Annotated in this window: 57 protein-coding genes, 1 tRNA gene and 1 pseudogene (2 of these 59 only partly in view); 29 read left to right on the forward strand and 30 right to left on the reverse strand. The window is 66.0% G+C overall.

Going from position 1 to position 54,394, the window contains the following annotated elements; all coding sequences use genetic code 11:
• A protein-coding gene (gene dsbD, locus P1P91_RS04020) for a protein-disulfide reductase DsbD (protein ID WP_311884694.1) crosses the window boundary here: on the reverse strand, window positions 1-1,148 show its 5' portion. 736 nt of this gene lie to the left of the window's left edge; 1,148 of the gene's 1,884 nt are visible here — the first part of the coding sequence; its start codon is at window positions 1,146-1,148; its stop codon lies off the left edge, out of view.
• A 263-nt stretch (window positions 1,149-1,411) separates the two neighbouring features.
• Between dsbD and P1P91_RS04025 the strand changes: the two genes are divergently transcribed.
• Genes P1P91_RS04025 through P1P91_RS04035 form a run of 3 tightly spaced genes read left to right on the forward strand, consistent with a single transcriptional unit; the run spans window position 1,412 to window position 4,157 of the window.
• Complete coding sequence (locus tag P1P91_RS04025) at window positions 1,412-2,098, forward strand: response regulator (protein WP_311884696.1); 687 nt, start codon at window positions 1,412-1,414, stop codon at window positions 2,096-2,098.
• Window positions 2,095-2,922 (forward strand): sensor histidine kinase, encoded by an 828-nt coding sequence (locus tag P1P91_RS04030; RefSeq protein ID WP_311884698.1) that lies wholly within the window; start codon window positions 2,095-2,097, stop codon window positions 2,920-2,922. The genes P1P91_RS04025 and P1P91_RS04030 overlap by 4 nt, the downstream gene beginning before the upstream one ends.
• Window positions 2,901-4,157 (forward strand): ISL3 family transposase, encoded by a 1,257-nt coding sequence (locus P1P91_RS04035; protein ID WP_311881765.1) that lies wholly within the window; start codon window positions 2,901-2,903, stop codon window positions 4,155-4,157. Before P1P91_RS04030 ends, P1P91_RS04035 begins: the two co-directional genes overlap by 22 nt.
• Window positions 4,158-4,192: 35 nt before the next feature.
• Here the strand turns inward: P1P91_RS04035 and P1P91_RS04040 are convergent, their stop codons facing one another.
• Complete coding sequence (locus P1P91_RS04040) at window positions 4,193-4,942, reverse strand: IS5 family transposase (protein WP_311882952.1); 750 nt, start codon at window positions 4,940-4,942, stop codon at window positions 4,193-4,195.
• Window positions 4,943-5,015: 73 nt separating this feature from the next.
• On the opposite strand from P1P91_RS04040, the gene P1P91_RS04045 reads away from it, so the two are divergent.
• Complete coding sequence (locus P1P91_RS04045; protein WP_311884700.1) at window positions 5,016-5,273, forward strand: hypothetical protein; 258 nt, start codon at window positions 5,016-5,018, stop codon at window positions 5,271-5,273.
• A gap of 4 nt (window positions 5,274-5,277) precedes the next feature.
• Here the strand turns inward: P1P91_RS04045 and P1P91_RS04050 are convergent, their stop codons facing one another.
• Together P1P91_RS04050 and wrbA are read right to left on the reverse strand one after the other, a co-directional pair.
• Entirely contained in the window at window positions 5,278-6,282 is a 1,005-nt protein-coding gene (locus P1P91_RS04050; protein WP_311884702.1) for a glutathione S-transferase family protein, read from the reverse strand.
• A 128-nt stretch (window positions 6,283-6,410) separates the two neighbouring features.
• Entirely contained in the window at window positions 6,411-7,010 is a 600-nt protein-coding gene (gene wrbA / locus P1P91_RS04055; protein ID WP_311884704.1) for an NAD(P)H:quinone oxidoreductase, read from the reverse strand.
• A 179-nt stretch (window positions 7,011-7,189) separates the two neighbouring features.
• Here wrbA and P1P91_RS04060 point away from each other — a divergent pair, with 179 nt between their 5' ends.
• The 4 genes and pseudogenes from P1P91_RS04060 to P1P91_RS04075 form a co-directional block, all read left to right on the forward strand.
• Complete coding sequence (locus P1P91_RS04060; protein ID WP_311884705.1) at window positions 7,190-8,089, forward strand: LysR family transcriptional regulator; 900 nt, start codon at window positions 7,190-7,192, stop codon at window positions 8,087-8,089.
• Window positions 8,090-8,143: 54 nt separating this feature from the next.
• Entirely contained in the window at window positions 8,144-8,512 is a 369-nt protein-coding gene (locus P1P91_RS04065; protein ID WP_311884706.1) for an MliC family protein, read from the forward strand.
• 411 nt (window positions 8,513-8,923) lie between these two features.
• Window positions 8,924-10,291, forward strand: coding sequence for an RNA-guided endonuclease IscB (iscB, locus tag P1P91_RS04070; RefSeq protein WP_311884707.1), 1,368 nt, complete (start codon window positions 8,924-8,926; stop codon window positions 10,289-10,291).
• 86 nt (window positions 10,292-10,377) lie between these two features.
• Window positions 10,378-10,623 (forward strand): annotated as a pseudogene (locus P1P91_RS04075) (glutathione S-transferase N-terminal domain-containing protein); the annotation flags it as partial.
• 50 nt (window positions 10,624-10,673) lie between these two features.
• Here P1P91_RS04075 and der read toward each other — a convergent pair.
• The 14 genes from der to trmJ all read right to left on the reverse strand — a co-directional run bounded on the left by der (window position 10,674) and on the right by trmJ (window position 24,338).
• Complete coding sequence (der, locus tag P1P91_RS04080; protein ID WP_311884709.1) at window positions 10,674-12,077, reverse strand: ribosome biogenesis GTPase Der; 1,404 nt, start codon at window positions 12,075-12,077, stop codon at window positions 10,674-10,676.
• The gene (gene bamB / locus P1P91_RS04085; protein ID WP_311884711.1) at window positions 12,074-13,240 is read right to left on the reverse strand and encodes an outer membrane protein assembly factor BamB; all 1,167 of its coding nucleotides are present in this window, start codon (window positions 13,238-13,240) and stop codon (window positions 12,074-12,076) included. The genes der and bamB overlap by 4 nt, the downstream gene beginning before the upstream one ends.
• A complete protein-coding gene (locus P1P91_RS04090; protein WP_311884713.1) occupies window positions 13,237-14,040 on the reverse strand; it encodes a YfgM family protein in 804 nt (267 codons plus the stop codon). Before P1P91_RS04090 ends, bamB begins: the two co-directional genes overlap by 4 nt.
• Window positions 14,041-14,105: 65 nt before the next feature.
• Window positions 14,106-15,374, reverse strand: coding sequence for a histidine--tRNA ligase (gene hisS / locus P1P91_RS04095; protein ID WP_311885687.1), 1,269 nt, complete (start codon window positions 15,372-15,374; stop codon window positions 14,106-14,108).
• Window positions 15,375-15,455: 81 nt separating this feature from the next.
• Complete coding sequence (gene ispG, locus P1P91_RS04100) at window positions 15,456-16,571, reverse strand: flavodoxin-dependent (E)-4-hydroxy-3-methylbut-2-enyl-diphosphate synthase (protein WP_311884715.1); 1,116 nt, start codon at window positions 16,569-16,571, stop codon at window positions 15,456-15,458.
• An 8-nt stretch (window positions 16,572-16,579) separates the two neighbouring features.
• Complete coding sequence (locus P1P91_RS04105) at window positions 16,580-17,557, reverse strand: RodZ domain-containing protein (RefSeq protein ID WP_311884717.1); 978 nt, start codon at window positions 17,555-17,557, stop codon at window positions 16,580-16,582.
• Between the two features lie 24 nt (window positions 17,558-17,581).
• Entirely contained in the window at window positions 17,582-18,337 is a 756-nt protein-coding gene (gene pilW / locus P1P91_RS04110; RefSeq protein WP_311884719.1) for a type IV pilus biogenesis/stability protein PilW, read from the reverse strand.
• 124 nt (window positions 18,338-18,461) lie between these two features.
• Window positions 18,462-19,547, reverse strand: a complete 1,086-nt coding sequence (gene rlmN / locus P1P91_RS04115; RefSeq protein WP_311885689.1) for a 23S rRNA (adenine(2503)-C(2))-methyltransferase RlmN — start codon at window positions 19,545-19,547, stop codon at window positions 18,462-18,464.
• Window positions 19,548-19,727: 180 nt separating this feature from the next.
• Window positions 19,728-20,153: a nucleoside-diphosphate kinase gene (gene ndk, locus P1P91_RS04120; RefSeq protein ID WP_311884721.1), complete on the reverse strand. Its 426-nt coding sequence runs from the start codon at window positions 20,151-20,153 to the stop codon at window positions 19,728-19,730.
• 244 nt (window positions 20,154-20,397) lie between these two features.
• Window positions 20,398-20,724, reverse strand: a complete 327-nt coding sequence (locus tag P1P91_RS04125) for a HesB/IscA family protein (protein ID WP_311884723.1) — start codon at window positions 20,722-20,724, stop codon at window positions 20,398-20,400.
• Window positions 20,725-20,856: 132 nt separating this feature from the next.
• On the reverse strand, window positions 20,857-22,020 hold the full coding sequence (locus P1P91_RS04130; protein ID WP_311884725.1) for an aminotransferase class V-fold PLP-dependent enzyme: 1,164 nt from the start codon (window positions 22,018-22,020) through the stop codon (window positions 20,857-20,859).
• A gap of 39 nt (window positions 22,021-22,059) precedes the next feature.
• Complete coding sequence (locus P1P91_RS04135; RefSeq protein ID WP_311884726.1) at window positions 22,060-22,527, reverse strand: Rrf2 family transcriptional regulator; 468 nt, start codon at window positions 22,525-22,527, stop codon at window positions 22,060-22,062.
• Window positions 22,528-22,619: 92 nt separating this feature from the next.
• Window positions 22,620-23,477: a serine O-acetyltransferase gene (cysE, locus tag P1P91_RS04140; RefSeq protein WP_311884728.1), complete on the reverse strand. Its 858-nt coding sequence runs from the start codon at window positions 23,475-23,477 to the stop codon at window positions 22,620-22,622.
• 75 nt (window positions 23,478-23,552) lie between these two features.
• Window positions 23,553-24,338 carry a tRNA (cytosine(32)/uridine(32)-2'-O)-methyltransferase TrmJ gene (gene trmJ, locus P1P91_RS04145; RefSeq protein WP_311884729.1) on the reverse strand — a complete coding sequence of 262 codons (786 nt, stop codon included), beginning with the start codon at window positions 24,336-24,338 and terminating at the stop codon, window positions 23,553-23,555.
• A 197-nt stretch (window positions 24,339-24,535) separates the two neighbouring features.
• On the opposite strand from trmJ, the gene P1P91_RS04150 reads away from it, so the two are divergent.
• Complete coding sequence (locus P1P91_RS04150; RefSeq protein WP_311884730.1) at window positions 24,536-25,330, forward strand: inositol monophosphatase family protein; 795 nt, start codon at window positions 24,536-24,538, stop codon at window positions 25,328-25,330.
• A 200-nt stretch (window positions 25,331-25,530) separates the two neighbouring features.
• On the opposite strand, the gene secF is transcribed toward P1P91_RS04150, so the two are convergent.
• The 5 genes from secF to queA all read right to left on the reverse strand — a co-directional run bounded on the left by secF (window position 25,531) and on the right by queA (window position 31,151).
• Window positions 25,531-26,457, reverse strand: a complete 927-nt coding sequence (gene secF, locus P1P91_RS04155; RefSeq protein WP_311884731.1) for a protein translocase subunit SecF — start codon at window positions 26,455-26,457, stop codon at window positions 25,531-25,533.
• Window positions 26,458-26,504: 47 nt separating this feature from the next.
• Window positions 26,505-28,358, reverse strand: a complete 1,854-nt coding sequence (gene secD / locus P1P91_RS04160) for a protein translocase subunit SecD (protein ID WP_311884732.1) — start codon at window positions 28,356-28,358, stop codon at window positions 26,505-26,507.
• Between the two features lie 128 nt (window positions 28,359-28,486).
• Window positions 28,487-28,819: a preprotein translocase subunit YajC gene (yajC, locus tag P1P91_RS04165; protein ID WP_311884733.1), complete on the reverse strand. Its 333-nt coding sequence runs from the start codon at window positions 28,817-28,819 to the stop codon at window positions 28,487-28,489.
• Between the two features lie 110 nt (window positions 28,820-28,929).
• The gene (gene tgt, locus P1P91_RS04170; protein WP_311885691.1) at window positions 28,930-30,048 is read right to left on the reverse strand and encodes a tRNA guanosine(34) transglycosylase Tgt; all 1,119 of its coding nucleotides are present in this window, start codon (window positions 30,046-30,048) and stop codon (window positions 28,930-28,932) included.
• 71 nt (window positions 30,049-30,119) lie between these two features.
• Window positions 30,120-31,151 (reverse strand): tRNA preQ1(34) S-adenosylmethionine ribosyltransferase-isomerase QueA, encoded by a 1,032-nt coding sequence (queA, locus tag P1P91_RS04175; RefSeq protein ID WP_311884734.1) that lies wholly within the window; start codon window positions 31,149-31,151, stop codon window positions 30,120-30,122.
• Window positions 31,152-31,283: 132 nt separating this feature from the next.
• Between queA and P1P91_RS04180 the strand changes: the two genes are divergently transcribed.
• Window positions 31,284-31,370, forward strand: a tRNA-Leu gene (locus P1P91_RS04180).
• A gap of 73 nt (window positions 31,371-31,443) precedes the next feature.
• On the opposite strand, the gene P1P91_RS04185 is transcribed toward P1P91_RS04180, so the two are convergent.
• Window positions 31,444-32,310, reverse strand: coding sequence for a MurR/RpiR family transcriptional regulator (locus P1P91_RS04185; protein ID WP_311884735.1), 867 nt, complete (start codon window positions 32,308-32,310; stop codon window positions 31,444-31,446).
• Window positions 32,311-32,600: 290 nt separating this feature from the next.
• Between P1P91_RS04185 and ftsB the strand changes: the two genes are divergently transcribed.
• From ftsB to lpxL, 11 genes are all read left to right on the forward strand, one after another.
• Window positions 32,601-32,882, forward strand: coding sequence for a cell division protein FtsB (gene ftsB / locus P1P91_RS04190; protein ID WP_311884736.1), 282 nt, complete (start codon window positions 32,601-32,603; stop codon window positions 32,880-32,882).
• 47 nt (window positions 32,883-32,929) lie between these two features.
• The gene (gene ispD / locus P1P91_RS04195; RefSeq protein WP_311885693.1) at window positions 32,930-33,568 is read left to right on the forward strand and encodes a 2-C-methyl-D-erythritol 4-phosphate cytidylyltransferase; all 639 of its coding nucleotides are present in this window, start codon (window positions 32,930-32,932) and stop codon (window positions 33,566-33,568) included.
• Between the two features lie 65 nt (window positions 33,569-33,633).
• On the forward strand, window positions 33,634-34,113 hold the full coding sequence (ispF, locus tag P1P91_RS04200; RefSeq protein ID WP_311884737.1) for a 2-C-methyl-D-erythritol 2,4-cyclodiphosphate synthase: 480 nt from the start codon (window positions 33,634-33,636) through the stop codon (window positions 34,111-34,113).
• Entirely contained in the window at window positions 34,110-35,186 is a 1,077-nt protein-coding gene (gene truD, locus P1P91_RS04205; protein WP_311884738.1) for a tRNA pseudouridine(13) synthase TruD, read from the forward strand. Before ispF ends, truD begins: the two co-directional genes overlap by 4 nt.
• Window positions 35,187-35,235: 49 nt before the next feature.
• Window positions 35,236-35,982 (forward strand): 5'/3'-nucleotidase SurE, encoded by a 747-nt coding sequence (gene surE / locus P1P91_RS04210; protein WP_311884739.1) that lies wholly within the window; start codon window positions 35,236-35,238, stop codon window positions 35,980-35,982.
• Window positions 35,969-36,646, forward strand: a complete 678-nt coding sequence (locus P1P91_RS04215) for a protein-L-isoaspartate(D-aspartate) O-methyltransferase (protein ID WP_376717162.1) — start codon at window positions 35,969-35,971, stop codon at window positions 36,644-36,646. Before surE ends, P1P91_RS04215 begins: the two co-directional genes overlap by 14 nt.
• Complete coding sequence (locus P1P91_RS04220; protein ID WP_311884743.1) at window positions 36,643-37,590, forward strand: DUF368 domain-containing protein; 948 nt, start codon at window positions 36,643-36,645, stop codon at window positions 37,588-37,590. The genes P1P91_RS04215 and P1P91_RS04220 overlap by 4 nt, the downstream gene beginning before the upstream one ends.
• 4 nt (window positions 37,591-37,594) lie before the next feature.
• Window positions 37,595-38,680 carry a peptidoglycan DD-metalloendopeptidase family protein gene (locus P1P91_RS04225; protein ID WP_311884745.1) on the forward strand — a complete coding sequence of 362 codons (1,086 nt, stop codon included), beginning with the start codon at window positions 37,595-37,597 and terminating at the stop codon, window positions 38,678-38,680.
• Between the two features lie 154 nt (window positions 38,681-38,834).
• Window positions 38,835-39,812 (forward strand): RNA polymerase sigma factor RpoS, encoded by a 978-nt coding sequence (gene rpoS, locus P1P91_RS04230; RefSeq protein ID WP_311884746.1) that lies wholly within the window; start codon window positions 38,835-38,837, stop codon window positions 39,810-39,812.
• Between the two features lie 169 nt (window positions 39,813-39,981).
• Complete coding sequence (gene alr / locus P1P91_RS04235) at window positions 39,982-41,079, forward strand: alanine racemase (RefSeq protein WP_311884747.1); 1,098 nt, start codon at window positions 39,982-39,984, stop codon at window positions 41,077-41,079.
• Window positions 41,080-41,107: 28 nt separating this feature from the next.
• Window positions 41,108-42,022, forward strand: coding sequence for an LpxL/LpxP family Kdo(2)-lipid IV(A) lauroyl/palmitoleoyl acyltransferase (gene lpxL, locus P1P91_RS04240; protein WP_311884748.1), 915 nt, complete (start codon window positions 41,108-41,110; stop codon window positions 42,020-42,022).
• 12 nt (window positions 42,023-42,034) lie between these two features.
• Here the strand turns inward: lpxL and P1P91_RS04245 are convergent, their stop codons facing one another.
• From P1P91_RS04245 to P1P91_RS04255, 3 genes are read right to left on the reverse strand one after another with little or no spacing between them, the layout of a single operon-like run.
• Window positions 42,035-42,454: an OsmC family protein gene (locus P1P91_RS04245; RefSeq protein ID WP_311884750.1), complete on the reverse strand. Its 420-nt coding sequence runs from the start codon at window positions 42,452-42,454 to the stop codon at window positions 42,035-42,037.
• 38 nt (window positions 42,455-42,492) lie between these two features.
• A complete protein-coding gene (gene murU / locus P1P91_RS04250) occupies window positions 42,493-43,176 on the reverse strand; it encodes an N-acetylmuramate alpha-1-phosphate uridylyltransferase MurU (RefSeq protein ID WP_311884752.1) in 684 nt (227 codons plus the stop codon).
• Entirely contained in the window at window positions 43,173-44,189 is a 1,017-nt protein-coding gene (locus tag P1P91_RS04255; RefSeq protein ID WP_311884754.1) for an aminoglycoside phosphotransferase family protein, read from the reverse strand. The genes murU and P1P91_RS04255 overlap by 4 nt, the downstream gene beginning before the upstream one ends.
• 70 nt (window positions 44,190-44,259) lie before the next feature.
• Here P1P91_RS04255 and P1P91_RS04260 point away from each other — a divergent pair, with 70 nt between their 5' ends.
• Genes P1P91_RS04260 through P1P91_RS04290 form a run of 7 tightly spaced genes read left to right on the forward strand, consistent with a single transcriptional unit; the run spans window position 44,260 to window position 52,124 of the window.
• On the forward strand, window positions 44,260-46,710 hold the full coding sequence (locus P1P91_RS04260; RefSeq protein ID WP_311884755.1) for an LPS-assembly protein LptD: 2,451 nt from the start codon (window positions 44,260-44,262) through the stop codon (window positions 46,708-46,710).
• Between the two features lie 34 nt (window positions 46,711-46,744).
• Window positions 46,745-47,782: a peptidylprolyl isomerase gene (locus P1P91_RS04265; RefSeq protein ID WP_311884757.1), complete on the forward strand. Its 1,038-nt coding sequence runs from the start codon at window positions 46,745-46,747 to the stop codon at window positions 47,780-47,782.
• An 11-nt stretch (window positions 47,783-47,793) separates the two neighbouring features.
• Window positions 47,794-48,852: a 4-hydroxythreonine-4-phosphate dehydrogenase PdxA gene (gene pdxA / locus P1P91_RS04270; protein WP_311884759.1), complete on the forward strand. Its 1,059-nt coding sequence runs from the start codon at window positions 47,794-47,796 to the stop codon at window positions 48,850-48,852.
• A 44-nt stretch (window positions 48,853-48,896) separates the two neighbouring features.
• Complete coding sequence (gene rsmA, locus P1P91_RS04275) at window positions 48,897-49,724, forward strand: 16S rRNA (adenine(1518)-N(6)/adenine(1519)-N(6))-dimethyltransferase RsmA (protein WP_311884760.1); 828 nt, start codon at window positions 48,897-48,899, stop codon at window positions 49,722-49,724.
• Window positions 49,721-50,143, forward strand: coding sequence for a Co2+/Mg2+ efflux protein ApaG (gene apaG, locus P1P91_RS04280; protein WP_311884761.1), 423 nt, complete (start codon window positions 49,721-49,723; stop codon window positions 50,141-50,143). Before rsmA ends, apaG begins: the two co-directional genes overlap by 4 nt.
• Before the next feature lie 23 nt (window positions 50,144-50,166).
• Complete coding sequence (locus P1P91_RS04285) at window positions 50,167-50,982, forward strand: symmetrical bis(5'-nucleosyl)-tetraphosphatase (protein ID WP_311884763.1); 816 nt, start codon at window positions 50,167-50,169, stop codon at window positions 50,980-50,982.
• Window positions 50,982-52,124: a polynucleotide adenylyltransferase gene (locus P1P91_RS04290; RefSeq protein ID WP_311884765.1), complete on the forward strand. Its 1,143-nt coding sequence runs from the start codon at window positions 50,982-50,984 to the stop codon at window positions 52,122-52,124. The genes P1P91_RS04285 and P1P91_RS04290 overlap by 1 nt, the downstream gene beginning before the upstream one ends.
• On the opposite strand, the gene P1P91_RS04295 is transcribed toward P1P91_RS04290, so the two are convergent.
• The 3 genes from P1P91_RS04295 to tsaD are packed head-to-tail and all read right to left on the reverse strand — an operon-like array spanning window position 52,040 to window position 54,047.
• The gene (locus tag P1P91_RS04295) at window positions 52,040-52,597 is read right to left on the reverse strand and encodes a 2-amino-4-hydroxy-6-hydroxymethyldihydropteridine diphosphokinase (protein ID WP_311884766.1); all 558 of its coding nucleotides are present in this window, start codon (window positions 52,595-52,597) and stop codon (window positions 52,040-52,042) included. The two genes, P1P91_RS04290 and P1P91_RS04295, sit on opposite strands and share 85 nt — an antisense overlap.
• On the reverse strand, window positions 52,594-52,980 hold the full coding sequence (gene folB, locus P1P91_RS04300) for a dihydroneopterin aldolase (RefSeq protein ID WP_311884768.1): 387 nt from the start codon (window positions 52,978-52,980) through the stop codon (window positions 52,594-52,596). The genes P1P91_RS04295 and folB overlap by 4 nt, the downstream gene beginning before the upstream one ends.
• 5 nt (window positions 52,981-52,985) lie before the next feature.
• On the reverse strand, window positions 52,986-54,047 hold the full coding sequence (gene tsaD, locus P1P91_RS04305; protein WP_311884769.1) for a tRNA (adenosine(37)-N6)-threonylcarbamoyltransferase complex transferase subunit TsaD: 1,062 nt from the start codon (window positions 54,045-54,047) through the stop codon (window positions 52,986-52,988).
• Window positions 54,048-54,282: 235 nt separating this feature from the next.
• Here tsaD and rpsU point away from each other — a divergent pair, with 235 nt between their 5' ends.
• Window positions 54,283-54,394, forward strand: the 5' portion of a protein-coding gene (gene rpsU / locus P1P91_RS04310; protein WP_017430978.1) for a 30S ribosomal protein S21. It continues 104 nt past the right edge of the window; only the first 112 of its 216 coding nucleotides appear in the window; the start codon lies at window positions 54,283-54,285; its stop codon lies beyond the right edge, outside the window.

Consider the following 54,394-nt stretch of genomic DNA (forward strand, 5'->3'; position numbering starts at 1 on the left):
ACGGTACCGGCGAGGATCAGCGGAGCCCCCATGCCCAGCCCCAGGGTAAACAGCGCGCTGCCGCCCAGCACCACGTCGCCGCTATCGGCGATGTAGAGCAGAGCGCCCGCCAGCGGTGCGGTCATGCACGGCCCCACCAGCAGCGCCGAGAGCACGCCCATCACCGCAGCGCCGCCGAGGCTGCCGCCACGCTGGCGGCTATTGGCACGGTCGAGCCTGTTACGCAGGCCCGCCGGCAGCTGGATTTCATAAAGGCCGAACATCGACGCGGCGAGGGCAATAAACACCAGCGCAAAAGCGCCCAGCACCCAAGGCGTTTGCATGATGGCCTGCAGGTTGGCACCGGCCAGCGCCGCCACGACGCCGAGCAGCGCATAGGTGATCGCCATCGGCAGTACATAGGCAACCGAGAGCATAAAGCCGCGCTTGCCGCGGGCGCCGCTGCCCACGATCAGGCTGGTAAGAATCGGCACCATCGGCAGCACGCAAGGGGTGAACACGAGCAATAACCCCAGGCCAAAAAAGACGGCCAGCACCCAGATGGCGTTGCCTTCGGCCAGGCTTGCCGCCAGCGTCTGGTCCTCGCCCAGCTCAGCTGAGCCGGCCTGGCTTTCGGCAGCGGATGATGCGTTATCTTCACCGGCATCGGTGGGCGTGGAGCCCGGGGTGCTGGCGTTCTGGATGTCGGGGCTGCCGCTGCTGGCAAGGCCGCTGCTGCCCGTGTATTCCGCGAGATCCAGCGTAGCGCGCTCGGGCGGGTAGCACAGCCCGGCCTCGGCGCAGCCCTGCCAGGTCAGGTTCAGCTGCTGTACCTGACCCGGATCGACGGTGACGGCCACCTGGTCGTAATACACTTCGGACTTGCCAAAAAACTCGTCCTCGATCGTTTCACCGTCGGGAAAGGTCACGTCGGCGACCTGCTGGGCCTCGCCTTCAAACCCGAACTGCTTGCGGTAAAGGTAATAGTCCGGGGCAATCTCCCAGGTAATCGTTAACGTGTCATCGTCGTTGGTTGCCACGTCATAGCTGAACGCTTGATCGACCGGCAAGAAATCATTACTCGCCGCCGCGCTGGTGGCCAACATGGCAGACCCGGCTAACAGGAAAAGCAGGAAAAAAATCTGCCGAGCATACGAAGATAGCGACATCAACCCGCGCTCCTTTGTGTCATCACGACGCCATCAAGGCGCGTCATCAAGGTGACTGTATAAAGCGGGCTGACCATCGGTGCAGCCCGCTAGTCGGTCCAGCATGACGGAGCCCGATTAGGCCAGAATTAGGCGCGGTGACGGTGGCGGTCATGCCGTTTCAGGCACTTTTCTTTCCGCTCGCATCACGACACACTGCCGCTGGGTAAATCGATGCAGGCGCTTCTCATGGCGAAGTGAGGCGCAATACAGCGAGACACAACATGCATGTATTACTGGTGGAAGATTCATCGGCGGTGGGGTCGGGTATTCGTACCGGGCTGCAGATGGCGGGGTTTACCGTCGACTGGGTGACCAATGCCGGCGATGCGCGGCTATTGCTCGATACCGTGGACAGCGATGCGGTGGTGCTGGATCTGGGCCTGCCGGATACCGACGGGTTGAGGCTTTTGCACGAATGGCGTGCCCGCGGGTTGACGGTGCCGGTACTGGTGCTGACCGCGCGCGACACGGTGGCCGAGCGGATAGCCGGCCTGGACACGGGGGCCGATGACTACATGCTCAAACCCTTCGACCTGGATGAGCTCACCGCCCGCCTGAAGGCGCTGGTGCGCCGTGCGGCGGGGCGCGCACGGTCGCTGATCGAACACGGCCCGCTGAGCATTGATACCGCCGGCCGCCGGGTTTGGCGCCACGGGCATGAAGTCGAGCTCACCTACAGCGAGTTTACCCTGCTGCACAAGCTGCTCAACGCGCGCGGCGGTATTCTCAACGTCGAGCAGCTGAAAGATACGCTATATGGCCTGGAAACCCAGGTGGAAAGCAATGCCGTCAACGTGCACATCCACCATCTGCGCCGCAAGCTGGGGCGCGGCGTCATTCAAACCGTCCGCGGGCTGGGCTATCGGCTAGGCGATCCTGGCGAACTGGATAACGGCGAGCCAACATGAGCCTGCGCCGGCGGTTACTGCTCTCTCTCGGGGTATCGTTCTGCGTGCTGTGGGTGTTGGCAGCGGCGTGGCTTTACAACGACTTGCGCGACCAGATGCGGGAAACGCTGGATCAGCGCCTGGCCGCCTCGGCCCGCATGGTAGCGGGGCTGGTCGCACAGCTCCCCGAAGGTGCCTGGGCGCAAGCCAACGAGCCGCAGCTGTCGGTTCCGCATAGCAGCAGCGTAGCCTGCCAGATTAGTTCGCCCGCCGGCCAGATGCTGATGCGCACCCACGGCGTGTTTGACGACGCGCTGGATACGCCCGCACCGGGATTCACCAATCGCCGGATCGATGGGCAGCGCTGGCGCCTGTACACCTACGTGCAAAGCGGGCTGCACATTACCACCGCAGACCGGCTGGCGGATCGCACCGCGCTTCAGCGCAATATCATTCAGGTCGCGGTATTGCCGTTTGTGGTCGCCCTGCTCGGCAGCCTGGTGGTGCTTTGGGTAGGTATTCGCCGAGGCTTGCGCCCGTTTGAGCATCTGCGCCGCGAGCTTGCCCGTCGTGCGCCGGATACGCTCACACCGGTTCAGATCGACAAGGCTCCGGCCGAACTGGTCCCCGCGATCGATACGCTCAATCAGCTGCTGGTACGCACCCATGATGCGCTACGGCGCGAGCAGCGTTTTACCAACGATACCGCCCACGAACTGCGCACGCCGTTAACGGCGATTAAAACGGCTCTTCGTCGTTGGGTGTGGAATTCGCCCCCTGAGCTGGGCCAGAATATGACCTCCACGACGACAGGAGGTATGACATGGACGGCACCCAGATTCTGACCCTCGGCCTGGGCTTGGAAGCGCCCTGGATTCTCAAGGACCAGCACCTGGACACCTCCGTATCGCCCCACCGTCTGGACCTCTACGTCGAGGCCGAGCGTGGCAGCCTCTACCCCTGCCCTGAGTGCGGCGAGGCCTGTCCGGCTCATGACTTCGCTGACAAGACGTGGCGGCACCTGAACTTCTTCCAGCATCACTGCTACTTGCATGCTCGCGTGCCGCGTACCAAGTGCCCGGAGCATGGCGTCAAGCGTATCGAGGTCCCTTGGGCGAGGCCGGGCAGCGACTTCACCCTGCTGTTCGAGCAGGCGGCCATGTCACTGGTCAAGGAGATGCCGGTGTTGGCCGTCTCCCGACAGCTGGAGATCTCCGACAAGCGGCTGTGGCGCATCGTGCATCACTACGTCGGTCGGATGCTGGGGCAGCTGGATCTGAGCAACGTGGCCACCGTTGGCGTGGACGAAACCGCGTCCCGGCGTGGCCAGCGCTATGTGACGGTGTTCCTTGATATGCAACGCAAGCAGGAACCGGTGATCTTCGCCGTCCCCGGCCACGGCAAGGACGCCATCAAGGCCTTTAGCGCCTTCCTGGCGGCCCATGGCGGCGATCCGGACAACGTGGTCGAGGTCGTCTGCGACATGTCACAAGCCTTCCTCAGCGGCGTGGCTGAGTACCTTCCCAAGGCCGAGGTCACGGTCGACTGGTTCCATATCGTGCAGACCTTCACCAAGCGGCTAGACGAGGTGCGCAAGAAGGAGCGCCGCGAGCAGGAACACCCCAAGTCGCTGCGCTGGGCCCTGCTGAAGAGCCTGGACAACGAGAACCTGACGCCCAAGCAGCTGGCGGCTCTCCAGGAGCTGGTGGCTGACCAGAGCGCCACGTCCGATGCCTGGGTGATCAAGGAGAAGCTGCGCTGGATCCAGAAGGCGCCGACGCCACGAGCGGCTCGATGGCGCATCACGCACTACCTCAGGGTCATGAAGGCGGCGGTCTCGGAGAAGCCATTGCTGAAGCCGATGGGAAAGGCCCTGGCGACGTTGGAGCGCCACGCCGATGCGGTGGTTAGGCGTTGGATTTCGGGACTGACGAACGCACGACTGGAAGGCATGAACGGTCTGTTTCAGGCGGCTCGGTCACGCGCACGGGGTTACCGGAACGAAGCCAACTTCATCGCCATGATCTACCTGATTGGCAGCCCGGTGGGGCGCCTGTTCGATCAGGCCAAATCCACATGAAACGACGAAGAACCTGCCTAGGGCCTGTTGACGTTTCACATTGGTAGCCATAAAAAGCCGCATGCCAAGGCCACCATGCTTTCGTAATTTCGTTTGAGCTTATCGTAGCGCGTCGCAATGGCGCGATACGGGTTCAATCGAGCAAAGGCATTCTCAACCAGATGCCGGTAGCGATATAACCCTCTGTCCAGATTGGCATTTCCTTTTTTCGAGTTACGCCTGCGTGGAATGACGGCAGCCATTCCTTTGGCTTCGACCTGCTCGCGGATACGTTCACTGTCATAGCCTTTGTCAGCCACCAGCGCGTCACCTGCCGGCAAACCGTCAATCAATGCCTGGGCTTCCGTGCTGTCGTGCACTTCACCCCCGGTTATTCTGAAGGCGATCGGCAACCCATAAGCATCCACGGCCAAGTGGATCTTGCTGGTATTGCCTGCACGACTTTTGCCAATGGCTTCTGCATCTTCCGTGGCAGCCCCAGTGCTATCTTGGTGAGCCTTGACGTAGGAACCATCAATAAATAGCCACTCGACATCAGGATCTTCCACCAGAGAGATGAAAATCCTCATCAGCTTTCCACTCGCTGACCAGGCGTTGAAGCGCTTGTAGACCGTGTTCCAGGGGCCAAACGCCTCCGGTAGGTCCCGCCACGGGCAGCCGGTTCGCATCCGATAAAGGATGCCTTCCACCGTGGTACGCAGATCGGTCTTGTCATAAATACCTTGTTGAAGCAGGATAGATTTCAGCTTCGGCCAGTGTTCATCCGTGAGCATTTGTCGGGGCATGGCAGGCTTGCAGTTTGTTGGCTTAGGAACCTTTATTCTGTGAGCTTGCCCCTATCCTGCCAATACCCCTGCCATGAAACGTCAACAGACCCTAAGAGCTTATCGTCAGTCAATAACCCGACAGTCAGCCAGCGTTCGGCTGGCCCCCGTGCTGCATGAAAAGAAGGCCGGTTACGGCTCGGAGCAGGCTCAGAACATGCGGTTGCCACGTCGAGAAGAAGGTAGTCATTGTCTTTTCCTTATGCTGTTGAAATTGATTAAGAAAGCTTGGTGTGCCCGGGCCTTGCTCAGCCCGGGCCCGCCGATGGTGCAAGGCTGCGGTTACTACTGATAGCTCAGGTCTTCGTGCGCATGCCCCGCCCGGGCAGGCGCTCGCGGTCGTGGGGGCGTTCAAGGTCAAGAAGCGGCCCCTTGGGCACGATGCCGTTGGGGTTGATGGTGTCGTGGCTCATGTAATAGTGGCGCTGGATATGGTCGAAGTTCACCGTCTCCTTGACCCCCGGCCACTGGTACAGCTCGCGCAGGTAGTGGGACAGGTTGGGGTAGTCTTCAATCCGGCGCAGGTTGCATTTGAAGTGCCCGTGGTAGACGGCGTCAAAGCGCACCAGGGTGGTAAACAGGCGAATATCGGCCTCGGTCAGCCACTCGCCGGCAAGATAACGGTGCTCGGCAAGCCTTGCTTCCATGCGGTCCAGCGCCTCGAACAGGGCCACGACGTGCGTCTCGTAAACGTCCTGCTCGGTGGCAAAGCCGGCTTTATACACGCCGTTGTTGATGTGGTCGTAGACATCGGCGTTGACGGCATCGATGGTCTCGCGAAGATCCTGCGGGTAGAAATCCAGCCGGTTACCGGTGAGCTCGTCAAACGCCCCGTTGAGCATGCGCACAAGCTCGGCCGACTCGTTGTTGACGATGCGCCCGTCGCTCTTGTCCCACAGCGCCGGCACCGTTACCCGCCCGGTGTACTCCGGGTTGGTCAGAGTGTAGAGCTGGTGATGATAGTCAACGCCGTTGACCGCATCGCCGCTGGAGCCTTCGTCCAGGTGGTAGGTCCAGCCCTTTTCTCGCATCAGCGGGCTTACGTGGGAGACGCCGAACAGCGGCTCCAGCCCCTTCAGCTTGCGCATGATCAGCACGCGGTGCGCCCAGGGGCAGGCAAGCGACACATAAAGGTGAAAGCGGTCCGCCTCGGCCGCCACGCCCGGGTGACCATCCGCGGTAGGCTTGCCGTCTGACGTTACCCAGTCGCGCAGCTTGGCGGATTCGCGCACAAACTCGCCGCCGTGCTTTTTGGTGTCGTACCACTGATCGTGCCATTCGCCGTTGATCAAAAGACCCATGGTGATTCACTCCGTATGCAAATTATCTGGGTGGGGTGTCAGGCCAGAAGCCGTGAGGGAGAGCGCTGCCCTCCCTCCACCACTCGGACTTAGCGGCCGAGCTTAGAAACTGAGCTTAGCGACTGAACTTAGCGACTGAGCTTTGCCGCCACCTTGGCCACGTGCTCGCCCTGGAAGCGGGCAATGGCCAGTTCGCGCTCGTCGGGCTGGCGCGAGCCGTCGCCGGCGGCAATGGTCGAGGCACCGTAGGGCGTGCCCCCGCCGACCTGAGAGATATCAAAAAGCTCAGAGGTTGCGTAGCCGATCGGCACAATTACCATGCCGTGGTGCGCCAGGGTGGTCCAGGTGGATGCAATGGTGGTTTCTTCACCGCCGCCGGTGCCGGTCGAGGTAAAGACGCTGGCCACCTTGCCCACCAGGCCGCCGTTGACCCAGAGGCCGCCGGTCTGATCGAGGAAGGTGCGCATCTGGCCGGACATGTTGCCAAAGCGCGTGGGCGTGCCGAAGATAACCGCGTCGTACTCGGCAAGTTCCGCCGGTGAAGCGACCGGGGCATCCTGATCGGTCTTGCCGCCGGCCGATGCAAAGGCGTCAGCCGGCATGGTTTCGGGGACGCGCTTGACCGTGACTTCGACGCCGTCTACCCGGCGTGCGCCTTCGGCGACGGTGTTGGCCATGGTTTCGATATGGCCGTACATGGAATGATAGAGCACCAGTACCTTGGTCATTGTTGTTGCCTCCTGGGGAATACCCCCTGCTGTTTGGTTTACAGAACCTAGCCTAGCTGTTCTATTGCGTGAGAAAGTGGCACTATTCCACGCATAAAGAACGGATAATTCGATCAATTGCCGTATCGTTCGGCCATGCGCGGTGATATCCAGCCAGCGCATCGATCCGCGAGTGTTTCATGATCCAGAGAGTTCCCCGTATCAGCCTCGAGCAGTGGGCGATACTGCAGGCGGTGGTGGATGAAGGCAGCTATGCCAGGGCCGCCGAGGCGCTCAGCCGCAGCCAATCATCGGTCAGCTATGCGCTGAAAGGCCTACAGGAACAGCTGCCTGTTGACGTGCTGACGATTCAAGGGCGTAAGGCGACGCTGTCGCCGGCGGGCGAAACGCTGCTGCGACAGGCCCGGGTGTTGATCGAAGACGCCTTGAGTCTCGAGTACCTGGCCAGCAACCTGGCCGAGGGCTGGGAAACCGAGGTTCGCCTGGCGGTAGAAGCCATCTTTCCCACGGATCTGCTCAGCCGGGCCATGGCCGCTTTTGTGCCTGAGAGTCGGGCGTCAAGGGTGCAGCTCATCGAGTCGGTGCTGTCCGGCACCCAGGAGGCCCTGCTCAACGGGGAAGCGGATCTGGCCATTACCCACCGCCCTCCGCCCGGTTTTCTCGGGCAGCCGCTGCTGGACGTGACCTTTCTCGCGGTGGCCCATCCCCGGCATCCGCTTCACCAGCTCGAGCGCGACCTGACCCACCATGATCTGCGCGCCTATCGCCAGTTCGTGGTTCGGGATTCGGGGCTCAGGCGCCGTCAGGATGCGGGCTGGCTCGCCGCCGAGCAGCGCTGGACCGTCACCCAGCTCAACACCTCGGTGCAGTTCGTCAGGGACGGACTGGGGTTTGCCTGGCTACCCTACGGCCACATCCGGGAAGAGCTGGAAGCGGGCAGCCTGAAGCGCCTACCGCTGATCGAAGGCGGCCAGCGCAAGGAGGCGCTGTTTCTGGCCTACGCCAATCGCGACGCGGCAGGCCCGGCCACTCGGGCCCTGGCGCGCTCCCTGAAAGTGGCCTGCCGACAGCGAGGGTAAACCTTCTGTTACGCTGCACGCCCGCACCCCGTCATCGCCACCATGGAGATTCGCATGAAAATCCCTGCTTTTCTGACGCTTGCATCAACCCTGCTCGTTTCCGCCTGCGCCAGCCCCCCCCAGGAGAAGGCGGATGCCCCAGCGCCCGAAGCGGCAGCGTCAACGGCCACCGTGCATACCTATCGGTGCGAGAGCGGCGAAACCATCGCCGCCGCTTATCCCTCCACCGACTCGGCCAGGGTCGAATACAAGGATCGTCGCGACGACATGCAAATCGCGGTTTCCGGCAGCGGCGCGCGTTACGCGGGTGACGATCTGGAATGGTGGACAAAGGGGATCAGCCCCGGCTCCGAGGGGATTCTTTTCCGTCACCTGGCCGACGGCACCACCGGTGAGCGCCTGGAGATCTGCGAGGCATCCTGAGAGAGCGGTCGGAAAGGGGCTCAGGGATGAGCGAGGCTCGTACAAGGCTTGCGCTGGCAGCATCGAGCCAGGTCATTACACCACACAGACTGAACAACGGGAGGCAGCATGGCACGGGTACTCTGTCAACTACCTCTGCCTAAAGGCAGAGGCTTGTGAAAGCAAGCCCGGTTGACCAGGGAAAGCGGTAGCCAGTCCGCTACGTTGATAATAGGTCGTCAAGACTCACCAGTGGATGCTTCCTCAGTCTGCTGCTCTGAAAGGTCGGGATCATGCTGGCGCAAGGTAAAATGCCGGAGGTCTTGACCGCTGCCGCCAAGCAGGAGCCGGTTATCGACATTCCCGAGGGGAGACAGGGCGCAAGCCCTGCGTCACAAGGCCCGTAAGGGCACTTATCAAGGAGGAAATCGCATGGCGGTTTTCGTATTGGACAACCGCAAGCAGCCGTTGATGCCGTGCAGCGAAAAGCGTGCTCGGTTGCTGCTGGAAGACGGTCGCGCCGTGGTGCATAAACGCTACCCGTTCGCGATCCGGCTCAAGGATCGGGTGGGCGGCGACACACAACCGCTGCGTTTGAAGCTTGATCCGGGTAGCAAGACCACGGGGCTGGCGGTGGTGCGTAAAGCCGGCGACGGCCAGCATGTCCTGTGCCTGTTTGATCTGGTGCATCGCGGCTTTCAGATCAAAAAAGCCCTGGAGCAACGCGCCACGTTTCGGCGTCGCCGCCGCTCGGCCAATCTGCGCTACCGCGCCCCGCGCTTTGATAATCGCATTCGGCCCAAAGGTTGGCTGCCCCCTTCATTGCAGCATCGGGTCGATACCGTCACAGCTTGGGTGGAATGGCTACGCAGACTCGCTCCCATCACCGCGCTGGATCAGGAGTTGGTGCGCTTTGATACCCAGCGGCTCGACAACCCCGAGATAAGCGGCGTTGGATACCAGCAAGGGACGCTGTTGGGGTACGAGGTGCGCGAGTACCTATTGGAGAAATGGGGCCGGGAATGTGCCTATTGTGGGGCCACGGACACACCGCTGGAAATCGAGCATGTTGAACCACGCAGCCGTGGCGGTTCCAACCGCGTCAGCAACCTGTCATTAGCCTGCCATGCCTGCAATCAAGAAAAGGATCGGCAAGCATTGACTGATTTTTTTGCCACGGCGAGGGGGCTTCGTCGCCGCTTGAAACAACATGGACATACCGCTGACATACGGCTTGAGCGAGTACAGCGCCAACTCAAGCAACCGCTACGCGATGCCAGTGCGGTCAATGCGACCCGTTGGGCGCTGTTCACCGCGCTCAAGGCCATCGGCTTACCTGTCACGGTCGGCACGGGTGGCCGTACCAAATACAACCGCCAGCGCCTCGGTATTCCCAAAACTCACGCCCTGGATGCCGCTTGCGTCGGCCCAATGGACGCCCTGCACCACTGGCAGGTGCCCACTCTGACGATCAAAGCCACCGGGCGCGGCGGTTATCAACGCACTCGGCTGACTCGACACGGTTTTCCTCGGGGTTACTTGATGCGCCAAAAGCAGGTTAAAGGCTTTCAAACGGGCGATATGATCACGGCCCTCGTGCCCACAGGTAAGAAAGCCGGCACGCATATCGGTCGTGTGGCCGTGCGCAAAACCGGCAGCTTCAACATCCAAACCCAACAAGGGGCAGTGCAAGGCATTTCGTACCAATACTGCACCCTGATTCAACGCGGTGATGGCTACGGCTATCACTCCACACCATCCATTAACCACCAGGGAGGAGCGGGACAGACGGTGGTGTAGTCCAGGTCGCCCTGCGGGCGACGCGTTATCCCTCCCGGCACTCAACGTACCGGGTATCCCGCGCAAATTCTGATGAACTCTGCGGCATCGAGGAAGGGCTGCGTTTCTCGCCTTTCTGCTGGCGGATTCGCTATGCGCTGGCGCACAAGGGGCTCGAGGCGGAGACGCGACCCTGGCGCTTCACCGAGAAGGAAGCGCTGGCCTTCGCCCGCCACGACAAGGTGCCGGTGCTGGTCGACGGGGACGAGGTCGTCACCGATAGCTACGCGATCATGAGCTATCTGGATCGTCGCTACCCCGAGGCGCCGCTGCTGGGGGAAGGCATGGCCGAGACGCCCGGCGCATTGTCGATGTCGAGAAGGGCTAGCGATGTCGAGAGTGCCTAGCGGCGCCGTTTGCGCGACTCCCGGGTGCGGTTGAGCTCGCGCTTTTTGGCCTTGGCCTTGTCGCTTGCGCCGGCCATGGGGTCGTAGGGGTTGTCCCCGGAGCGGAACTCGAAGCGCATGGGCGTGCCGCGCACCTTGAGCACCTTGCGAAAGGTGTTGGTCAGATAGCGACGGTAGGCGTCGGGCAGCGCGCCGGTCTGGTTGCCGTGAATCACGATGATCGGCGGATTGCTGCCGCCCTGGTGGGCCATGCGCAGCTTGATGCGCCGGCCGTGAACCATGGGCGGGGCGTGCTGGGCCACGGCGTCCTGCAAAAGCGTGGTCAGGCGATTGGTGGACCAGCGTGCGTGAGCGGCTTCGAAGGCGCGCTCGACGGAGGGGTAAAGATCGCCCACGGCGGTGCCGTGCAGCGCGGAAATGAAGTGCAGCTCGGCGTAGTCGGCAAAGCCCAGCCGGCGCTTGATCTCGGCGCGCATCCTGTCCCGGGCTTCGCTTTCCAGCCCGTCCCACTTGTTGACCGCCAGCACCAGCGCGCGGCCGGTGGTGAGCACGTAGTCGAGCAGGTGCAGATCCTGCTCGACCAGGCCGGTGCGGGCGTCCAGCACCATGATCGCGACGTGGCATTCCTTGATCGCGTCCAGGGCCTTGATGATCGAGAACTTCTCGGTGGCTTCGCGCACATTCTTGCGCCGCCGCACGCCGGCGGTGTCGATCAGCACGTAGGGCTTGCCGCGCCGCTCGAAGGGGATCTCGATGGCGTCCCGAGTGGTGCCGGCCTCGTCGAAGACCACCACGCGGTCTTCGCCGAGCAGGCGATTGACCAGGGTGGACTTGCCCACGTTGGGCCGGCCGATGACGCCGATGCGGATGCCCTTGGTGCCGGTGTCGGCGGGGATCGACTCGTCGCGCTCGGGAAAGGGCGCCAGCACCTGGTCGACCAGCGCGGCGACGTTGCGCCCGTGGGCGGCGGCAATGGCGTGGGGGTCGCCAAGCCCCAGGGCCCAGAAGTCGGCCATGGCCGAGTGCTCTTCCAGGCCGTCGGTCTTGTTGACCACAAGCCAGGTCTTTTTCTGGTTGATCCGCAGGTGGTTGGCGATGGCTTCGTCGGCGACGTTGAGCCCGGTGCGGCCGTCGACCATGAACAGCACGATATCGGCCTCGTCGATGGCCGCCAGCGACTGTTCGGCCATGGCCGCGTCGATGCCGTGCTCGTCGCCGCTGATGCCGCCGGTATCGATCACCGTGTAGGCCTTGCCGCCGAGCATGCCGTTGCCGTACTTGCGGTCCCGGGTCAGCCCCGGAAAATCGGCCACCAGGGCGTCCCGCGAGCGCGTCAGGCGGTTGAACAGGGTGGATTTGCCCACGTTGGGGCGGCCGACCAGCGCAATAACCGGGGTCATGGGGAGACGTCCAGAGTGTCCAGTGTGCCGTCGTTGGCGAGCACGTGAATGGTGCTGCCTTCGGTGACGGGCGTCACGCTGATGCCGGAGCGGTCAACGCGGGTGCGTCCCACAAGCTCGCCCTTGCGAGCGTCGAGCAGGTGCAGATAGCCTTCGAAATCTCCCACCACCAGGCGGCCGTCGGCAAACGCCGGGGCGGTGAGCCAGCGGCCGGTGAGGTCGTCGTTTTGCCACACTTCGTTGCCGCTCTGGGCATCCAGGGCGAGCACGCGGCTGTCGTCGGTGACCACGAACAGGTAGTCCCCCACCATCAGCGGGGTATGCCGGCTGGAGAGCTCGCGCTCCCAGAGCAGCTGGCCGCGGGTGGCCTCCAGGGCCATCAGGCGGCCGTTGTAGCTGGTGACGTAGAGCCTGCCGTCCGGGGTCAGCAGAGGCTGGCCGGTCAGATCCACCAGGCGGTCGACTTCGGTGCGCCCCTGGGGAATGGCCACCTGCTGCTGCCACAGCGGATCGCCGGTGCGGTTGTCCAGGGTCACCAGGCGGCCGTTGGCAAAGCCGGCAAAGGTGACAGGTTCAATGGTCTGGGGCGTGCCGGTACCGCGCAGGGTCAGCGCCGGCGGGTTGCTTTCGTAGGACCAGCGGGTATCGCCGGTCTGGCGGTCCAGGGCGGTGACCTGGCCGTCGGTGCTCTGGACGATCAGCAGGTCGCGATTGGGCTGCGGGGCAGCCAGCACTTCGCTGGAGGCCCGGGCGCGCCACTGCTCGCTGCCGTCGTCCTGATTAAGGGCGATGACGTCGCCGTTCTTGCTGCCCAGGTAAACGTGGCCGGCAACCGCGGAAAGCCCGCTGGAAACGGGGCTGTCAAGCCTTGTTTCCCATTCGCGCTTGCCGCTGTCGGCGTCCAGCGCCACCACCAGGCCGCGGGCGTCGGCGGCGAACAGGGTGTCGCCGTCCCGGGCCGGCGTCAGCGGATAGCGCGCTCGTCCAAGGCCGTCGCCAATGCCGGTGTCCCAGCGGGTATCGAGGGTGGAGGTGGCGTCGATGTCGGCGAGCGGCTTGGGCGTGTAAAGCGGCTCGCCCTTGCTGGCGCAGCCGGTAAGCAGAGCTATGGCGCCGGCGCCCAGCGTCAGGCGCAGGGGGCGAGAAAAGCGAGTGGCGATCATGACGTAGCCTCGTCGTTGCCCTGCGTAGGGGAAACGGGCGGGGTGGGTTCGGATGCGGATGCCGAGAAAGCGGCATCGGACATGCCGGCATCGGAGGTGTCGGCCTCGGGGATGTCGGCGCCCGAGACGCCGGAGCGGGGCTTCTTGGCGCCCAGATCGTCAAGCTTCAGAGCAACGCCGTAAAGCGGCTGGTCCTGCTCCTCGGCAAGCGTTTGCGCCTGTTGCCATTCGCGGCGGGCGTCGTCCTTGCGCTCCAGCGCCAGCAAGGCGTCGCCGCGCACGTTGTGACGCTGGGCGGTAAGCGGATCGGCCACGTTGTCATCCAGCCGGTCAAGCGCCCGCTGCGCTTCGCCGGCGGCAACGTCCAGCCGCGCCAGGCGCAGCCGGGCCAGGCTCTGAACGTAGTCCCGGGAGGATGCGTCGAGCGCCTGCTCCAAAGAGGCGCGGGCGCCGTCCAGATCGTCCTGCTGTACGGCCAGGCGGGCGTCGAGCAGCAGCGCAAGCTCGGCGTATAGCGAGCCGCCGTGGCTGTCGACCAGCTCCTCGGCGGTGCTGCGGGCGTTTTGCAGCGCCTGTTCGTCGGCCGATTCGTCGGCATTCAGGCCCGCGGTTTCGGCAATCAGCTGCTGGTAGCGCAGGGAGGCGGCCTCGGCCTGGCCGTCCTGGTAGTTCTGCCACGCCTTGAAGCCAAACACGCCGGCCCCGGCGATCACCAGGCCTGCTATCAGCGAAGTGCCGTTTTCCTTCCACCAGCGCTTGATCGCGTCCAACTGTTCTTCTTCGGTTCTCAGCTCCGCCACGGGCGGCCTCCTTGAAACTGTCTATGACGGCTATGACGGGCAAGTTTCCACGCCGGCGAGCGGCTTCAGCTACCGTCCCGAGTGTTGCCCAGCAGTGACGCCAATGCGGGGGCCAGCTCGCTTTGCGCCACGCGCCGCTGCTCGCGGTCGTCGCGCAAGAACTTCAGCGTGACGGCCTGCCCGGCGCGCTCGTCCTCGCCCAGCAGTATGGCCAGCGGGGCGCCGCTTTTATCGGCCTTCTTCATGCGGCTTTTGAAACTGCCGCCGCCGCAGTGCAGGGTCAGGTTGAGATCGGGCAGGGCGGTACGCAGCCGCTCGGCCAGGGCCAGCGCTTCGGGCGTCGCGGCGTCGTCCATGGGCACCAGATAGGCGTCGCAGCCGCCAAGCGCGGCGCCGGGAATCAGCGCCAGGGTATCGAGCAGCAGAATCAGCCGCTCGATGCCCATGGCAAAGCCCACTGCCGGGGTGGGCTTGCCGCCCAGCTGTTCGACCAGGCCGTCGTAGCGCCCGCCGGCGCACACGGTGCCCTGGCTGCCCAGCGCATCGGTGGTCCATTCGAACACGGTGCGCGAATAGTAATCCAGTCCGCGCACCAGCCTGGGATTGATCACGTAGCCGATGCCGACGGCGTCGAGCATGGCCTTGAGGCGCTCGAAGTGCTCCCGGGAGGCCTCGTCCAGATGATCGATGAGCCGGGGGGCGCCGGCAATGACCTCGGCCATGGCCGGGTTCTTGGAGTCCAGGATGCGCAGCGGGTTGGTGGTCAGACGGCGTCGGGAGTCCTCGTCGAGCACCTCGAGGTGCTGCTCGAAATAGGCCACCAGCATCTCGCGGTAGGCCGCTCGGGCCTCGGCCGAGCCCAGCGAGTTGAGCTCGAGGGTGACGTGGTCGGCAAGCCCCAGCTCCTGCCACAGCCGCGCCGACAGCAGGATGACCTCGGCGTCGATGTCCGGGCCCTCGAGGCCGTAGGTTTCCACGCCGATCTGGTGAAACTGGCGATAGCGGCCCTTTTGCGGACGCTCGTGGCGGAACATCGGCCCTTGATACCACAGCCGCTGGGTCTGGTTGTGCAACAGGCCGTGCTGCATGGCCGCCCGCACGCAGCTGGCGGTGCCCTCCGGGCGCAGGGTGAGGCTGTCGCCGTTGCGGTCGTCGAAGGTGTACATCTCCTTTTCGACGATATCGGTGACTTCGCCGATGGAGCGGGCGAACAGCGCCGTCTGCTCCAGAATGGGCGTGCGAATTTCGGCAAAGCCGTAGCGGGCCATCAGGTCGCGGATCCGGGCCTCAAAAAACTGCCAGCGCGGGCTGTCTTCGGGCAGCAGGTCGTTCATGCCGCGAATTGCCTGGATCTTTCGCGCGGTGTAGGGGGCTGCGGTCTGGCTCAATGGGAACTCCTTGTGTGTCGCAGCAGGCTACACGCTGCGGGCGATGGTATCTTTTTCGCGCTGCTGCTTTTCGCGCACCTTGTCGCGGATCAGCCGTTCGAGATCGTCGATGAGGTTGTCGTTGCGCAGCTTCTGCGCCGGCTTGCCGTCGAGGTACAGCAGGTTGGCGGGGCTGCCGCCGGTGAGGCCGAGATCGCTTTCCTTGGCTTCGCCCGGGCCGTTGACGATGCAGCCGATGATCGATACGTCCAGCGGCGTCATCACGTCTTCCAGGCGCTCTTCGAGCTGGTTCATGGTATCGATGACGTCAAAGTTCTGCCGCGAGCAGCTGGGGCAGGCGACAAAGTTGATGCCCTTGGTACGCAGCTTGAGGCTCTTGAGCATGTCAAAGCCGACCTTGACTTCTTCCACCGGGTCGGCGGCGAGCGATACCCGCAGGGTGTCGCCGATGCCTTCCATCAGCAGCATGCCAAGGCCGATGGAAGACTTGACCGTGCCCGAGCGCAGGCCGCCGGCCTCGGTGATCCCCAGGTGCAGCGGCTGCTCGATGCGGCTGGCCAGGTCGCGGTAGGCGGCCACGGCCATGAAGACGTCGCTGGCCTTGACGCTGACCTTGAAGTCGGCGAAATCGAGCCGGTCGAGATGGTCGATGTGGCGCAGCGCGGACTCCACCAGCGCCTCCGGCGTGGGCTCGCCGTACTTGCGCTGCAGGGACTTTTCCAGCGAGCCGGCGTTGACGCCGATGCGCATGGGGATGCCGCGGTCCCGAGCGGCGCTGACCACCGCGCGCACGCGGTCTTCGCGACCGATGTTGCCGGGGTTGATGCGCAGGCAGTCGACGCCAAGCTCGGCCACGCGCAGGGCGATCTTGTGGTCGAAGTGGATATCCGCCACCAGCGGTACATTGACCGCCTGGCGGATGCGGCCGAAGGCCTCGGCGGCGTCCATGGTGGGCACCGAGACGCGGACAATATCGGCGCCGGCGGTTTCCAGCTGGCGCACCTGACGAACGGTGGCGTCAACGTCAAGGGTGTCGGTGTTGGTCATACTCTGTACGGCAATGGGGGCATTGCCGCCGATGGGGACGTTGCCGACGTGGATCTGGCGCGAGGCGCGGCGTTGAATAGCATTCGGGGCGTGCATAGGGCGGATCACTCTCCCAGGGTAAAGCGGGCGACGTTATTGGCGCCGGCGTGCCGGGCAAGGTCGATGACCTCGCCCCGGTAGCGCAGCTCGACGCCGGTAGCGTTGCCGACGGTTAAACGAAACGGCGGCTGGCCTTCCACGCTGGCTTCGGTGCCGGGCTCTTGCAGGCCGACAAATACGCGGTTGTCGCCGGCATCGAAAATTTCCGTCCACGATTGCTGATTGAACGTCAGCGCCAGGGTAGTGGCGTCGGCGTCGGCGTCGCTGTCGGCGCTGGCGTCTGCTGTCTCTTCCTCGTCGGCGCCGGCTACGCCGGTGGCGGCGGCCAGCGCCTCCTCTGACGGCGCCGCGGGAGCGGTGTCGACGGGGTCTGTGTCGACAGCCTCCGTTTCGACAGCATCGACTTCGGCGGCGCTACCGGCCTTTGCCGTGCTTTCAGCGGCGCTTTTGGCAGCGGTGTCAATGTCGTCGGCGGCGTCGCCGGCAGAGGCCGGCGGCATTTCGGCCGCTGCCGAGGTGTCGGGTGCCGTCATGGAGCCTTCATCCAGGCTCGGCGGGGCGCTGCCGCCGCGGCTTTGCCACCAGGTCACGGTGACGCCGATCAGCCCGGCGATGACCAAAAGCGTCACCAGTTTGAACAGAATGCCGCCCAGCCGCGAGGGCGGGCGGGTCACCGATACCGGCTTGATGTCCCGCGCGGTGGCCGGGGCGCCGTGGCGGGCCTCGTAGGCCTTGAGTACGGGGTCGTCATCCATGCCCAGGTAGCGGGCGTAGGTGCGCAGGTAGCCGCGGCGATAGGTGGCCACGGGGATTTCAGCGTAATGATCCTGCTCCAGCCCCGAGACCACGGCCGGGCGCAGGTGCAGGGCGTGCGCGGCGTCCCTGAGGGCAATACCCTGGCGCTCCCGCTCCCTGCGTAACAGTTCGCCGGGGGAAACCCCGAGCCGGTCATCGGCGTATTCGTCGTGATGTGTGTCGCTCATGGCTGAGCATCCTCAAAACGGTGATCAGGGCGTTTCGCCCGTGCTTGCAAGCTGGCGCCGATACTTGCCGGCGAGTTCGCTGTCGCCGCGCTCAAGAGCCAGCTCCGCGGCCATTTCCAGGGCTTCGCGGGTGGGCCGGCCCAGCCGCAAGAACCGCTGCAGCGGCGCCCAGGCCCGGGCGTGATGGCCCTGTTGGAATTCCAGCCGGGCCAGCTGCCAATAGCTGCGCGCGTAGCGCGGGTCGAGCTGGCCGGCCCGCTTCAGGTTTTCCCGGGCACGCTGCGGCTGGTCCATGGCGCTATAGCACTGTCCCAGGTTGGTGAAAAGCCGGGCCCGGTGCTCGTACTGGGGGTCCTGGGCGGCCTTTTCGAGCTGCTGACAGGCGCGCTGATAGTTCCCCTGCTGGTAAAGAAAGGCGGCGTAGTTGTTGCGCGCGCGAGTAAAGTCGGCGTCGGCGGCGAGCGCTTTCTGGAACTGCTCGGCGGCCAGCTCATCCTCGCCCTGGCGCTGGTAGACAAGCGCCAGGGCCTGCAGCGTTTCGGGATTGCCGGGATCATGCTCTTCGGCCCGGTCCAGCGCGTTGAGCGCGCGCTTCAGGTTGTTCTGCTCCAGATAGGCAAGCCCCAGCCGGGTGTAGGCGCTGCCGGCATCCGGCGTGTCCGGGGAGGAAAGCGATGTCGAGGCGCAGCCGGAAAGCCACAGCGTGCCGACAAGAACAAAGGCGGCAGGCGCCTGGGCAATGTGCGGTAACGGGCGGCGGCAAAGCATCGTTATCCTCATGGTGGCAGTCCGAACGACGTCGTGAGTCTCGGCAAAAGGCGCGAAGCGACCTCCAGCGCCGCACCAAGGGCGCGTTCATCAAAGCGCTGTGCCCGGCACAAGTCAAGGCGGTACGGGGTGACGCCTAGTTGGCGTCAAGCTGTACCGACTGAATGTAGCGGGCCTGACGCTTGGTCCGGTCTTTCACTCGGCCGACCAGCTGGCCGCAGGCGGCATCGATGTCGTCTCCCCGAGCCATGCGGATCGGCGCGGTGTAGCCCAGCTCGTCAAGCCAGCGCTGAAAGCGCACGCACTGATTGCGCGACGGCGTTTCGTAGCCCGAGTGGGGAAACGGGTTGAACGGAATCAGGTTGATCTTGCACGGCAGCCCTTCCAGCACCTGGGCAAGCTCGGTGGCATGCTCCTGCTGATCATTGACCCCCGAGATCAGGGTGTATTCGATGGTCACCTGGCGGTTTTCCGGGCTTTTGTCCAGGTAGCGCCGGCAGGCGTCCAGCAGCGTGGCGATGTTGTACTTGCGGTTCAGCGGCACCAGCTCGTTGCGCAGCTCGTCGTTGGCCGCGTGCAGCGAAATGGCCAGGCTTACGTCGATGTCGTCGCTGAGCCTGTCGATCTTGGGCACCACGCCCGAAGTGGAAAGCGTCACCCGGCGCTTGGACAGGCCGTAGCCGTCGTCCTCGAGCATCAGCTGCATGGCCGGCACGACATTGTCGTAGTTCAGAAGCGGCTCGCCCATCCCCATCATGACCACGTTGGTCACCGGACGTTGGCGGCTGTCGTTGCGCGGCACGTCGCTGCGCGAGGCGACCCACACCTGGCCGATGATTTCCGCGGCGGTGAGGTTGCGCTGAAAGCCCTGCTTGCCCGTGGAGCAGAAGCTGCAGTCAAGCGAGCAGCCCACCTGGGACGATACGCAAAGCGTGCGCCGCTTGCCGTTGTCCGCGGGGATCAGCACGGTTTCCACGTAGCTGCCGTCCTCGACCTCCAGCACCCACTTGCGCGTACCGTCCCTGGAGGCGCCTTCGTAGACCACCGAGGGGCCGCGCACCTCGGCCAGGCGCGCAAGCTTTTCGCGCAGCGCCTTGGACAGGTTGGTCATGGCGGCAAAGTCGTCGCAGCCTTCGTGGTGCATCCACTTCATCAGCTGGGCGGCGCGGAACTTCTTTTCGCCGATGGAGAGAAAAAACGCCTCCAGCTGCGTCCGGGACATGCCCAGCAGATTGACGCGCTCGGGGGCCTGCCCCGGGTTGACGGACGTCGCGCCTGGGGTAGTGGTAACAGATGCGTCTTGGGAAGCGGCAGTGGTCATGGCAGTCAGCGTCAAAAGAAAAGGCGGGAGCCGGGCTCCCGCAAAAATGGCCGGCAACGTGCAAGCTGCCCTGCAGCGCGCTTAGCGCGGGCAGATTTCGTCGTTGTCGAAGAAGTAGGCAATTTCACGCTCGGCGCTTTCCACGGAGTCGGAGCCGTGAACGGCGTTGGCGTCGATGGTCTCGGCAAAGTCGGCGCGGATGGTGCCGGCTTCGGCTTCCTTGGGGTTGGTCGCCCCCATCAGGTCGCGGTTCTTGGCGATGGCGTCTTCGCCTTCCAGCACCTGTACCACTATCGGGCCCGAGGTCATGAAGCCGACCAGGTCGTTGAAGAAGGGGCGCTCCTTGTGTTCGGCGTAGAAGCCGCCGGCGTTTTCTTCGGACAGCCGGATCATCTTGGCCGCGACGACCTTGAGGCCGGCTTTTTCAAAACGGGCGATAATCTCGCCGATGGCATTTTTGGCGACAGCGTCGGGCTTGATGATGGACAGCGTGCGTTCGTTCGCCATGTAACATCTCTCCTGATTCGGACGTAGTAAAAGTAGGGCTTAATGGGTTGCGTCTATCGCAAGTCAGCTTGACGGATCGGGACGCCTGGGCGTCAGGCTCCAGCGTCAAGCGCCGCTTTCTTTCAGCCTTGCAGACGGCAGCGGCAAGGTCCCGCCGCCGGCGCGGCGAGGCCGGGTCGGCGGCGGAGTGGCGCGATTATAGCGCTTCATCAAGGCCGTGAATACTGCCCGTGCCGGCGGGCGGCTAGACGGTAAAGCTTTCGCCGCAGCCGCACTCGTCGGTGACGTTGGGGTTGTTGAAGCGAAAGTAGCGGTTGAGCCCTTCGTTGACGTAGTCGACTTCGCTGCCGTCGAGCATGTTCAGCGCGTCCGGGGCGACAAACACCTGAGCGCCGTGGTCCTCGAAGCGGGCATCGTCCGGGGCGGCCTCGTCGGCAAAGTCGAGCACGTAGCTGTAGCCGGAGCAGCCGGAAGGCTTGACCGATACGCGCAGGCCAAGGCCTTCGCCGCGCTCGGCGAGGACATGCTGAATCTGCTCGGCAGCAGCGGGCGTAATGTTGAGCGTGGCCATGGTGACCTCCTGTTGAAGCCGTCGTTCGTTGTTTCTACTGGTGTCGTTTCTACTGGCGTCGTTGCTACTAGCGTCGTTACCACTAGTATTGTAACTCTTGGCTGTGGCGCGGGTTAGCCGCACGGCGGAGGGCTATCCCCGCAGGCCGGTGACGGCGTGCTGCAGCACGCCCACGGCGTGATCGACGTCGGCCGCAGTGGTAAAGCGACCGAAGCTGAATCGCAGCGAGGAAAGCGCCAGCCGGCGCGGCACGCCGACGCCCAGCAGCACGTAGGACGGCTCGACGCTTGCCGAGTTGCACGCCGAGCCGGTGGATACCGCCACGTCGCGCAGCGCCATCAGCAGCGACTCGCCGTCCACGCCGCCAAACGCGACGTTGATGATGTTGGGCAGGCTTGCCTCGCTTGCCGCATTGCGGTGAACGTCATCCAGTTGGGCAAGCCCGTCGAGAAAACGTTCGCCAAGCGCTGCGATATGCGCCTGGTCGGCCTCGCCCTGCTGCACCATCAGAGCAAAGGCTTCGCCCATGCCGGCAATCTGGTGCGTGGGCAGCGTGCCCGAGCGCATGCCGCGCTCGTGGCCGCCGCCGTGAATCAGCGCCTCCACGCGGATGTCCGGGTGGCGCTTGACGTAGAGCGCGCCCACGCCCTTGGGGCCGTAGGCCTTGTGCCCCGAAAGCGACATCAGGTCGATATCCTGGGCGCCGACGTCCAGCGGCACGCGGCCGATGGCCTGGGCGGCGTCGGTATGGAGGGCGGCGCCAAACTCGTGGGCCACATCCGCAAGTGCGGCGATATCGTTGACGCTGCCCAGCTCGTTGTTGACCGTCATCAGGGAGACCAGCGCGGTGTCGTCGCGCATGGCGTCGCGCAGCTGCTCCGGGGTAACGCGGCCGTCGCCGCCGGGGGTGATCCAGGTCACCTCGAAGCCTTCGGCCTCCAGGGCATGCGCGGTATCCACCACGGCCTTGTGTTCGATGGTGGACGTCACCAGATGCATGCCGCGCTCGCGGTTGGCGCGCATGAACCCCGTCAGCGCCAGATTGTCGGCCTCGGTGGCGCCGCTGGTCCAGACGATTTCGCGCGGGTCGGCGCCGATGGCGTCGGCTACCTGGCGGCGCGCCTGCTCGACTACCTGTTCGGCCTGCCAGCCGAGCATATGGCTGCGCGAAGCGGGGTTGGCGTAGAGCTGGTCAACCGTCAGATAGCGCTGCATCACGGCGGCCACGCGGTCGTCGACCGGCGTGGTGGCAGCGTAGTCGAGATAAACGGGCAGCGTGGGTGTGGTCTGTGGCATCTTGTTTCACATCGGTCAGTGGGCGCGGGCAGAACGGCGCTAGGGGGCTGACGCGGGGATGGCGTCGTCCAGGCGCGCCTGCTGGCGCCGGGCAATATGCTGGATATCGGGGCGCGTGGAAAGCTGTTCAAGCGTTATCCCGTCGAGAAACTCGCGGATCTGCCCGGATAGCTCGCACCACAGGTGATGAGTCAGGCAGGTATCGCCCTGCTGGCAGTCGGAAAGCCCCTGGCAGCGGGTAGCGTCCACGCTTTCGTCGACGGCGTCCACGATGCTGGAAAGGCAAATGGCGCGGGGCTCCCGGGCCAGCCGATAGCCGCCGCCGGGACCGCGCACGCTAGTGACCAGCCCGGCCCTGCGCAGCCGGGCAAACAGCTGCTCCAGGTAGGCAAGCGAGATGTCCTGGCGCCTCGCTATGTCGCCAAGGCTGATCGGCGCGGTCTCGACGTTGAGCGCCAGATCCAGCATGGCGGTAACGGCGTAGCGCCCTTTGGTGGTTAAACGCATAGGCTGATCGAACGCATGGCGAACCCCGGCTGCTCCACTGAGCGCGCTGATGGCAAAATCGAATCCATTATGGGAAAGCCCGAGCGCAGCGGTCAACCTTGGTCCGAGGCGTCGTCGGATGTGCGAGTCCGACTGCGGTGGTTGGCCGTGTGTTCGGCGCATTCGCTGGCGGCTTCGCCGAGCACGTCGGCAAAGTCCTCGCTGCGCAGCTCGGGAAGCTCGCCCTTGCGGTAGCTGGTATCCAGCCGGGTCAGGGTCGAGCACATTTGCTCGATGCGCTCATCCACCGCGTGCATGTGGTCGAGCATGGCCTGCATCGAGCGGGCCACCGGGTCGGGCATGTCCTGGCTGACGCCGTAGGCATCAAAGCCGAATTTCTGGCGCATGGCCTCCCGCCGGTCGGGATCGACGTCCATGGACTGCTCGCTATCGGGCTCGGCGCGCTTGACGATCTTGCCGGGGATCCCCACCACCGTCGCGCCTTCGGGAACGTCCTTGGTAACCACGGCGTTGGAGCCGACCTTGACGCCGGCATCCAGCGTAAGCGGGCCGAGTATCTTGGCTCCGGCGCCGACGATCACGCCGTCGCCCAGGGTCGGGTGGCGCTTGCCCTTGTGCCAGCTGGTGCCCCCGAGCGTCACGCCGTGGTAAAGGGTGACGTCGTCGCCGATCAGCGCGGTTTCGCCGATGACCACGCCCATGCCGTGGTCGATGAAAAAGCGCCGGCCGATGGTGGCGCCGGGGTGAATTTCGATGCCGGTGAGAAAACGGGCAAAGGTCGAAAGCGTCCGCGCCAGCCACTTGGCGCCCTTGTTCCACAGCCAGTGGTGGAAGCGGTGCAGCAGCAGAGCGTGCAGACCGGGGTAGTTGGTCAGCACCTCGAAAAAGTTGCGTGCGGCCGGATCGCGGGCAAACACGCTGTTGATATCTTCGCGCAGGCGTTTAAACATGCGACCTTTCCTTCAGTGGGTGGGCGTCCGGCAGCAGGGCCAGAAATCATAGACTGGCGGCGCCGAGCGCCGGATTCAAGGGCGTGGCGGCGGGCCGGCCTTGTCGGTGACCGCCTTGTTCGTTGCCGTCAGGATGCCCCGCAGAATGTTGAGTTCGATTCGGCGCGGACGGGCGCGCAGGTAAAGCCGGCGCAGACGCGCCATGAGCTGGCGCGGCTTTTGCGGGTCGTGAAAGCCGATGGTTGTCAGCGTCTGCTCGAGGTGCGCAAAGTAGCGCTCCAGGTCCGCGTGGGAGGCGCGCTGCTCTTCGGATGCAGGGGGCTTTTCTGCCTTTTGGTGGTCGCTGCCCGCCTTTGACGCCTGCTGCTCAAGCCAGGCCATGCGGCATTCGTAGGCGACCACCTGCACCGCCGCGGCCAGGTTCAGCGAGCTGAAGTCGGCGTTGGTGGGAATATGCACGTGGGCGTGGCAGCGGTGCAGCTCGTCGTTGGTCAGGCCGCTGTCTTCGCGGCCGAATACCAGGGCGATGCGCGCCCCCTCCTGACGGCACTCGTCGGGCAGGCGCGCGGCGAGTTCTCGGGGGGAAAGCATGGGCCAGGGCAGGGTGCGCGAGCGGGCGCTGGCGCCGACTACCAGCGTGCAGTCGGCGACGGCCTCGTCAAGGGTCTGGCTCACCCGGGCCTGGTGGAGCAGGTGATCGGCTCCCGACGCCCGGGAAATGCTCTCCTGGTCGATGACCTCGCCGCGCGGGGCGACCAGCGCCAGGTCATCGAGCCCCATGTTGTGCATGGCGCGGGCGACACCGCCGATATTGCCGGAGTGGCTGGTGCCGATAAGAACGGTGCGAAGGCGCTCGAGCATGGCGTGACTCAACGGTGGGAGTGAATGGCGGAAGGGCGCAAGTTTAGCACGACTGCATGGCGCCCGGGCACGGGCTCTGCTAGAATCGCCGCCCCGCGCTTTTGCGCCGTATGGCTATCTGCTAGTGCTTGATCAGGTACTGCCTGCACCGTTCTTTAACAGCCCTGTCTTCCCCTTATCGTCACAAGGTTCGACCCATGAATCCGATGGTTCAGTTCACGCTGCGCGCCACGCGCAAGGCCGCCGATCAGTTTTTACGTATTCGCGAGCGGATTGAAAACGCTCACGACGAAGCCAATCTCGAGCGCCTGCTGACGGACGCCGCCGGCAAGGCCGAGGCCATCATTGTCCAGCAGCTCGAGCGCGGCTATCCCGAGCACGGCGTCGTCGGGCGCTTTACCTCGCACCGCGAGGGGGAAGGCGAAGGGCGGGATACCGTCTGGCACATCGAGCCGCTGCACGGCTATTCCAGCCTTTCGGTCGCCGGGGATAACTTCGCGATCTCGGCGGTCTGCCGGGTGAAAGGTCGGCCGGAGCACGCGGTGATCATCTGCCCCTTCGCCGACGACGAGTATCTGGCCACCCGGGGCGGCGGCGCCCAGCACAACGGCAAGCGCATGCGCGTGAGCAAGCCCAGTGCGGTGGCCGGCACGCGCACGGCGCTGAGCCTGCCGCCGGCCTGGCTGCGTCGTCGCCACCTGCCTGCCTACCTGACGCTAACCCAGCAGCTGGGTCCGAGCGTGGATACCCTGATCGCCCGCGGCAGCGGCCTGCTGGACATCTGCGAAGTGGCCAGCGGACGCGTGGACAGCGCCTTTGTGGCGGGCCTTGAAGAGCAGGACCTGTATGCCGGCACGCTGCTGCTGAAGGAAGCCGGCGCGCTCATCGGCACTCCGGACGGCCAGCCCGCCGTCAAGCCCGAAAGCGTACTGATGGCCGCCGGGCCGCGGCTCTACAAGGCCCTGGTCAAGCAGCTGACGCCGCACTTTTAAAGGCTCGATATACGGTCTGTTGTGGGAGCACCCGGAGGGCTGACATAAACGGACTTCAGTCCGCGAAAGCACTGCCCGGCACAGCATTCGCACAATAAATTGTGCTCCCACCCGGTCAGATATTTCAATGCAAAAAACGCCCCTTCGAGAGACTCGAAGGGGCGTTTGCGTATGCAGCGACGGCTAAAAAGCAAGGCTACCTAGGGCAGCTCCTCTTCCTCGTCGTCCTGGGTTTTCTGCGGCGGAATCAGATCTTCGCGGTTAAGCCTGAGCGGAATCAGCAGCGCCCCGGAAATGTAGACCGAGGAGAAGGTGCCCACCACGATGCCGATGAGCAGGGCAATGGCGAAGTTCTCGATCATGTCGCCGCCGAGAAACAGCAGGGCGAGCAGTACCAGCAGGGTAGTGCCCGACGTCGCCAGCGTCCGCGACAGCGTGGCGTTGATCGCTTCGTTGAAGATCTGCGCCATGTCGGTGATCTGGGACTTGCGGATGGTCTCGCGGATGCGGTCGTAGACCACGATGGTGTCGTTCAGCGAGTAGCCGATGACCGCCAGTACAGCCGCCAGCACCGTCAGGTCAAACTCCAGCCCGAACAGCGCAAACACGCCGATAACCACCACCACGTCGTGCATCAGGGCAAACAGCGCGCCGACGGCAAACTTGTACTGAAAGCGCAGCGCCACGTAGAGCATGACCACGCCCAGCGCCACCAGCATGCCAAGGCCGCTCTGGTCGCGCAGCTGGTCGCCCACCTGGGCGCCGACGAATTCGGCGCGCACCAGGTCGACATTGGCGCCGCTGTCGCGAAGCAGGGTGACGATATCGTTACCCACTTCGGCATCAAAGGCCTGTTTCAGGCGGATCAGCACCTCGGTGGAGGCACCGAAGGTCTGCACGGCGACGTCCTCGAAGCCGTTTTGCTCGAGCGTCTGGCGAATGCCGTCAAGCGCCGGAGCGCTTTGGTAGCGCACCTCGATCAGGGTGCCGCCGGTAAAGTCCAGCCCCAGGTTGAGCTGCTGGGTGAACAGGGCGCCAATCGACACCAGCAGCAGGATGCCGGAGAGGATGAACGCCCAGCGGCGCCCTCCCATGAAGTCGATTTGCCGGTTTGTCAGGGATTTCATTACCACCTCTTAAGTCTGTGCTGTGCGCCGGGCGTCAGAGCCGGGGTTTAAATCCAGAGCTTTTTCACCGGCTTGCCGCCGTAGGTCAGGTTGACCATGGCGCGGGTGACCAGCAGCGCGGTGAACATGGAGCTCAGAATGCCGATGGACAGCGTGACGGCAAAACCCTTTACCGGCCCGGTGCCGATCGAAAACAGAATGATCGCCACCAGCAGCGTGGTGATGTTGGCATCGATGATCGAGGTGAAGGCGCGCTCGTAGCCGGCGTGGATCGCCTGCTGGACGGAAAGCCCGTGCCGCAGCTCTTCGCGAATGCGCTCGAAGATCAGCACGTTGGCATCCACTGCCATCCCCAGGGTAAGCACGATACCGGCAATGCCGGGAAGCGTCAGCGTCGCGCCCAAAAGCGACATGACCGCCACCAGCAGCGTCAGGTTGAACGCCAGGGCAAGGTTGGCAAATAGCCCGAATACCTTGTAACGCAGCAGCATGAAGGCGACGACCAGCAAGAGGCCCAGCTCGACCGAGAGCAGGCCGCGCTCGATGTTTTTCTGCCCCAGGCTCGGGCCGATGGTGCGCTCCTGGGCAAAGTAGATGGGCGCGGCCAGCGACCCCGAGCGCAGCAGCAGGGCAAGCTCCGCGGACTCCGAGGACGACTCCAGCCCGGTAATGCGAAAGCTGTTGCCAAAGGCGCTCTGGATGGTGGCCAGGCTGATGATGCCGCGCTCGACGTAGGGATCGCGGACCGTTTTGGTTTCTCCGGTTTCCGGGTCGGTGACTTCGCGGTCCCGGCTTTTGTGCTCGATGAACACCACCGCCATGTTGCGGCCGATGTTGGCCCGGGTGGCGCGGTTCATCAGCGTGCCGCCGGTGCCGTCGAGGTTGATGCTGACCTGGGGGCCGCCGTTTTCGTCAAAGCTCTGGCTGGCGCTGGAAACGCTGTCGCCGCTGATGATCACGTCGCGCAGCACCGTGGCTTCGCGCTCGGGGTTGCTGCGAAAGGCGATGGTTTCGGTTTCGCGTTCCGGGGTATCGGAGCGCGCCTCCAGGCGGAATTCCAGGTTGGCCGTGGCGCCGACGATGCGCTTGGCCGCCGTGGTGTCCTGGACCCCGGGCAGCTCCACGACGATGCGGTTGGGCCCCTGGCGCTGGACCTTGGGCTCGGCCACGCCCAGCTCGTTGACGCGGTTGCGCAGCGTCGTGAGGTTCTGGTTGATGGCGTAGTCCTGAATCTCGCTGACCTTCTGGTCGGTGAGCGTCATGACAAGCGTCGCGCCTCGGCCGTCGCCTTCGCTTTGGTAGTCGAAGTCGGGAAACTCCCGGCTGATCAGCCGGCGGGCGTCGTCGCGGTCCTCGGCGCTGGCAAACTCCAGCGACAGCGAGCGATCGTCGATCTCGGTGTTGCGGTAGCGGATGCGTTCGTCGCGCAAAAGTTCGCGCATGGCGCTGGCGTTGACTTCCAGGCGCTGGGTAAGGGCCGCGTCCATGTCGACTTCGAGCAGAAAGTGAACGCCGCCGCGCAGGTCAAGCCCCAGCGTCATCGGCGAGGCGTTGAAAGCCTTGAGCCAGCCAGGCGTGGCCTCGGCGAGGTTGAGCGCCACGGTGACATCGTCGTCATCCAGGGTGTCGTTGATGAGATCCCGGGCGCGCAGCTGGTCGTCGGCGTTGTTCAGCCGCAAGAGCCACTGGCCGTCCTGCTGCTCGGTACGCTTGACGGCGATATCGTTGTCTTGCAGGACGTCGGTGACGCGGTCGCGCTGTCTTTCGCTCAGCGCGCTGCCCTGGGTGCTGATCTGGACGGCGGGATCTGCGGGGAACAGGTTGGGAAGCGAGTAGATCAGTCCGGTCACCAACACGACCAGAATGAGCAGATACTTCCACAGGGGATAACGGTTGAGCATGTAAGCCCTGCCTTGAATAACAAACGGAGCGCTGCGCGCCGTGGGTCAGCGCGCAGCAAGGCGTGTCATCGTTCACCGTGGCATCCCTGCCGGTGCTGGCTGGCGGCGTCCGGCAGGGCAGAAGCGGATCAGATGGACTTGATGGTGCCCTTGGGCAGCACGGCGGCCACGGCGCTTTTCTGCACGTTGACCGTGGTGCCGTCGGCCACTTCCATGCTCAGAAACTCGTCGCTGATTTTGGTGACGCGCCCGACCAGGCCGCCGCCGATGACGATTTCGTCCCCCTTTTCCAGGTTGGCGATCAGCTGTTTGTGCTGCTTGGCGCGCTTGGCCTGGGGGCGCCACAGCAGGAAGTAGAAGATCACCACAAAACCGACCAGCATGACGATCTGGGCGATGCCGCCGCCGGCAGCGCCGCCGGCGTCCTGGGCGTGGGCTTGGGAAATGAGAAGATCCAGCATTCAAAGCACTCCTAGGTTGACAAGCAAAGTGGGCGAGCAAAAAGCGTTTACCTGGTCTGAACACAGGCAGGTGAAATCGTTGTACGAGAACGGCGTGCCACCGACGGCGGTCATTCGGGCGCAGGGGGCACGGGCAGGCCACGCCGGGCGTAGAATGTCTCCACGAAGGGCGCCAATGTACCCGCTTCGATTGCCGCGCGCAAATCTGCCATCAGGCGCTGGTAATGGCGTAAATTGTGCATGGTGTTGAGCATCGAGCCGAGCATTTCGTTGCAGCGGTAAAGGTGGTGCAGGTAGGCCCGGGAAAAGTGCCGGCAGGCGTAGCAGTCGCAGCCGTCTTCCAGCGGGCCGGTGGCAAAGCGGTGCACGGCGTTGCGGATCTTGACCGTGCCTTCAGCGGTGAACAGATGGCCGTTGCGGGCGTTGCGGGTAGGCATCACGCAGTCGAACATGTCAACGCCCCGGCGCACGCCTTCCACCAGGTCTGCAGGCGTGCCCACGCCCATCAGGTAGCGGGGGGTATCGTCGGGCATCCAGCCGGGCAGATAGTCGAGCACCCGGAGCATCTCTTCCTTGGGCTCGCCCACGGAGAGCCCGCCGATGGCCAGGCCGTCAAAGCCGATATCCAGAAGGCCCTTGAGCGAGCGTTCGCGCAGATCGTCGTGCATCCCGCCCTGGATGATGCCGAACAGCGCCGAGGGCGAATCGCCGTGGGCATCCCGCGAACGCCGGGCCCAGCGCAGGGAGCGCTCCATGGAGTGCTCGGCCTCGGCGTGGGTCGCCGGGTAGGGCGTGCACTCGTCAAAGATCATGACCACGTCGGAGCCCAGCGAGCGCTGCACGGCCATGGACTCTTCCGGGCCCATGAAGACCTTCGCGCCGTCTACCGGGGAGCGGAAATGCACGCCGTCTTCGCTGATCTTGCGCGTCTTGCCCAGGGAAAATACCTGAAAGCCGCCGGAGTCGGTGAGAATCGGCCTGTCCCACTGGGCGAAGTCGTGCAGATCGCCGTGGGCCTCGATGACCTCGACTCCCGGGCGCAGCCACAGGTGGAAGGTGTTGCCCAGAATGATGTCGGCGCCGATCTCCTTGACCGACTCGGGCGTCATGCCCTTGACCGTGCCGTAGGTGCCCACGGGCATGAAGGCCGGTGTTTCGACGATGCCGCGGGGGAAGTGCAGCCGTCCGCGGCGGGCGCGGCCGTCGTCGGCCAGGCGTTCGAAATCCATGAAGCAGTCGCTTCGCTTGTGGGGGTTTTGCATGTCAAAAGCTCGTCAGGAACAGGGCGAAAAGCGCGGGGTCAGGGAGCGCGTCGGGTCAGCAGCATGGCGTCGCCGTAGCTGAAAAACGCGTAGCGCTCGGCCACCGCGGCGCGGTAGGCGGCAAGCGTGTTGTCATGGCCGATAAACGCCGCGACCAGCATCAGAAGCGTCGACTCCGGCAGGTGGAAGTTGGTAATCAGCGCGTCCACGCAGCGCCACCGGTAGCCCGGGTAGATAAAGATGTCGGTGTCGCCGCGGTAGGGCGCAAGAGTGCCGTCGGCGGCGCCGGCGGTTTCCAGGCAGCGCACGGCGGTCGTGCCCACGGCGATCACGCGCCGGCCGGCGGCGCGGGCGGCGTTGACCCTGGCACAGGCGGTTTCGTCCACCTCGAGCCATTCGCTGTGCATGTGGTGGTCGCGGATGTCGTCGGCGCGCACCGGCTGAAAGGTGCCCGCGCCCACGTGGAGGGTGACAAAGGCGCTTTCCACGCCCTTTTCGGCGAGCGCATCCAGCAGCGGCCGGTCAAAGTGCAGCCCGGCAGTGGGGGCGGCCACCGCGCCGTCGTGACGGGCGTAGACCGTCTGGTAGCGTTCGCGGTCGCTCCACTCGTCTTCCCGGGTAATGTAGGGCGGCAGCGGCATGTGGCCGTGGCGCTCGAGCAGCTCGATCATCGGCGTCTCGCCTGAAAAACGCAGCTCGAAAAGGGCTTCTCGGCGAGCCTCCACCACGGCGCGAACGCCGCCTTCAAAGACGATCTCGGTGCCGGGCCTGGGCGCTTTGCTAGCGCGCAGGTGGGCAAGCCCCCGGTGGGCGTCCAGCGGGCGCTCCAGCAGCATTTCCACCCGCCCGCCGCTGGTCTTGTGGCCGTGCAGCCGGGCGGGAATCACCCGGGTGTCGTTGAAGACCAGCAGGTCGCCGGGCTCGAGCATGCCGAGAAGCTCGGGAAAGCGGCGATGCTCGAGCCAGCCGTCGTCGTCGGCGCACAGCAGGCGGCAGTCGCTGCGCTGCTCGGACGGGTAGCGGGCAATCAGCTCCTCGGGGAGCTCGTAGGCGAAGTCGGCACGCTGCATGGCAAGGCTCGCGTAGAGTCCGGGGCGGGCCCGGAGGGGATAAAAAACGGCGCACAGGATAGCGCGTTGGCGCGCCAAAGTCAGGCGTTACAATTGACGCCAAACCCGTGAACCGTATAATGCACGCCTGTTGCCGGTGTGGCGGAATGGGTAGACGCAGTGGATTCAAAATCCGCCGCCCTCACGGGCGTGCCGGTTCGAGTCCGGCCACCGGCACCATCGAATACGAGAGAAGGCCCGATGCTGATGCGTCGGGCTTTTTTGTGGGCAATATCCCACTCCCGGCGGGCCATTAGGCATCGCTGTGTTTTTCTACCGGAAAGCGGGTGTCGCGCAGGCTGTCCTTGATCTTTTTCAGGTGGGGGAGAAAGTCTTCGCCCCGGCGCAGGGTGACCCCGGTGGCCAGGGTATCCACCAGCGCCAGCTGAATTATCCGCGAAGTCATGGGCATATAGTGGTCGGTGTCTTCGGGGGTGACGACTTCGAGCACGGCGCTGCACTCCCGGGTCAGCGGCGAGTCCGGCGCGGTGATGCCGAGCACCACGGCGCCGGCCTCGCGGGCAACCCGTGCAATGTCGACAAGCTCCCGGGTGCGCCCGGTGTAGGAAATCACCACCACCACGTCGCCGGTGTGGCAGGCGGCGGCAATCATCCGCTGCATGAGCACGTCCACATAGGCCATGACCGGCAGGTTGAAGCGGAAAAACTTGTGCTGGGCGTCCTGGGCGACGGCGCCGGAAGCGCCGAGGCCGAAAAAGTGGATCTGCTTGGCCTGGGTCAGATAGTCCACCATGCGCTCCACGGCGTCCATGTCGATGCTCCGGCGGGCTTCGTCCAGGGCGGCAATGGTGGCGCCGAAAATCTTGCTGGTGTATTGGCTGGCGCTGTCGCCGGGCTCTACCGCTCGGGTGACATAGGGCGTGCCGCCGGCGAGGCTCTGGGCCAGCTGGATCTTGAAGTCGGGGTAGCCCTTGGCGTCGAAGTTGCGGCAGAAGCGGTTGACCGTGGGCTCGCTGACCCCGGCGGCCTGGGCGAGGCTGGCAATGCTCAGGCTGGTGGCGGCGGTGGGGTCGTCGAGAATCACGCAGGCAACCTTGCGCTCCGAGCGGTTGAGGTCTTCCTGGCGCTGGCGCAGGCGGTCAAGCAGGTCGTGGGCCATCAGAGTCTCCGTGGACGGGGGCAAGCGGGGCGCGACGCGTCTGCCCGGCGGCGGTAGCACAAGGGCGGTTGGGCGCGTGAGCTATCCGGATGATACCGGAATAGCGCCTGCCGGCTTAAGCCTTGCGCGCCGGGTGCAGATAAATTATCCGCCGACGGCGTGGCCGCCTGCGCGGGGATGATGGCATAATGCCCCGATTTGAGGCCGGCAGCGCCCGGCTTTGCAAGGCCTCTTCTGACAGCTTTCCAATACAGGCGTAGGCGGTGACTAGCGAAACTCGAAAATGGCCGGTGCACAGGTGGCTCGTGCTGGGGCTCTGTGCCCTGCTGGCGCTGCTGCAGTACAAGCTGTGGCTGGGGCGCGGCGGGGTGCAGGAGCTGCACCAGGTGCAGGGGCGGGTGGCGGCCCAAGAAGCCGTCAACGCCCCCATGCGCGAGCGCAACGACCGGCTGGCGGCCGAGGTCAGGGACCTCAAGACCGGCCTTGACGCCGTGGAAGAAAGGGCCCGAAGCGATATGGGCATGGTGCGCGCCGACGAGCAGTTCTTCTGGGTGCCCGGAGCAGAGCCGTGAGCCGGACGACCTGGCTTGTGGTGCCCGCTGCCGGTCAGGGACGGCGCATGGGCGGCGATCGCCCCAAGCAGTATCTGTCGCTTGCCGGCGAGGCGCTGCTCGCGCGCACCCTTGGCCGCCTGTATCAGGCGCTGCCCGACGCGCACCTGGCGCTGTGCCTGGACGACGGCGATCGCTGGTTTCGGCCCGAGTGGGTGCCGTTTGCCCGCTGGCGGCGAGTCACGGGAGGCGCCGAGCGCATGGACAGCGTGCTTGGCGCGCTGCGCGCCGTTCCCGCCGCCGACGGCGATACGGTGCTGGTGCACGACGTTGCTCGGCCCTGCGTGATGCCTGATGACGTCCGCGCGCTGGCCGACGCGGCGGCGAAGAGTGCGGACGGAGCGCTGCTGGCCATGCCGGTAGCCGATACCATGAAGCGCGCCACGCCCGAGGGCACCTGCGCGCATACCGAACCCCGCGATGGTTTGTGGCACGCGCTGACGCCCCAGGGATTTCGCTACGGGCTGCTGCGCCGAGCGCTGGAGCACTCGCTTGCCGGCGGCGCGGCGGTCACCGACGAGGCCTCGGCGGTAGAGGCGCTGGGAAAAAGGCCCCGGCTGGTGAGCGGGCGGCGGGACAACCTCAAGGTGACTCACCCGGACGACCTGGCGCTGGCCACCGCTATCCTGGCGGCCCAGGAAGCCTGACGGTAAACAGGCCCTGCCGCCTCTGCCGTCGGTTAACAGAAACGTTTTGCTATCAGGAGGTTGCCATGCGCATCGGCCACGGCTTTGATGTCCACCGCTTGGGTCCCGGCGATCACGTGATGATTGGCGGCGTCAGGCTGCCCTTCGCGCACGGGTTTGTCGCCCACTCCGACGGCGACGTGCTGCTGCACGCGCTGTGCGATGCGCTGCTGGGCGCCTGCGCGCTGGGCGATATCGGCCGCCATTTTCCCGATACCGATCCGGCCTGGAAGGGTGCCGACAGCCGCGACCTGCTGCGCCGAGTGCTGGCGCTGGTCGAGGGCGAAGGCTTCGCGCCGGTCAACCTGGACGCCACGCTGATGGCCCAGGCGCCAACAATGGCGCCGCACATCGACGCCATGCGCGAGACCATCGCCGACGACCTTCAGCTTTCGCTGGGCCAGGTCAACGTCAAGGCCACGACCACCGAGCGGCTGGGCTTTACCGGCCGCGGCGAAGGCATCGCCGCCGAGGCGGTGGTGCTGCTGGCGCGGCGCGGCTCATGAGCCCGGAGCCTGGCTGGGCGCGCTGTCTGGACGCCGCCTTCGGCCCGCCGCTGCCCGGCGAGTACCGCGCCGCGCCGGAGGACTTCCTCGTCGACGAGGAGCTCGACTTTGCGCCGGAAGGCCGCGGCGAGCATCTCTGGCTGCGTATCGAAAAGCGCGAGCAAACCACGCTTGACGTGGTCAGAACGCTTTCGCGGCTGTGCGGCGTCACGCCGCGCGAAGTGGGCTACTCGGGAATGAAGGACCGCTTTGCCGTCACCCGCCAGTGGCTCAGCGTTCACCTGCCCGGCCGGGACGCCCCGGAGATGCTGGAGACGCGGCTCAGCGCGCTTGGCATTGCGGTGCTGGAACAGGGGCGCCATCCGCGCAAGCTCAAGCGCGGCGTGCACCGCGCCAACCGCTTTGCCCTGCGCGTGGGCGGCGAGGCCGTTGACGCCGAAAGCTTCAGCGCACGCTGGCAGGCGCTGTGCGAGGGCGGCGTGCCCAACTATTTCGGCCCCCAGCGGTTCGGTGCCCAAGGGCGCAACCTTCAGCGGGCCCGGGCGCTGCTGGCCCGGGGCTGGCGCAAGCGCGACGATCGCCAGGGCATGCTGCTGTCCAGCGCGCGCAGCTTTCTTTTCAACGAACTGCTGAGCGCGCGGCTGACGGCGGGCTGCTGGGCAATGCCGCTGGCCGGCGATACGCTGATGCTCGACGGTACCCAAAGCCTGTTTGCCGTGGAGTGCGTGGATGCCGCGATCAAGCGCCGCGCCGCCGAGCTTGATCTGCACCCCATCGGGCCGCTGTGGGGCCAGGGCGAGGGCGAGAGCAGGGGGGAGGTGGAATCCGCCGCGCCCGCACGGCGCTTCGAGCTGCGGCTGGAACAGGCGCATCCGGCGCTGTGTGAAGGCATCGAGCGGGCCGGGGCCAAAAGCGCCTGGCGGGCGCTGCGCTTGCGTCTGGGCACGCCCGAGCTGACGCCGCTGGGTAGCGGCGCCAGGCTTGAGTTTTCGCTGCCCAGAGGCAGCTTCGCCACCGCCGTGCTGCGCGAGCTGCTCGCCCATGGGGATTTTGCCCCGTGGCCCGCGGCTTGAGACCGGGTATCAACGACACCCTGGCAGGTGAGGAACAAGGAGTGAGATCATGCGGCGACTGCTGCTTTCCAACGACGACGGCGTTCACGCGCCGGGGCTGCGGGCGTTGTACGACGGGCTGATCGCCCATGCCAACGTGCGCGTGGTGGCGCCCGACAGGGACCGCAGCGGCGCGAGCAACTCGCTGACGCTGTCGCGTCCGCTGGCGCTCACCGCGCTGGAAAACGGTTTTTACAGCGTCGACGGCACGCCCGCCGACTGCGTCTACCTGGGCGTCAACGGCGTCTGGGACGAAAAGCCCGATCTGGTGATTTCGGGCATCAACCACGGCGGCAACCTGGGCGACGACGTGCTCTATTCCGGCACCGTGGCGGCGGCCATGGAAGGGCGCGTGCTGGGCATGACGGCGATTGCGGTATCGCTTTGCGGGCGGCGTCATTTTGACAGCGCCGCCCGGGTGGCGGCGACGCTGGTGGGGGCGGCGGGTAACCTGTCGCTGCCGCCGCGCACGCTGCTCAACGTCAACGTGCCGGACCTCCCCTGGGACGCTATCCAGGGCGTCAGGGTGACCCGCATGGGCTATCGCGGCCCGGCGGAAAAGCCCGTGGAAACCCGCGATCCGCGCGGGCGCACGCGCTACTGGATTGCCCCGGCGGGGGCCAACGCCGACGACGGCGAAGACACCGACTTTGCCGCCGTCGAGGCCGGCTGGGTGTCGATCACCCCGCTGCAGACCGACCTGACGCGCCACCCGGCGCGCGCCGACGTGCAGGACTGGCTGGATGCGTTCGCCTGATGTTGATGCTCTCAAGCGACGCGGGCGAGGCATGACTTCCCCGCGCACACGAAACCGCATGGTGGCGCGGCTGGCGCGCCAGGGTATCCGCGACTCGGGCGTGCTCGAGGTGATGGCACAAGAGCCCCGCCATCTGTTCGTCGACGAGGCGCTTGCTCACCGCGCCTACGAGGACAGCCCGCTGCCCATCGGCTTTGGCCAGACGCTTTCCAGCCCGTTCATCGTGGCACGCATGACCGAGCTTGTGCGCCAGGAAGCGCCCGAGCGGGTGCTGGAGCTGGGCACCGGCTCGGGCTATCAGGCGCTGCTGCTTTCAAGGCTGGTGCCGGCGGTATATTCCGTGGAGCGCATTGCGGCGCTGCATCGCCGAGCCGCCCGGCGCCTGGCCGAGCTTGGGTCCTCGGCGCGCCTCAGGGTGTCCGACGGCACTCAAGGATGGGCAGAAGCCGCGCCGTTTGACGTCATTTTACTCACTGCCTGCGCGCGCGCGCTGCCCGAGGCACTGCTCGAGCAGCTAAGCGACGGCGGCAGGCTGATTGCCCCGCTGGAAACCCCCGACGGCGAGCAGTCGCTGGTTCAGGTGCGCCGCCAGGGACGTACCTTTGAACGGCGTCGGCTTGCGTCCGTACGCTTTGTCCCCCTGCTGGAAGGAGTCGTGGAGTGAACCGTTCCACCCTGCGCGTATTTATCACCGGTGCCGGCATGGGGGCAGCCGACGCGGTGCCCGGCGTGTCCGGCGGTACCATCGCCTTTATCAGCGGCTTTTACGCCGAGCTGATCCACACCATCCGCCAGTTCGGCCCGGGCGTTTTTGGCGTCTGGCGGCGCGGCGGGCTGAAGGGCGTTGCCCGTCATCTGAATCTGGCCTTTCTGCTGCCGCTGCTGGCCGGCGTGGCGCTTGCCGTCTTCAGCGTGGCGCACCTGGCCGTGTGGCTGATGGAAGCCTACCCGCTGCTGCTGGACGGCTTCTTTTTTGGTCTGGTTGCGGCCTCGGCGCTGGTGGTCAACAAAGCCCGGGAGCGCTTCAAGTGGCGCTACCTGATTATCCTCGGGCTGGGGCTGGTTCTGGCCCGGGCGCTGCCGTCGCTGATGCCGTTGATCATGGCCGTAGGCAACGACTCGCTGATGCTGGTCATTGCCGGCAGCATTGCCATCAGCGCGATGCTGCTGCCGGGGGTGTCGGGCAGCTTTCTGCTGCTGTCCATGGGGCTTTACGGCAGCGTCATGCAGGCCGTGCGCGGGCTTGACCTGACGGTGATGGCGCTGTTCGGCGGCGGCTGCGTGCTCGGTTTGATGCTGTTTTCACGCTTGCTGTCATGGCTGTTGCAACGGCATCATGCCGCCACCATGCAGCTGCTGCTGGGATTTATCCTCGGCTCGCTGCCGCTTCTCTGGCCGTGGCGCGAGCTGGTACGCTACCAGATGGGGTCGGACGGGCAGCTGATTCCGCTGGCGCACCGCTATCTGCTGCCCGGCGACTACGCTACGCTCACCGGAGCATCGGCGCAGACTCTTGGCGTGCTGGGCCTAATGCTCGCCGGCGCGCTACTTGTGGTGATGCTTCACCGCCAGGCCAACCGAACAGGCGCTGATCAACAGGAGACATAGTCGCATGCGCAAGATTTTCGTGATGTCCGTGCTGGCCCTGGCCGTCGCCGGCTGCGCCAACCAGCAGCAGTCCCGCCCCCAGGTGCGCGACGTAAGCGATGCCCAGCAGGCGGTCGAAAGCACGCCTCGCTATACCGTCAAGGCAGGGGATACTCTCTACGGCATTGCCTGGGAGCACAACCTCGACTATCGCCGGCTGGCTACGCTGAACGATATTGATCCGCCCTACAACATTTATCCGGGACAGAAGATTCGCCTGCGCGAGGGCGAGCAGGCCGGTGCCGACCGCAAGCTGGCCGGAACCGATACGCCGCCCGCGGGGCAGCAAAAGAGCGGAGCCGTGACCACGGGGCTGGATTCGTCTTCAGCCGCGGCCGGGCAGGGCGGCGCCGACAGCCAGGAGGTCGACTGGCTTTTGCCCGACGAGCCGGTACCCGCCGAGAAGGAAGACCGCCAGGACGAGGAGCAGGGCCAGGACCAGGAGCGGGACAAGGAGCCCACCGTGGCCGATAGCGAGAAGAAAGACGCCGCGCCGGCCGGTCGCGACGCCGACAGGCCAGACGACCCGGCGGACAGCAAGGCCGCCAAGGCCAGGGAAGCCGCCGACGACAAGGGCCAGGTGGCCAAGGCCGGCGAAAGCCAGGAAGCCGGGGCGGGCAAGGCGTCAGAGGCCGCCGCCGAGGAGGGGCGTGACAAGCGCAGCTATACGCCGGCGAAGAATATCGACTGGCAGTGGCCGGCGAACGGCGAGCTGGTAGGCCGCTTTGATGACGAAGGTAGTATTACCGCGGGCATTGATATCGCCGGGGAAAAAGGTCAATCTGTCAAGGCGGCCGGCCCGGGAATCGTGGTCTACGCAGGCAGCGGCGTACGCGGCTACGGCAATCTGGTATTGCTCAAGCACAACGATCAGTTCTTGTCGGCGTATGCCCACAACGATAGCTTGAACGTCAGCGAGAACGAAGTGATCAAGACGGGCGAAGTGATTGCCACCATGGGCAATAGCGATGCGGAAAACGTCAGGCTGCATTTTGAGGTACGCAAGAACGGCGAGCCCCAGGATCCGCTCGAGTATCTGCCTTCACGCTAGTCCCCGCGCTTTTTCTGCTGTCACAAGGCCCGCGGCCTTTGGTTGCCGTACCGCCGCAAAACAACAACAACGCCGGACATGGCGTGCGGGCAACGCCCCGGCGTGTCGACGGAGTGCCCGGTAAAAAGCGCCAGGTAGGCGCTGGGGGTAAGGGATGAGCACGGTAGAGCAAGATCTGCAGGAAGTGGACCTGAACGCGGTGGAAGAAGCGCTGGAGGCGCTTGACGACAAGCAGACCGCGGCGGAAGAAGAGGCATTTGAAAGAGCCCTTGGACGGGAAGATCGGTCGCGTGCCCAAAGCCTTGACGCGACCCAGATTTACCTCAACGAAATCGGCTTCTCGCCGCTGCTGACGCCGGAGGAGGAGGTGTTTTACGGGCGCCTGGCGCGCCAGGGCGACCCGCTGGGCCGGTCGCGAATGATCGAGTCCAACCTGCGGCTGGTGGTCAAGATTGCCCGGCGCTATCTGAACCGCGGCCTTACGCTGCTTGACCTGATCGAGGAGGGCAACCTGGGGCTGATCCGCGCGGTGGAAAAGTTCGACCCCGAGCGCGGGTTCCGCTTTTCGACCTACGCCACCTGGTGGATTCGCCAGACCATCGAGCGGGCGCTGATGAACCAGACCCGCACGATTCGTCTGCCGATCCACGTGGTGAAAGAGCTCAACATTTATCTGCGCGCCGCCCGGGAGCTGACCCAGCGGCTGGACTACGAGCCCACGGCGGAAGAAATTGCCGAGCATCTGGACAAGCCCGTGGCCACGGTCAAGAAAATGCTGGGCTTCAACGAGCGGGTGTCGTCGGTGGACCACCCGGTGGGCGGCGACAGCGACAAGCCGCTTATCGACACCCTGGCCGATGACGACGAGATTGGCCCCGAAGCCGCGCTGGTGGACGGCAACGTCAAGCAGCTTGTGGACCACTGGCTGGGCTCGCTGGGAGAAAAGCAGCGCGAAGTGGTCGTGCGCCGCTTCGGTCTGCGCGGACACGAAGCCGCCACCCTGGAAGAGGTCGGCGCGGAAATCGGCCTGACCCGGGAGCGGGTGCGCCAGATCCAGGTCGAGGCGCTGAAAAAGCTGCGCCTGATGCTGGAAAAGCAGGGTCTGTCGCTGGACGCCATCTTTGAAAGCTGAGGGGCTTGCCGCCCTTTAACGAACCGTTTTTTCACGAGCTGCCTTTTCACAAGGCAGCTTTTTGTTGGCACGGCATCTGGCCGAGGCAGCGCCTGTATCGCTGTGGTTCTGTATCATGAAGCTGTCCTTGTCAAAAACACGCTCATCAAAGCCCTTATCGAGATAGACCATGCGTCCGCTGGTAGCCCATATCGACCTTGACGCCCTGCGTCATAACTATCGCATCGCGCAGCGCTGCGCGCCCCAAAGCCATTCGGTTGCCGTGATCAAGGCCGACGCCTACGGCCACGGCGCGCTTGCCTGCGCCCGGGCGCTCGCAGACGAAGCGCCGGCGTTCGCCGTGGCAAGCCTGGAAGAGGCGCTGGTGCTGCGCCGCGGCGGTATCGACACCCCCGTGGTCCTGCTGGAAGGTATCTTCAGCGCCGACGAGCTCGAAGCCGTCGACGCCCACCGGCTGTGGATGACCGTGCACAGCCATTGGCAGCTCGAGGCGCTTGAGGCCTATACCCCGAGCGCGCCGATCCCGGTCTGGGTCAAGGTGGATACCGGGATGCACCGTCTGGGCTTTGACCCCGACGAGGCGGAGGCCGTGTGGCAGGCGCTGCGCGACGCCCCTCAGGCGGGCCAGCTGCATCTGATGACCCACTTCGCTACCGCCGACGCCGAACACAGCTCCCACTATGCTCGCCAGCTCGACTGCGCAGGCGCGCTGGCCCGCCGGCTGAAGGCCCCCCTGAGCCTGGCCAACTCGCCGGCGACGCTTGCCCACGCCGACGCCCACGGGGCCTACAACCGCCCCGGGGTGATGCTCTACGGCAGCGACCCGCTGGAGCGCGCCAACGACGCCTCGCGCGCGCTTGAGCCGGTGATGACGCTGCGCTCGGAAATCATCGCCCTGCGCGATATCGCCCCCGGCGAGCGGGTGGGCTACGGCGGGCGCTACCGCGCCGATACCCCCAGGCGCATTGCCGTGGTGGCTGCCGGCTACGGCGACGGCTACGACCGCCACGCCGCCGACGGCACCCCGATGCTGGTGGATGGCCAGCGAGCTACCCTGGCGGGGAAGGTGTCCATGGACATGCTCACCGTCGACGTGACCGGCATCGCTGACGCGCGCATCGGCAGCGAAGTGGTGCTCTGGGGACGGGCCGCCAACGGCGCGGTGCTGCCGGTGGACGAAGTCGCCCGCCACTGCGATACCATCAGCTATACCCTGCTGACCGGCGTGCTGCCCCGAGTGCCCCGGCGCTACCATCCGCTGCCCTAGCCTCCCACCGACGGCTCTGACCTGACTTATGGCGAAATCGCACTATCCCCGTTCCTTTGCCCACCCGCGCTACTGGCCGACCTGGCTGGCCATTGGCGCCATGCACGTGGCTGCCCGGCTGCCGTGGCGGCTAAAGATGGCCGTAGGCAGCGGCATTGGCCGGCTGGTCTGGCGGCTGGCCAGGCGCCGGCGGCATATCACCGCGACCAATATCGCCCTGTGCTTTCCGGAAAAAAGCGCCGAGGCGCAGCGCCGGCTGGTGAAGGAGACCTTCATTGCCAACGGCATCGGGCTTGTGGAAACCGCAACCGGCTGGTGCGGCAACGCCGAAGCCATGCGCCACCGCGCGGTCTTTCTGGGGCAGGAGAACATGGCTCGCGCCCAGGCTCGGGGCAAGGGCGTGCTGATCATCGGCATTCACTTTTCCACCCTGGACCTGGGCGGGGCGCTGCACTCGCTGTTCTTTCCCGCCGACGTGGTCTACCGACCCCACGACAATCCGCTGTTCGAGCGCTTCATGACCCGAGCGCGGCGGCGGATCTTCGGCGCCACCATTGATCGCCACGACCTGCGCGGCGTGGTCCGGCGAATCAAGGCCGGGCACGCGGTGTGGTATTCGCCGGATCAGGATTTTGGCCGCGAAGCGAGCGTGTTTGCGCCGTTTTTCGGCCAGCAGGCGGCCACCGTTCGGCTAACGGCCAAGATTGCGCGGATGACCGGCGCGCCGGTGGTGCCGCTGATGTTCCACCGCAATCCCGATAACGCTACCTATACCCTGGAGGCGCTGCCGGCGTTCGAGGACTTCCCCAGCGGCGACGAGGTCGACGACGCAGCGCGCATCAACGCCTTTATCGAGCAGGCCATCCGCAAGCACCCGGAGCAGTATCTGTGGCTGCACCGGCGCTTCAAGACCCGCCCCGAAGGCGAGGCGGGGGTGTACTGAGCAGCTCGCCGGTCAGGCCTCGACGATTTCGTAGGAGTGCTCGATCTCGACGCCGCCGTTGGCCAGCATGATGGAGGCGCTGCAGTATTTCTCCGCGGAAAGCGACACCGCGCGCTGCACCTGGTTGTCCTTGAGGCCGCGGCCGGTGACCACAAAGTGCACGTGGATCCTGGTGAAGACCGAGGGCACGCCGTCGGCGCGCTCGGCCTCAAGCTCGGCCACGCAGTCGGTAACGTCGGCGCGGGCCTTGTCGAGGATGTTCAGCACGTCAAAAGCGCTGCAGCCGCCCATGCCCATGAGCATCATTTCCATGGGCCGCGAGCCGCTGTTGCGTCCGCCGTGATCCGGCGGGCCGTCGATGACCACGCTGTGGCCGCTGCCGGATTCGGCGACAAACTGGCGCCCGTCGGTCCATTTTACCCGTGCTTTCATGCTTCACTCCGTGTCAAACCGGTTGGTATGCGAGCCTGTCAGGGTCGGCGACAACGCAGGTGCTTGTCCAGCGCGGCCAGGCGCTCGGGAGTGCCCACGTCCACCCAGCGGCCGGTAAAGTGCTCGCCGCTGACGCGGTCGTCGCGGATGGCCGTCCGCAAAAGCGGCGCCAGGGCAAAGGCGCCGGGCGGCTCGTCGGCCACCAGCGCCGGATCGATCACCGCGAGTCCCGAATACGTCAGCCGCGCCTCGCTGCCGGGTGCCTTGTCGTCAGCGACCACGCGGCCGCGCGCCAGGCAGAAATCGCCCCGGGGATGGTGCTCGGGGTTGTCCACCAGCAGCAGGTGGGCCAGATCCCCTTCGCCCAGCGCGCCAAGGCCGGGCAGCGCTTCGCACCAGACATCGCCGTTGACCAGCAAGAACGGCGCTTCGCCCAAAAGCGGCAGGGCGGCCTGAATGCCGCCGCCGGTTTCCAGCGGGGCTGTCTCGCGGCTGTAGCGGATGGCGAGCCCGAAACGCTCGCCGTCGCCCAGGGCGTTTACGATCTGCTCCGCGCGGTAGCTTATGTTGATCACCACCTCGGCGATGCCGGCGCCGGCCAGGCGCGTCAGATGATGCTCGATCAGGGGCCTGTCGGCCACCGGCAGCAGCGGCTTGGGGCAGGTGTCGGTGAGCGGGCGCATGCGCGTGCCGAGCCCCGCGGCCAGAATCATCGCCTTCACGGGGTGGCCTCCGCGGCGGCCAGCTGCGTCATGACCGCCGGGCGCAGCGTGCCTTCGACCCAGCGGGCAAAGGCAGCGTGCTCGGGCAGCGCAGCCAGGCTATCCTCCAGGTGGTCGACAAAGCGCGGCAGGCGCTCAAGGTAGCCGCTCTTGCCGTCGCGCAGGGTCAGTCGGCAGAAGATACCCAGCACCTTGAGGCTGCGCTGGGCGGCCATGGCGTTGGCCTGGTGCACAAACGCCTCGGCGCCGGTGGCCGCGCTCAGCCGGCCGTCTGCCCGGGCCTGTTGATAAAAGCGTTTCACCAGCGCGGTGAAATCGTCCCGGGTAAAGCGCCAGTAGCGTCCGCGCAGCATCGATACCAGGTCGTAGCTCAGCGGCCCGGCCACGGCGTCCTGAAAGTCGATCATGTAGACCCTGTCGCGGTGGGGCATCAGGTTCATGGCGTCAAAGTCGCGGTGGACGGTGACCACCGGCTGGGCCAGCGCCTGTCCGACCAGCGCCTCGCCAAGCGGGGCATACTCCGCCGGCGGGTCAATCCCCAGCCAGGCGCCGAGGCACCACTCGGGGAACAGCTCGAGCTCGCGGCCCAGCAGAGCGGCGTCATAGGCCGGCAGCTCGTCCGGGGCGACGCGGTTTTGCAGCTCGCCGAGCAGCGCAAGGGCGGTGTGGTATTGCGCCATGACCGCCTCGTCGTCGGTAAACAGCGCCTGCAGCGGCGTATCGCCCAGGTCGTCGAGCAGCAGAAAGCCGCTTTCGAGGTCGGCGGCGTGCACTTCGGGCACCGGCAGGCCGGCGGCGGCCAGGCGCCGGGCAACGCTGACAAAGGGCGTGCTGTCTTCCTGCTCCGGCGGGGCGTCCATGAGAATCCGGCTCGCGCCGTCGGGCAGCAGCAGGCGAAAATAGCGGCGAAAGCTGGCGTCGCCGCCGGCGGGAGCCAGGCGAATTTGCTCGGGCGGCAGGCCGTAATGGCGCGCCGCCCAGGCCTTGAGAGCGGTAAACCGATGAGAGGACATGCAAGCTCCTTGCTGGTCGGGCATCATGCGGGCTGTATAATACGCCTTCTCGACGCCAAGGATAACGATCATGGGCAAGCGATTTATGCGCGCGGCGCCAATCACGCAGACGCTCGCCGGCAGCGTGATGGCCGGGGCGGCGCTGTCGGCGCTGGGCCAGAGCGAGCCGCTGCCGCCCCGGGCGCTGGACTGGCAGCCGTGGAGCGACGAGCAGGCGGCCGATCAGGTATGCAGCGGACGCTACGTGATGCCTGCCTATCGGCTGCCGGAAAACGACAACCCCCGGGAGCTGGGAGTGGAAACCCGGGAGTCCGACTACTCCGCCGAGGGCGAGGCGCTGCTGCGCGGCGACGTGGTGCTGCGCCGGGGCAACACCGAGCTTGAAGCCGAGCGCATCTTTGTGCCGGCCAACCGCGAGCGCGTCGACGCCGAAGGCGATCTCGCCCTGCGCGACGGCCGGGCGCTGGTGCGCGGCAGCGAGGCGACGCTGTCCCTGGTTGACGACACCGGCCAGGTAAAGGACAGCCACTACGTGCTCTACGAAGAGCGCCTGCGCGGCCAGGCCTCCCGGCTCGAGCAGACCGGCGATCAGCAGTACCGCCTGCGCAACGCCAGCTTTACCACCTGTGTCCCCGGCGCCAATACCTGGCAGCTGGTAGGCAGCGATATTCGCCTGAACCAGAAAAGCGGCTTCGGCACGGCCAAGCACGCCCGTCTGAACATCAAGGACGTGCCGGTGTTCTATTCGCCCTGGCTGCGCTTTCCCATTGACGAGCGTCGCCATACCGGTCTTTTGACGCCGACCATCGGCTTTTCCAGCGACCAGCTGGACTATGCCCAGCCGTTTTACTGGAATATTGCCCCGGACCGCGACGCCACCATTACCCCGCGCTGGGTCAGCGACCGCGGACTTTTGCTGGGCGGCGAGTATCGCTACCTGCTCGAGCAGAGCCGCGGCAGCGTGGAGGGCGCCTGGCTCAATGACGACCGCGGCGGCTCCGGGGGCGACGCCAACCGCTACGAGGGCGAAGACCGCTGGTATATAGAGGCGCAGCACGCCGGGCGCGCCGCGCCGCGCAGCACCTATCAGCTGCGCTACGGCGCCGCGAGCGACGGGCGCTACTTTGACGACTTCGGCAGCAACTTTGGCGAAAGCGACCGCTACGGCATGGAGCGCCTGGCCCAGATCGACTACCGCGGCGACACCTGGCAGCTCGACGCCCGGGTCCAGGGCTATCAGCGGCTGGATGACCCCTTGAGCGACAGCGACAAGCCCTTTTACCGCCTGCCCAGCTTTACCGCCAACGCCCGCTGGCAGCTGGGCCACGGCTTTTACAGCCAGTGGCGCTCCAACGCCACCTATTTCTGGCGCGACGTGGACGAAACCAGGGTGCCCGAGCGCGAAGCCGCCACCGGCAGCCGCGTGCATCTGGCGCCGGTGATCGGCGCCCGCTTCGAGCGCCCCTGGGGCTACGTGGAGCCGCGCACCGAGCTTTGGAACACGGCCTACTCGCTGGATTACGGCAAGCGGAACACGTCTCGCGATACCACGCCCACCCGCAGCGTGGCGCTCAGCTCGGTGGATGCCGGGCTGACCTTCGAGCGCGAGCTGACTCTGGGCGATGACGGCTACCGCCAGACCCTGGAACCGCGGCTGAACTACGCCTTTGTGCCGCGCACCGACCAGCGCGACCTGCCCGAGTTCGACAGCCGCGAGCGCGCCTTTTCCTGGGAGCAGCTGTGGTCGCCGCACCGCTTTTCCGGGGTCGACCGCGTGGGCGATCTCAACCGCCTGTCGTTTGGCCTGCAAACGCGGCTGCTCGAAGACGCCAGCGGGCGGGAAAAGCTCTCCGCCGGCGTCGGCCAGAGCGTCTACTTCGACGACCGCCGGGTGGGCCTTGACGGCAACGACGAGACGCTGCCGCCGCGGCCGGGACCACACTCTGACGTCAACCCGGAAAGCTACTACCAGGCTACCCGCGATCGTTCGCCGGTGGTGACGCGTCTGGACTGGCAGATCACGCCGCGCTGGAGTACCGGCGCCGAGTGGCTTTACGATGATCACCGCGACCTCACCGAGCGCTCGAGCGCGGAGCTGCGCTACCGCCATCCGGACGGCCACGTGGTGAACCTGGGCTATCGCTGGGAGATCGAGGGGTTTGCTCCGAGCCTGGTGCCCGGCGACGACGACTATCGCAACTACGACCGCGAAGAGATGGACCTCTCCTTTGCCTGGAACGCCAGCCCCGAGATTGATTTGATCGGCCGCTATCTGCACGATCAGACCAACCATCGCGCCCTGGAGCAGCTTGCCGGCGTGCAGTGGAACAGCTGTTGCTACGGTCTGCAGGTGGTGTGGCGCCGCTGGGTCGACGACAACGACACCGCGCGGGTCGAGGACGACTTCAACGATCGCGGCCTGTTTCTGCGCTTTGTCCTCCACGGCCTCGGCGGCGCGGGACAGGATGCCGACAGCTACTTTGAACGTACCATTCCGGGCTATCGCCCGCCGGCGCTTTAGCCCGGCGGGCAAGGCCCCAAGAGACGAACATGCTATGAGCCATACGATATTTATTCCCCGGCCGCTTGTCCGCCATTGGCGTACGGCCGCCGTGCTGGCGCTCGCCGGCGCCTTGCTGCTGCCGGCCGCGGCGAGCGCCCAGCAGGAGTCGCGGCAAACGACCACGCCGAGCACCCAGCGCCAGCAGCTGGACCGCGTCGTGGCGGTGGTCAACGACGGGGCGATCATGAAAAGCGAGCTTGAGGATCGCATGACCCAGGTAGCGCGCCAGGCCGAGGCCCAGGGCAGCGCGCTGCCCCCGCGCGGTGAGCTCGAGCAGCAGGTGCTGGAGCGCATGGTGCTGGAGCGCATGGTGCTCGAGGAGATTCAGCTGCAGATGGCCCGCGACGCCAAGCTGAGCGTGGACGACACCCGGCTCAACCGCCAGCTGCGCAGCATTGCCGAGGCCAACGGGCTCTCCCTCGACGCCTTCGCCGACCGGCTGGAAGCCGACGGCACCAGCCTTGCCGAGGTCCGTGAACAGGTTCGCCGGGAAATGCTGATTCAGCAGGTGCAGCAAAGCCAGGTCGGCCAGCGGGTGTCGATCAGCAACCGCGACGTCGAGCGCACCCTCGAACAGCAGGGCGAGCGCGCAAACCGCGAGACCCGCGCGCGCCACATCCTGATCGAGGTCAACGCCGAGCGCAGCGAAGCGCAAGCCCGGGAGCTCTTGCAAAAAGCCCGCCGCAGGATCGAGCAGGGCGAAGACTTTGCCGCCGTGGCCCGGGAGCTCAGCGACGACGAGGGCAGCGCGCTCAACGGCGGCGAGCTCGGCTGGCTGCGTCCGGGCCAGACGGTGCCGGCCTTCGAGGACGCCATGAGCGATCTGTCGCCCGGTGAAATGTCCGAGCCGGTACGCTCGCAGTTTGGCTTTCATCTCATCGAGGTGGAAGAGCGCCGGCGGCGGAACGTCAACCAGCAGGAGCAGCGCGAGCAGGCGCGCCAGGCGATTTTTCAGCGCCGGGCCAACGAAGAGCTCAGCACCTGGCAGCGCGAGATCCGCTCCCAGGCGTTTGTCGACATTCGGCTATAAGGGGTATCGTCATGGCAGAGTGGCGTCACGTTCAGGGTTCGCTGCCGGTGGCGATCACCACCGGTGAGCCGGCGGGTATCGGCCCCGAGCTTGTGCTGCGGCTGGCCGCCGACGGCTTGCTGCCGTCGGCCAGCGTCGCCGTGGGCGACCCGACGATGCTCGCCGAGCGCGCCGCGGCGCTGGGCCTTGGGGTCACGCCGACGCCGTGCCGGCCCGGTGAGCCGCTGCCCGAAGGGCCGGGCGTGCTGCCGGTGTGGCCGGTCCTCCTCAAGGCGCCTTCTACGCCCGGGGTGCTCGATCCGACCAACGCCGACTACGTCCTCGGAACGCTGGCCGCTGCGGTCACTGCCTGCCGCGCCGGCCATGCCGCCGCCATGACCACCGCGCCGCTGCACAAGGGCGCGATCATCGACGGCGGGCACCCGGGCTTCACCGGCCATACCGAATGGCTGCGCGATGCCTGCGGAGTGGAAGAGGTGGTCATGATGCTGGCGACGGATAGCGCCCTGCACGCCACCCGCGCCGGCTTTGACGGCCCCTCGGAGCTGCGCGTGGCGCTGGTCACCACCCACCTGCCGCTGCGCGACGTGGCCGACGCCGTGACCGCCGAGCGCCTCAAGCGGGTGGCGCGCATTCTGGAGCACGACCTGCGCGAACAGTTCGGCATCGCCGCGCCGCGCATTGTCGCCTGCGGGCTCAACCCCCACGCCGGCGAGGACGGCCACCTGGGGCACGAAGAGGTCGACACCCTGATCCCCGCCCTTGACGCCCTGCGCGCCGAAGGCCGGGATATACGCGGCCCCTACCCGGCGGATACCCTGTTCACCCCGCGCCACCTGGCCGAGGTCGACGCCGTGCTCGCCATGTACCACGATCAGGGCCTGGCCGTGCTCAAATACGCCGGCTTCGGCAGCGCGGCCAACATTACCCTGGGGCTGCCGCTGGTGCGCACCTCGGTGGATCACGGCACCGCGCTCGACCTGGCCGGCAAGGGGCTGGCGTCTCCGGCGAGCCTGGGCGTGGCGGTGGCGCTTGCTCGCCGGCTGGCCGACCGCCGCATGGCCGGGTAACTCTTTGATTCTTATCGCGTAACGCTACTCCGGGAACCCGCTTCATGGCATCAGTGCTGCATCACCGCGCCCGCAAACGCTTCGGGCAGAACTTCCTCCGCGACGCGGGTATTATCGAGCGCATCGTCAGGGCCATCCACCCGCGTCCGGGCGAGCGCCTGGTGGAGATCGGCCCGGGGCAGGGGGCGCTCACCCAGCCGCTGCTCGACGCCGCCGACGGCCTTGACGTCATCGAGCTGGATCGCGACCTGATCCCCGGGCTGCGGGTGCAGTTTTTCAACTACCCCGGCCTTGTCATTCACGAAGGCGACGCGCTCAGGTACGACTTTGCCGAGCTCAGAGGCGACGGCCCGCCGCTGCGGGTGGTGGGCAACCTGCCCTACAACGTCGCCACGCCCTTGATCATTCATTTGCTGGGCGCAGGCAGCGCGGTGGCGGACATGCACTTCATGCTGCAAAAGGAAGTGGTCGAGCGGCTGGCGGCCGAGCCTGGCGGGCCAAACTGGGGGCGGCTGTCGGTCATGGCGCAGTATCACTGCCGGGTCGAGCAGCTGTTCAACGTGCCGCCGGAGGCCTTTGTGCCGCGCCCGGCGGTGGACTCGGCCATTGTGCGGCTTTCCCCTCACGCCGAGCTGCCCCATTCGGCCAACGACCCGGCGCTCTTGTTCGAGCTGGTCAAGCAGGCCTTCGGCCAGCGACGCAAGACCCTGCGCAACAACCTCAAGGGCCGGGTCAGCGCCGACACGCTGGAGGCGCTGGAGATCGACCCGCGTCGCCGCCCGCAGACCCTCACCGTCGAGGAGTTCGTGCGCCTGGCCAACGCCGTGACACACAGCGAAGCATCCGCATCCCGGGAAGGAGACACGACGTGAACGAACATGACACCGACGCCGCCGACATCCTTGACCACAGCGCCGGCGAGCCGGCGATTCACGTCAGCGTCACGCCCCGCTACCGCGCGGACGAATCCCGGGAGGCCGAGTCACAGTACGTGTTCAGCTACACCGTCACCCTGTATAACCGGGGCGACTGCAGCGTCCAGCTGCTGGCGCGCTACTGGAAAATCACCCAGGGCAGCGGCGACGTTCGCGAAGTGCGCGGCAAGGGGGTCATCGGCCAGCAGCCGCTGATCGGCCCGGGCCAGCATTTCCGCTACACCAGCCGCGCGGTGCTCGACACCCCGGTGGGCATCATGGAGGGCGCCTACACGCTTTTTGATACCACCACCCAGCGGCCCTTTGACGTGCCGGTCGCGCTGTTTCGCCTGGCACAGCCGGCGGCCATTCACTAACCGGCGCCCGGGAGAGTAGTTCTGTGAGCACCTATGTCATCGGCGATCTGCACGGCTGCCACGCTGAGTTTGTCGACCTTCTGGAAGCGCTGTCGTTCGACCCGCGTCGGGACTGCGCCTGGCTGGTTGGGGACCTGGTCAACCGCGGGCCGGACTCCCTTGCCTGCCTGCGCGAAGTCCGCGCGCTGGGCGACGCGGCCCGCTGCGTGCTGGGCAACCACGATCTGCATTTTCTGGTCGCTGCCCGGGGCGGCAGGATCAAGCCCCGCAGCGCCTTTGCCTCCATCGTCAACGCCGCCGACGGCGGCGCGCTGCTGGACTGGCTGCAAAGCCGGCCGCTGACGGTGCGCCGGGAAAGAACGCTGATGGTTCACGCCGGGCTTTTGCCCGAGTGGGGGCTCGATCAGGCCCAGTCCCTGGCCGCCGAAGTGGAAGCGGCGCTTGCCGGCGAACAGGCCGGGGACTTTCTGGCACGGCTGTTTGGCGACCAGCCCGACCGCTGGCGCGATGACCTGGAAGGCATGGATCGGCTGCGCTTTATCGTCAACGTCATGACGCGCATGCGCTTTATCAGCCCGGGCGGGCGGCTGGAGTTTACCGCCAAGCGCGGTCTGGCCAGCGCCCCCGAGGGCTTCAAACCCTGGTTCCGCTTCCCCCGGGAAGACGATGCCACCCTGCTGTTCGGCCACTGGGCGGCCCTGGAGGGCCAGACGCCCGGCGCCCGGGTGGACGCCCGAGCGCTGGATACCGGCTGCGCCTGGGGCGGCTCCTTGACCGCGCTTGAGCTCGAGACCGGGCAGCGCACCCGCGTGCCCAGCCGCCAGCCCCAGGAGGCCTGATGCCCGAGCCGCCAGCGAACCCGTCGGCGCCCGAGGCCGGCCTGGACGTCTACCGCGTGGGCGGCGCGGTGCGCGATGCGCTGCTCGGCCGCCCGGTGTGGGACAACGACTGGGTCGTGGTGGGTGCCACGCCCGACGACATGCGCCGGCGCGGTTTCAAGCCCGTGGGCCGGGATTTCCCGGTGTTTCTCCACCCCGAGACCGCCGAGGAGTATGCTCTGGCGCGCACCGAGCGCAAGGCCGGCCACGGCTACTCGGGCTTTGCCGTCCACGCAAGTCCCGACGTGACGCTGGCAGACGATCTGGCCCGCCGGGATCTGACCATCAACGCCATCGCCGAAGCGCCGGACGGCACGCTTGTCGACCCCTACGGCGGCCGCGAGGATCTTGAGCGCCGGGCGCTGCGCCACGTCTCCGACGCCTTTGCCGAAGACCCGCTGCGGGTGCTGCGCACCGCGCGCTTTCTTGCCCGCTACGCCCATCTGGGCTTCACCGTGGCCCCGCAGACTCAGGCGCTGATGCGCGAAGTGAGCCGCAGCGGCGAGCTTTTGCACCTGGCCGCGGAGCGCGTCTGGACGGAAACCGAGAAAGCCCTGGGCGAACCAAACCCCGGCGCGTATTTTTGCGCGCTGGCCGAGTGCGGCGCGCTCGGTGCCTGGTGGCCGGAGCTCGCCGAAGCCGGACTTGATAAGTGCCTGGACGCCATGAAGAGCGTGCCCGACTGGCCCGAAACGCCCCTGGCCCACTGGCGCTACGCCAGGCTGGTGACCCCCCTTGACGATAACGGCCGGGCGGCGCTGGCCGCGCGGCTGAAGCTGCCCCGGGGCGTGGCGCAGCTGGCCCGCCAGAGCGCGGCTACGGCGCGGCTGCTCGGCGAGCCGCTGACGGCAAAAGCGGTGATGGCCTGGCTTGACGGCCAGGACAGCTGGCGCAAGCCCGAGCGTGCCCGGGCCCAGCTGGCGCTGGTGAAAGCGCTGGCGCCCGAGCGCCACGAAGCGCTCGAGCAGGCGCTCGAGCAGGCAACGGCGGTCAATCCCCAGGTGCTGATGGCAGAGGGCTACAAGGGCGCGGCGCTGGGTAAACAGATCGGCGTTAGCCGCGGAGAGGCGGTGGCACGGGCGCTTGCCCAGAGTTCGGCATAGGTCTTGCCGGCGCCTGGATGGCGAGCCTGGGGCACAAGCTCGGCCAGCGGCCTGAGCACAAAGGCGTGGGCGAGCATGTCGTCGTGGGGCAGGCGGATGGCGCCAAGTTCGCTGTCGAATTCGCCGCACAGCTCGCCCACGGCGAGAAGGTCGATGTCGATGGGGTGGGTGTTCGCGCCGGCGCTTGGGGGCAGGCGGCCCTGGGCGCGCTCCTGGGCCTTGCTCCAGCGCTTTATCGCGGCGGGCTCGGCGGCGCTATGAAAGGCCGCCACCATGTTATGAAACACCGGCGTAGCGCAGGCAGTGGCGGCGTCTTGAACGCAGGCGCTCACGTCCGCGCTCTGGTAGACCGTGGAGGCCTTCACCTTGCCGAAGCGCGCTTCAAGCGCGCCAAGGCAGCGGCGCAGGTTGGCAAGGGCGTTTTTGTTGCTGCCAAGGCCCAGCAGCACCAGCCGTTCAGCGCTCTCGCTCAAGTGCCGCTGTCTTCAGGCGCCGGGGCGGCAAAACGCCCCCGGGTGATCTTCAGGCCCACGCTTGCCGCCGCCGGCACCGCGCCGGGCTTGCGCAGGGTGAGCGTGACGCCTGTGATGCCGAACTCCTCGCGCAGGGTGGCCACCAGCCGCTCGGCGAAGGTTTCCACCAGCTCGAACTGATGCTCGGCGGCGAACGCCTGAATGCGCTCGCAGAGGGCGGCGTAGTCAAGCGCGAGCGCCAGGTCGTCCGTGGCCGCCGCCGGGCGAATATCCGTGGCCAGCTCCAGGTCCAGACTCAGACGCTGCTGGAGGGTTCGCTCCCAGTCGTAGGCGCCGATTACCGTTTCCACCTCGAGCGCCTCAATGATAATACGATCCGTCATGGCGCTCAGCTCTCCGCTTTTGTGCCGGCGTAGTCGGGAGCGCTCAGCTGCTCCAGCGGCCAGCGCGGGGTGGCCTGCATCTGCCCGGTTACGTCGCGCTCGCCGGTTTCCAGGCGCCTGGCGCCGACGTAGGCAATCATCGCGCCGTTGTCGGTGCAAAAGCGCCCCCGGGGATAGAAGACCCCGGCGCGGCGCTTGGCGCAGGCCTGGTCGAGCCCTTCGCGCAGCCGCACGTTGGCGCTGACCCCGCCGGCGACCACCAGCCGCTTGAGGCCGGTGTCGTCCAGCGCTCGGCGGCATTTGATCACCATAGTGTCGACCACGGCGTCCTCGAAGGCCCGGGCGATATCAGCCCGGCCCCGGGAGGTGAGCTCGCCGGCGTCGTCGAGCTTGCGAATGGCGGTCAGGGTATGGGTCTTTAGCCCCGAGAAGCTGAAGTCGAGCCCCGGGCGGTCGGTCATCGGGCGCGGGAAGCGGAACCGCCCGGGGTCGCCCTGTTTGGCAAGCTTCGCCACGTGGGGGCCGCCGGGGTAGGGCAGCCTGAGCATCTTGGCGGTCTTGTCGAAGGCCTCGCCGGCGGCGTCGTCCACGGATTCGCCGAGCAGACGATATTCGCCCAGGCCCTTCACCGCCACCAGCTGGGTGTGCCCGCCGGAAACCAGCAGCGCGACGAACGGGAAGGCCGGGGCCTCGTCTTCCAGCATCGGCGCCAGCAGGTGGCCTTCCATGTGGTGCACGCCAAGAACGGGGATATTCAGCGCCCGGGCCATGCCGTGAGCGGTGGCCGCCCCCACCATCAGCGCCCCGACCAGCCCGGGCCCGGCGGTGTAGGCGATGCCGTCAAGCTCGCCGCGAGCCATGTCCGCGTCTGCCAGCACCTGCTCTACCAGCGGCAGCAGCTTGCGGGTGTGGTCGCGCGATGCCAGCTCCGGCACCACGCCGCCGTATTCGGCGTGCATGGCCACCTGGCTGTACAGGGCGTCAGCCAGCAGGCCGCCGCCAGGTGCGGTGTCGTAAACGGCCACGCCGGTTTCATCGCAGGACGTTTCGATGCCCAGTACGCGCATAGCGGTTTTCCCCGTGACGTAAAGACCTGAAAGACAGGCAGAGTAAACCGGCAAGTCTAGCATCTTCGTTCGCCGGCGTTGAGCGAAAATCCCCGGGGTCGTTTGCAAAAAAGTGGGCGCGCTACTAAAATACTGGGCGCTGTAGACTCAGATCGTGCACGAAAGGTGTCTAACGCGCCTTGCGCGTGTACGGGCTATCCGAAATCAAGACTCCTTAAAGGTAGGTGAGTGCTTAATGCCTTCTGTAAAAGTACGCGATAACGAGCCGTTTGACGTCGCCCTGCGTCGTTTCAAGCGTTCCTGTGAAAAAGCCGGCGTTTTGTCCGAGGTCCGTCGTCGCGAAAGCT

The organism is Halomonas piscis (genome assembly GCF_031886125.1).
In the GTDB taxonomy this organism is placed as follows: domain Bacteria; phylum Pseudomonadota; class Gammaproteobacteria; order Pseudomonadales; family Halomonadaceae; genus Vreelandella; species Vreelandella piscis.

Bases quoted from the DNA above. Each gene is read 5' to 3' on its own strand.
- P1P91_RS04025 (WP_311884696.1), top strand. From the start codon at position 1,412: ATGCATGTATTACTGGTGGAAGATTCATCGGCGGTGGGGTCGGGTATT.
- P1P91_RS04030 (WP_311884698.1), top strand. From the start codon at position 2,095: ATGAGCCTGCGCCGGCGGTTACTGCTCTCTCTCGGGGTATCGTTCTGC.
- P1P91_RS04035 (WP_311881765.1), top strand. From the start codon at position 2,901: ATGGACGGCACCCAGATTCTGACCCTCGGCCTGGGCTTGGAAGCGCCC.
- P1P91_RS04040 (WP_311882952.1), bottom strand. From the start codon at position 4,942: ATGCCCCGACAAATGCTCACGGATGAACACTGGCCGAAGCTGAAATCT.
- P1P91_RS04045 (WP_311884700.1), top strand. From the start codon at position 5,016: ATGAAACGTCAACAGACCCTAAGAGCTTATCGTCAGTCAATAACCCGA.
- P1P91_RS04050 (WP_311884702.1), bottom strand. From the start codon at position 6,282: ATGGGTCTTTTGATCAACGGCGAATGGCACGATCAGTGGTACGACACC.
- wrbA (WP_311884704.1), bottom strand. From the start codon at position 7,010: ATGACCAAGGTACTGGTGCTCTATCATTCCATGTACGGCCATATCGAA.
- P1P91_RS04060 (WP_311884705.1), top strand. From the start codon at position 7,190: ATGATCCAGAGAGTTCCCCGTATCAGCCTCGAGCAGTGGGCGATACTG.
- P1P91_RS04065 (WP_311884706.1), top strand. From the start codon at position 8,144: ATGAAAATCCCTGCTTTTCTGACGCTTGCATCAACCCTGCTCGTTTCC.
- iscB (WP_311884707.1), top strand. From the start codon at position 8,924: ATGGCGGTTTTCGTATTGGACAACCGCAAGCAGCCGTTGATGCCGTGC.
- der (WP_311884709.1), bottom strand. From the start codon at position 12,077: ATGACCCCGGTTATTGCGCTGGTCGGCCGCCCCAACGTGGGCAAATCC.
- bamB (WP_311884711.1), bottom strand. From the start codon at position 13,240: ATGATCGCCACTCGCTTTTCTCGCCCCCTGCGCCTGACGCTGGGCGCC.
- hisS (WP_311885687.1), bottom strand. From the start codon at position 15,374: ATGAACGACCTGCTGCCCGAAGACAGCCCGCGCTGGCAGTTTTTTGAG.
- ispG (WP_311884715.1), bottom strand. From the start codon at position 16,571: ATGCACGCCCCGAATGCTATTCAACGCCGCGCCTCGCGCCAGATCCAC.
- P1P91_RS04105 (WP_311884717.1), bottom strand. From the start codon at position 17,557: ATGAGCGACACACATCACGACGAATACGCCGATGACCGGCTCGGGGTT.
- pilW (WP_311884719.1), bottom strand. From the start codon at position 18,337: ATGAGGATAACGATGCTTTGCCGCCGCCCGTTACCGCACATTGCCCAG.
- rlmN (WP_311885689.1), bottom strand. From the start codon at position 19,547: ATGTCCCGGACGCAGCTGGAGGCGTTTTTTCTCTCCATCGGCGAAAAG.
- ndk (WP_311884721.1), bottom strand. From the start codon at position 20,153: ATGGCGAACGAACGCACGCTGTCCATCATCAAGCCCGACGCTGTCGCC.
- P1P91_RS04125 (WP_311884723.1), bottom strand. From the start codon at position 20,724: ATGGCCACGCTCAACATTACGCCCGCTGCTGCCGAGCAGATTCAGCAT.
- P1P91_RS04130 (WP_311884725.1), bottom strand. From the start codon at position 22,020: ATGCCACAGACCACACCCACGCTGCCCGTTTATCTCGACTACGCTGCC.
- P1P91_RS04135 (WP_311884726.1), bottom strand. From the start codon at position 22,527: ATGCGTTTAACCACCAAAGGGCGCTACGCCGTTACCGCCATGCTGGAT.
- cysE (WP_311884728.1), bottom strand. From the start codon at position 23,477: ATGTTTAAACGCCTGCGCGAAGATATCAACAGCGTGTTTGCCCGCGAT.
- trmJ (WP_311884729.1), bottom strand. From the start codon at position 24,338: ATGCTCGAGCGCCTTCGCACCGTTCTTATCGGCACCAGCCACTCCGGC.
- P1P91_RS04150 (WP_311884730.1), top strand. From the start codon at position 24,536: ATGAATCCGATGGTTCAGTTCACGCTGCGCGCCACGCGCAAGGCCGCC.
- secF (WP_311884731.1), bottom strand. From the start codon at position 26,457: ATGAAATCCCTGACAAACCGGCAAATCGACTTCATGGGAGGGCGCCGC.
- secD (WP_311884732.1), bottom strand. From the start codon at position 28,358: ATGCTCAACCGTTATCCCCTGTGGAAGTATCTGCTCATTCTGGTCGTG.
- yajC (WP_311884733.1), bottom strand. From the start codon at position 28,819: ATGCTGGATCTTCTCATTTCCCAAGCCCACGCCCAGGACGCCGGCGGC.
- tgt (WP_311885691.1), bottom strand. From the start codon at position 30,048: ATGGATTTCGAACGCCTGGCCGACGACGGCCGCGCCCGCCGCGGACGG.
- queA (WP_311884734.1), bottom strand. From the start codon at position 31,151: ATGCAGCGTGCCGACTTCGCCTACGAGCTCCCCGAGGAGCTGATTGCC.
- P1P91_RS04185 (WP_311884735.1), bottom strand. From the start codon at position 32,310: ATGGCCCACGACCTGCTTGACCGCCTGCGCCAGCGCCAGGAAGACCTC.
- ispD (WP_311885693.1), top strand. From the start codon at position 32,930: ATGGGCGGCGATCGCCCCAAGCAGTATCTGTCGCTTGCCGGCGAGGCG.
- ispF (WP_311884737.1), top strand. From the start codon at position 33,634: ATGCGCATCGGCCACGGCTTTGATGTCCACCGCTTGGGTCCCGGCGAT.
- truD (WP_311884738.1), top strand. From the start codon at position 34,110: ATGAGCCCGGAGCCTGGCTGGGCGCGCTGTCTGGACGCCGCCTTCGGC.
- surE (WP_311884739.1), top strand. From the start codon at position 35,236: ATGCGGCGACTGCTGCTTTCCAACGACGACGGCGTTCACGCGCCGGGG.
- P1P91_RS04215 (WP_376717162.1), top strand. From the start codon at position 35,969: ATGCGTTCGCCTGATGTTGATGCTCTCAAGCGACGCGGGCGAGGCATG.
- P1P91_RS04225 (WP_311884745.1), top strand. From the start codon at position 37,595: ATGCGCAAGATTTTCGTGATGTCCGTGCTGGCCCTGGCCGTCGCCGGC.
- rpoS (WP_311884746.1), top strand. From the start codon at position 38,835: ATGAGCACGGTAGAGCAAGATCTGCAGGAAGTGGACCTGAACGCGGTG.
- alr (WP_311884747.1), top strand. From the start codon at position 39,982: ATGCGTCCGCTGGTAGCCCATATCGACCTTGACGCCCTGCGTCATAAC.
- lpxL (WP_311884748.1), top strand. From the start codon at position 41,108: ATGGCGAAATCGCACTATCCCCGTTCCTTTGCCCACCCGCGCTACTGG.
- P1P91_RS04245 (WP_311884750.1), bottom strand. From the start codon at position 42,454: ATGAAAGCACGGGTAAAATGGACCGACGGGCGCCAGTTTGTCGCCGAA.
- P1P91_RS04255 (WP_311884754.1), bottom strand. From the start codon at position 44,189: ATGTCCTCTCATCGGTTTACCGCTCTCAAGGCCTGGGCGGCGCGCCAT.
- P1P91_RS04260 (WP_311884755.1), top strand. From the start codon at position 44,260: ATGGGCAAGCGATTTATGCGCGCGGCGCCAATCACGCAGACGCTCGCC.
- P1P91_RS04265 (WP_311884757.1), top strand. From the start codon at position 46,745: ATGAGCCATACGATATTTATTCCCCGGCCGCTTGTCCGCCATTGGCGT.
- pdxA (WP_311884759.1), top strand. From the start codon at position 47,794: ATGGCAGAGTGGCGTCACGTTCAGGGTTCGCTGCCGGTGGCGATCACC.
- rsmA (WP_311884760.1), top strand. From the start codon at position 48,897: ATGGCATCAGTGCTGCATCACCGCGCCCGCAAACGCTTCGGGCAGAAC.
- P1P91_RS04290 (WP_311884765.1), top strand. From the start codon at position 50,982: ATGCCCGAGCCGCCAGCGAACCCGTCGGCGCCCGAGGCCGGCCTGGAC.
- folB (WP_311884768.1), bottom strand. From the start codon at position 52,980: ATGACGGATCGTATTATCATTGAGGCGCTCGAGGTGGAAACGGTAATC.
- tsaD (WP_311884769.1), bottom strand. From the start codon at position 54,047: ATGCGCGTACTGGGCATCGAAACGTCCTGCGATGAAACCGGCGTGGCC.